This window comes from Arthrobacter sp. 01T414 (assembly GCF_056398965.1).
The window spans coordinates 169,835-224,681 of the sequence record NZ_JBFTQK010000007.1 but is presented as its reverse complement, the minus strand read 5'-3'; the positions used below and the strand labels follow the sequence as shown (position 1 = coordinate 224,681).

The window sequence follows — 54,847 nt, the reverse complement described above, 5'->3', positions numbered from 1 at the left end:
CCTCCTCGGGGCTCATGATCGAGAACGTCGAAACGCTGCCCCGCGGCGCCTCAGACCATCTCCCCATCCTCATCTCCGCGGAGTACGGCCAGAACGCACCGGGGATGCCGGGCGAGGCCGCTCCGGCCTGACCGTTGCCCGGCGGAATTTCGGGTTCCCACCCGGATTTCCGCCGCGGTACCTGACCGCCAACACCCGGTGAACAGTTAGTGAACCAGCCCCAAAACCGGCCCAGGCCGTAACCTTCCCGTGATCTACTGCTGGGCGTGAACTTAACACGACGTCACTTCATGACCGCCGCCGGCACGGCCCTGGCCGCGAGCACCGCCACCGCGCTGGCCGCCGGCAATGCCTCCCGTGCCGCCGCGGCGGCGGCCCTTCCGGCCCCTGCCGCCTCCGGCATCGACCACATCATCGTGGTCATGATGGAAAACCGTTCCTTCGACCACTTCCTCGGCTGGATGCCCGGGGCCGACGGTAAACAGTCCGGACTCAGCTACACCGACCGCTACGGCATCCCGCACTCCACCCATCACCTGACGGACTTCCAGGGCTGCGGTCACCCGGATCCGGACCATTCCTACGAGGGCGGCCGGATCCAGTTCAACAACGGCAAGAACAACGGGTGGCTCCTGGCCGGCGAGAACGACGAATTCGCAGTCGGATACTACGACGCCGCCGACCTGGACTTCTGGCGCCAGGCCGGACCCGACTGGACGGTCTGCGACCAGTACTTCGCGGCGACCATGGCGGAGACGTACCCGAACCGTTTCTACCAGCACGCAGCGGCCACCGACCGGATCCACAACTCCACGGCCACCAGCACGTTGCCAACCATCTGGGACCGGCTCGCCACCGCCGGGGTATCCGGCAAGTACTACTACGGCGACATCCCCTTCACCGCGCTCTGGGGCGCCAAGTACCAGGCCATCTCGCACCACTACTCGGAATTCCTTAGCGACTGCTCCGCCGGGACCCTCCCGGCGGTGTCCTTCGTGGATCCAAGGTTCACCGACGAGGGGTCCGGAACCTCCGGCGACGACCACCCGCACGCCGACATCCGATCCGGCGAAACGTTCCTGGCCGAGGTCTACAACGCGGTCACATCGGGCCCCGGCTGGGCCAATACCCTGTTGGTGGTCAACTACGACGAATGGGGCGGCTTCTACGACCACGTCGCACCGACAACCGCTCCTGACACCAGTTCCGCCACGGCCCTGCGCGGCTTCCGGGTACCGTCCGTCGTCGTCTCGCCCCGCGCCCGACGCCGTTATGTCGCCCACGACGTGTACGACCACACCTCCGTCCTCAAGGCCATCGAATGGCGCTGGAACCTCCCGCCCTTGACGCCGCGGGACAAGGCTGCCCGGAACATCGCCGAGGTCCTCGACTTCGGCACGCCGGCCAACCTGGCCGCACCCAAATACCTGGTCCCGCCCTTTGTGGCCGGACCGGCCTGCACCCCCGTAGGCCCGCCACCGGCCGAAGAATGGTCCGGACTGAAAGAGAAAGCCCTCGCCGACGGATGGAAGCTCCCGTGAACCCCAGCACCCCGACCACACCCCGCGTAGTTGCAGTTGGGAAGCGCCGCCGCATCACGAGGCGCCTTGCGTCCGCCGCGTTGCTCGTGCTGGCTGCCGCGGCGCTCAGCTACGGCCCCCAGGCCGTCTCAACGGCGACGCCGGCCAACGCTGCCGCCCCGGCCGCCACCACCGCCGGACAAGGCTATCTGCCCGGCACCCAGCACGTTTTCGTCATCAACCTCGAAAACAAGGGCTATGACGAGACCTGGGGCCCTGGTTCGGCCGCGCCGTATCTCTCGCAAACGCTGCGCAGCCAGGGCGTCCTGCTGAACCAGTACTTCGGAACCGCTCACAACTCCCAGCCCAACTACGTCGCCCAGATTTCCGGGCAAGGACCCAACCCCCAGATGCAGGCCGACTGCCAGAGCTACACCCCGTTCGTCGGCAGCGGCACCGCCAGCCCGGGCCAGGCCGTCGGGGACGGCTGCGTCTTCCCGGCCAGCGTCCCCACCGTCGCGGGCCAACTCAAGGACGCCGGGAAGACCTGGAAGGGCTACATGGAGGACATGGGCACCCCGTGCCGCCACCCTGCGCTGGGCGCCGTCGACGACACCCAGAAAGCCAAGGTCGGCGACCAGTACGCCGCGCGCCACAACCCGTTCGTGTACTTCGCCGGTATCACCGGCTCCCCTGACTGCGCCAAGAACGACGTCGACCTAGCCGCCCTGAAAACCGATCTCGCCTCGGCCGCCACCACCCCGAACCTGTCCATGATCACGCCAAACCTGTGCCATGACGGACACGATTCACCGTGCGTCGACGGACAGCCGGGCGGCCTCGCCAGCGCCGACGAGTGGCTCAAGCAGTGGGTCCCGGTTATCACATCCTCCCCCGCGTTCAAGCAGGACGGCGTCCTGGTCATCACCTTTGACGAATCCGACGGCCCACAAAGCGACGCCAGCGCGTGCTGCGGCGAAGGCCCCGGGCCTAATGCGGCACTTCCGGGCATCACCGGCATGGGCGGAGGCAGGGTGGGCGCACTGGTCCTCTCTCCCTTCACCAAGGGCGGAACCTGGTCCACCACGCCCTACAACCACTACAGCCTGCTCGCCAGCATCGAAGACACCTTCGGCCTGCCCTACCTGGGCTACGCCGGGACCCCGGGCCTCAACCGTTTCGGCCTGGACGTCTACAACGCCGGCGTCTAGGCGAAGGTCCTGGTCCCCACTAGGGTCCAGGGCCCCACCGGGGACGCCCGGGCCGGTTCTTAAGCGTTTCTTAAGAGCCTCGCGGCAAAGTTGATCAGGACGCGTGACCGCGCGCCGCCAACCCGAGCCGAAGGATTCCATGACTGGGCCCGCCACTGACGACCGCACCGCACCATCAGGACTGCCGCCCGGACGAGCCGTTGCTGCACCGCGTTTCCGGGCCCTCCCGCAGGCCAGGCACTGGCTGGTGTTGGGCGCGCTGCTGTGCGCCGCCGTGATCGCGCTCGGCCTGACGGTAAAGCTGCTGCCCGGTGACGCCACGGCCGAGCTGGGCGTGGACCAGGGCCTCAGCCGGCACCACGCCGCGGCACTGACCGCCGTCGCAATGGGAATCAACGTGTTGTTCGGTCCGGTGGCGGGACTCGTGCTGGTCGGCGTCGTCGCCCTTTACCTCTGGCTGGTCCGCCGGGACCTGGTCAAGGCTGTGGCCTTCGGCCTCGTCGCCTGCTCCGGCTGGGTGGCCAGCGAAGCGTTCAAGCTCCTCATCGCCCGGCAACGGCCGGACCCGAAGCTGCTCCTGGACCCCCTGGCACCGGAGACCGGCTCCAACAGCTTCCCCTCGGGCCACGTTTCCTTTGCCGTCGCCCTCGCCTTTGCCCTGTACTTCCTGGCCCGCGGAACCCGCTGGTCCAAAGCCACCGCCGTTGCCGGCGCGGCCATGGCGCTTATCGTGGCCTGGTCCAGGCTCTATGTCGGCGTCCACTACCCCACGGACGTCGCGGCCAGCTTCCTGGCGGCTAGCGCCGCAGTGGTCCTGCTGAGCGGGCTGTGGAACCGGTTCGCTCCCCGGATCGTGGAACGCCTTCCGGCATCCGCGTTCCTCCCGTCCATCCGACCCTAAGGACGTAACCGTGCACAGCATCCTGACCCCGTTCCTGGCTCCGGCCCTGACCGCCGCAGCCGGAACGCCCTCCCTGCTGGACCCGGCAAGCCTTCTCGGGGGGCTCGGGCCGGCCGCGCTCGGAGTCATCGCCGCGATGGTGTTCGTGGAGTCCGGCGTCCTGTTCCCGTTCCTGCCCGGGGATTCCCTGCTCTTCACCGCCGGGTTGCTGCATCAGCAGCTGCACCTGGCACTGCCACTGCTGATCGGCGTCGTTACCGCGGCCGCTGTCGCCGGCGACCAGGTTGGCTACATGCTGGGACGCACCTTCGGCCGGAGATGGTTCAAGGACGACGCGAAGGTGCTGAAAACAGCCCACCTGGCCACAACGGAGGACTTCTTCCGCCGGCACGGGGGCGCCGCCGTCGTGCTGGCCCGCTTCGTACCGATGGTCAGGACCTTTGCCCCGCTCACCGCGGGCATCGGCCGCTACGGGTACAAGTCCTTCACGCTCTGGAACATCGTCGGAGCCTTCGCCTGGGCTACGTCCGTGACTTTGCTGGGCACCTGGCTGGGACACTACGAGATCATTGCCAAGAACATCGACGTGATCGCCGTCGTCATGGTCCTCGTATCGGTGGTGCCCTGGGCGATCCAGTTCCTCCGGCGCCGGCGCAGCTCCCGCCGCGCCGCCGAGGACGGATCCGGGGACGACACGGCACAGGGCGTACTGGCCGGCAAGAGCGCCACGGAAGAATAGGCGGCATGACAGTCATTGACCGGCAGTCCCTGCTGCTCATCGAGGATGACCCCGTCCTGGGCCCGCTGATCGCCGAATTGTTGGAACCTGACTACCGGGTCCGGCTGTCGGTCAATGGCCGGGACGGCCTGCACCTGGGACTCACGGAGCCGTGGGACGTCATGGTCATTGACCGCGGGCTGCCCGTGATGGACGGGATCAGCGTGATCGCCGCCTTGCGGTCCAAAGGTATTGCCACGCCCATCCTGATCCTGACGGCGCTCGGCGACCCGGACGAAAAAGTCCGTGGCCTGGATGCGGGGGCCAACGATTACGTCACCAAGCCGTTCGACGCCGGCGAACTGGCGGCGCGGTTGCGCGCGCTGACGCGCAGCTACGCCGCTCCCGCCGGGCTTGTGGGCATCGGCGACTGGGAGCTCGACCCGGCGACGCGTTCGGTCCGCTCCGTTTACGGACGCCAGGTCTCCCTCACCGCCAAAGAGGCAGAATTGCTGGGGGCGCTCGCCGCCGAGCCCGGCAGGGTTTTCACCCGCGACGAACTGCTGGCCGGCTTCTTCCACCCTACGGACCAGCCCGGCGTGATCGACACTTACGTCCACCACCTGCGCCGGAAGATCGCCAGGACCGTTATCCGCACCGTCCACGGCGTCGGCTACCAGATCGGCGACGCCCATGACTAGGACGCCCATGACCAAGGAATCACCGCCCGGCGTCACACCGGACCAGTCCACCCTCCGCAAGGCCTCGCTCAAGGTGGCCCTGCGGATCAGCGCCGCCTGCGCAGTGATGGTCGTCTGCCTCCTCGCCGTCGCCGCGATCTATCTCATGAACAAACTGGCCCAGCCGGAGTTGCCGCCCGCCGTGGCCGCCGGAACAACGTACGCCTACCTTGACTCCCGGGATCTGCTGGAGGCGATGATCATCGCCGGCGTGGCGGGAATCGCGCTGGCAGGCCTGGTGGGATGGCTGAGTGCCCGCAGCGCCATCCGTCCGCTGGGCGAGGCGCTGGCCCTGCAGCGCCGCTTCGTCCAGGACGCCAGTCACGAGCTGCGTACGCCGCTGGCTATCCTGGACACCCGGATCCAGCTCGCGCAGCGCGACGCCGCCCCGGATTCCCAGCAGGGCCGGAACCTGGCCAGGATCCGCGAGGACGCCGCCACGCTGACAGGAATCGTCAACGAACTGCTGTTCGCCGCTACCGCGGCGGCCCCCGAGCCGGGTGCGGCTCCGGTCGAACTGGCCGACGTCGCCTCTTCCGTCGCGGAGAGCCTGCAGCAGCTCGCGTCGGCGAACAATGTGAGTTTGGACTTCGCCGCCGCCGGCCGTCCGCTGGCCAGAATCGAGCAGAACGCCTTACGGCGGGCAGTACTGGCGCTCGCGGACAACGCCCTCGCGCACACGCCTGCCGGCGGACGCGTCACCATTTCGACGAGCGAAGAACCGGAACATGCCGTCATCACCGTCGCAGACACGGGAGCCGGGGTCGACGGCGTGGAGCTGGAGCGGATCTTCGACCGCTTCGTCAGGACATCCAACCCCGACGGCGCCAGGCGCCAGGGCAGCTTCGGCATCGGCCTGTCCCTGGTCCGCGAGATCGCCATGGCGGCCGGGGGCACGGTTGAGGTCGCCCGCACCGGGCCCGAGGGAACCGTCATGAAGATCATCCTCCCGGCAGCCGGACGCTGAGCCCCGGAGGCGGGGCCGGCCCGTTTAGGGGCGGCGCCGTTCATGGCCGCTTCGTTTCCGGGCCGCCTCGTTTAGGGGCGGCGCCGGACCGCAAACGGACTAGTCTCGTTCCATGGCGACACACCCCCGGGCGAGGGACACGGCGGCACCCCTCGGATGGCACCCCGCACCTGCGGCCGATGGGGCGGGGAGGCCTGCGCCGTCAGTGCCCGCAGGGTTGTGCCCACGGTGACGTTCCTGTCCCTGGCGCTGATCGCCGTCGTCGCCCTGGCCGGGCCGTTGCTGGCACTGCCAAGCCGCTGGCGCCTGCCGGTCGTCCTCGGCGAGTTGCTGGCCGGCGTCCTTATCGGCCGCACAGGACTCTCGCTGGTCGATCCGGGTGATCCCACCTTCAGCCTGCTGGCCAACATCGGCTTTGCGCTGATGATGTTCGTGGCCGGAACGCATGTGCCGGTCCGGGATCCCCAGATCCGCTCCGCCCTGGGGCAGGGCTCGGCCAGGGCCGCGGCGGCGGCGGGCGTCGCCGTCGTCGTCGGCTCTGTCGTGGGACTGGCTTTCGGGACCGGCCACGCCCCGCTCTACATGGTGCTGCTCGCGTCCTCGTCCGCCGCGCTGGTCCTCCCCATCGTCGACTCCTTGCGCCTGGGAGGACCGCAGGTGGTGGCCATGACAGCCCAGGTTGCCATCGCCGACATCGCCTGCATTATCGCGTTGCCACTGGCCGTGGACCCGCCGAATGCCGGCCGCGCCGCCTTGGGGGCACTGGCGGTAGGGGCAGCGGCCATTGCGCTGTTCTTCGCCCTGCGGGCGCTGGAGCGCAGCGGCACCCGGCAGCGCATGCACCGTCTCTCCGAAGACCGCAAATTTGCCCTGGAACTGCGTATCCAGCTGACGCTGCTGTTCGCGCTGGCCGGAATAGCCAACTTCGGCCACGTTTCCGTGATGCTGGCCGGTTTCTCCTTCGGCCTGGTGGTGGCCGCCGTCGGCGAACCGAGGCGTCTGGCCCGTCAGCTGTTCGCCGTCAGCGACGGCTTTCTGGGTCCCATCTTCTTCGTCTGGCTGGGCGCGTCCTTGAATCTGCGGGAGCTTGCCGGCCACCCGGACATGGTGGTCCTGGGCCTGTGCCTGGGGATCGGGACGATGCTGCTGCACGCCGGCTTACGGGTCGTTGGCGTCCCACTGACGCTGGGCGTTCTCTCGGCTGCCCAGCTGGGGGTGCCCGTAGCAGCCGCCAGCATCGGCACGGAGCTCCACGTGCTGCTGCCCGGCGAAAACGCTGCGCTGCTGCTCGGCGCCCTGGTCACCATCGTTGCCAGTTCCATCGCGGGTTCACGGGCGGCGGTCTTCTTCACCGCCCCGCCAGGAACCGGGTCCGGGTCCGGGTCCGGGTCCGGGGAAGCCAAACGCTAAACGTGCCCACAGCGCGGCAATGTGGACAATTGTGCAGGCGCGCCACCGAGGTTACCCGCCAGTAGCTCCTCGCGCCCAGAAACTACTGCACAAACGTGCAGGTCCGGCCACAAGTCCGGCAGGTCTTCCTAGTCTGGGTTGATGCAAGTGAGCCGGATCACAGTGGGGCGGCTCCGGAACTCAGCACCATCCAGCTGACCCCTCAACGCCGAGGGGCCCACCGAGGAGGTATTCCCATGTTCCAGCCCAAAGTATCGGTACGAGCCAAGCGCGGCACGGCCTTGGCCGCAGCAGTGGGGGCAATCGCGCTGCTCTGCGGATCCCTGGCCGGCGGTCCCGCGGCACACGCCGACACCGTGGACGTCTCCCCACCCGGCGCCAACGACTGGTCGTGCAAGCCCTCAACCGCACACCCCTACCCGGTGATCCTGGTACCCGGAACCTTTGAGAGTATGGCCAAGAACTGGGCCACCATGGCGCCTGCCCTCAAGAGCGAGGGCTACTGCGTGTACGCACTCAACTACGGGACAACCAATGGCATCGACGCCACCGGTCCGATCGCCGATTCTGCCGAGCAGCTCGCCCCCTTCGTCGACGCCGTACTGGCCGCGACGGGCGCCAAGAAAGTCGACCTCGTGGGACACAGCCAGGGCGGCATGATGCCGCGGTACTACCTGGGATTCCTGAACGGTGCGAAAAAGGTCAACCACCTCATCGGCATCGCCCCCTCCAACCACGGTACGCAGGGACTGATAACTCCGACGCCGGAGCCCGTGCCGCCGGCGACCTCACTGGGCGGCTCCAACTGCCAGGCCTGCGCAGACCAGCAGGCCGGCTCGCCGTTCCTGGCCATGCTGAACTCGATTGGGGACACCGTGGCTGGCCCGGCATACACGGTCATCTCCACGACGCACGACGAGGTGGTGACGCCGTACCAAAGCCAGTTCCTGGCCGGCTCGGCACGGCAGGTCACCAACATCACCATTCAGGACAAGTGCCCCGCGGATCTCATAGAGCACGACCAGACGCCCAACGACCCCGTTGTTCAACGTCTGGTTTCCAGCGCGCTGGGACGCCCGGCCGGTCAGCCGGCGGATCCCGCTTACCAGCCAAGCTGCGTCTAGGCAGGGAATTCCGCGGCTCACGGGACGTAAAATCGAGCATGTTGCCCACCAGCCCGCCGCGAGCCCGGACCTGAGCCGGGGCTGCTGTGGGACGCCGCTGGATCCGAAGTACGCCGCCCGGCCTCAGGAATGTCCTCGAGTACCGGCGCTCGTGGCTGAAGTCCGACCTGGCTGCGGGTACAGCGCTGAGCGCCGCATTGATCCCCGCCGGCATGGCCTACGCCGAAGCCTCGGGACTGCCGGCCGTCACCGGCCTCTACGCCTCGGTGGTCCCCCTGCTGGCGTACGCGGTGTTCGGACCCTCACGGGTGCTGATCGTCGGGCCGGACTCCTCCCTTGCGCCGATGATCTCCGCTGCTGTCCTCCCACTGGCGGCCCGGGAGTCCGGCCATGCTGTGGCCCTGGCGGGTGTGCTGTCGCTGCTGATCGGGGTGATGCTGATCGTGGGACGGTACCTCAAGCTTGGGTTCGTCACCGGTCTGCTGTCCAAGCCCATCCGCGTGGGTTACTTGAACGGTATTGCGCTCGTCGTGATCGCGAGCCAGCTGCCCAGGCTGTTCGGCATCCCGGTGCCCGGCGGCGCCCTCGCCGACGTGCTGACCGGCACTGCCCGCACGCTGGCCGAGGGATCCGCCCATCCGCTGGCTGTGCTGTTTGGCGCCGGCAGCATCGCGATCATCCTCGGCTGCCGCGCACTGCCGTGGAAAGTCCCCGGCGTGCTGCTGGCCGTGCTGGTTTCCATGGCTGTCACCGCGGCGGCCGGGCTGGGCGCGGCCGTTCCGGTGGTGGGTGCGCTGCCGGCCGGTCCTCCGGCGCCCGACCTGGCCAGCGTCCGCCCGGCTGAAGTGATTGCCCTGCTCGGCCCCGCCGCCGGCATCGCGTTGATCGCCTTTGCCGATACCTCGGTGCTCTCGAAGAGCCTTGCCCGACGGCGAGGCTCCCATGTGAACGGGGACCAAGAAATGGGCGCCCTCGGCTTCGCCAATGCGGCCTGCGGACTCTTCGGCGGCTTCCCGGTCTCCGGCAGCGCCTCCCGCACCCCGATCGCCCTCCAGGCCGGGGCACGCAGTCCCCTCAGCGGCGTCATAGCGGCGGCCTTCGTGGTCCTGTTCATGATCGCAGCCCCGGGGGTCACGGCCTTCCTGCCCTCCAGCACGCTCGCCGCCGTCGTGATCGTCGCGGCAGCCTCGATCGTTGACGTCAAGACCCTGGTCCGGCTCATCCGCATGAGCCGGACCGAAGCCGCACTGCTCGTGGCCACGTTCCTCGGCGTCGCCTTCGTCGGCGTCCTTGAGGGCGTGGTGGTCGCCATTGGCCTGTCCCTCATCGCCTTTGTCTTGCGCGCCTGGGACCCCTACCGCACGGAACTGGCCAGTGTCGATGACATGCCCGGCTACCACGACCTCAGCAGGCACCCGGACGGCCACCGGGTGCCGGGGCTGGTGATTGCCCGCTTCGACGCCCCGCTGTTTTTCGCGAACGGCGCCGTCTTCGCCGAACACATCCGGACACTCGTGGGCCGTGCCCCGGGACCCGTGCGTTGGGTGGTGGTGGCCTCGGAGGCCATCACGGACCTGGACACCACCGCCCTGGATGACCTCGTGGAACTCGATGACGAGCTCGCCCGGAAAGGCATCAGCCTGGTGTTCGCCGAGATGAAGGGCCCCATCAAGGACCGGCTCATCCGGTTTGGCGCCAGCAGCCGGTTCGGTCCGGACCACTTCTTTCCCACCGTGCACAGCGCCGTGCGCGCCTACCGCAGGGAGTCCGGGCTGCCGTGATCCGCAGCCTGATCAGGGGCGGCAGCCCCGCCGCGTTCAGCCGCGGAGCGGAATAACGTCCACGCTGCCACCGGGGCCCGTGATCACGAGCACGCGGCTGGCCCTCACCCCGGCCAGGGCGCCGGCCATGCGGGCACCGGGATCGCCGACAGGCACGCCGGGCGCGGTCCCGGCGGGCACCGGCACGGCGGCGTCGTCCCGGCTCCAGACAGTGACCGGGGCCCCGGTGAGCTCCTCGAGGGTCCGGCGCAGCGGCTCCGACTCCGGCCCGGCCACGAGAATCACGTGCCCGATGGTCCGCTTCCGGCCCGGACCTGCGGCCAGCGGCCGGGATTTGTCCTGCCGCCACACCGCAAAGTGGTAGCCGGCGGCCAGGCCAGTGGCCACCAGCAGACCCAAAGGAGCGCGGATCCGGTCCACCAGGCTGCCGCCGGTGACATCGCCCAGGAAGTACTCGAAGACGCGGTAACCAACCACCAGCAGCGCAACCAGGGCCACCGCCGCGCTGAGGCCAAAGACTGCGATGAGGTACACGCGCCTGCCGAGCGGCACCGGACCTTCCATCCGGTGCTGCCTTGCGGGCCGCCAGGAGAGCCACCAGACGCAGCCGCCGACAGCGAGGGAACTAATGCCGCCCAACAGCAAGGTTCGGGCGTTGCCCCCGGCCAGCGGCGACACCGCGATGGACAGGGCCGCGTTCACGATCACGCCGACGCCGGTGGCGCTTGCTGCCAGGGCAACGCCCGACGTCACCAGCGCTCCGGCCTGACGGGTCCGTTCGGCGCGGCTGACCGCAGCTGTGCGGTGATAGCGCCACACCAACGAGCCGACGGCGGCGGCGGCAATAGCCGTGCCGAGGGGCGCCAGCAGTTCCATCAGGGGGTCCTGCCGGTCGAAGGCCAGCCGCAGCAGGACAAAGAGGACGGTACCGGACCCTCCCAGCGCCAGCAGTCCGGAGGCCAGCACGCCGACGACGACCAGCCCCACATCGGCGAATCCGCCCCGGAGCCGTTGCGCCCCACCCCGGAGCCAGTGCCACCACCAAACCAGGCACCCGCCGGCAGCCCAGAGCAGATCCTGCAGGGTGGACCGCCACCACGGGTCGACGGTCGAGGTGAGCTCCATCCATCCGCGAATGGCGACGTCGAGCAGACCCCCAAGGGCAGTCACGGCGGCGCCCACCCCGACGCCCAGCCCAAAGTAAGTGCCGATAACAGCCGGCACGTTCCTGAGTTCGAGCGGGCCCCTGGTCGGGTGCCGCCACATCCAGCGGTGCCAAACCCAGACCAGTGCCCAGACCAGCCCGACGGACAGCGGCGACCGCCATTCCGGATTCTCCTCGGCAATGAACGAGGCCGCCATCGCGAGCAAGGATGTCACAAACAGCACCAGGGAAATCGTGTAAACCGCCGCGACGTAGAGCCCCCATGACGTGGCCGCCCGCTCCGCTTCCTGGTCCAACCGCCGCCAGACGAGCCACCACAGCAACGCCGCGAGGGGGCCGCCGATCAGGGTGAACGCCAGCGACAGTGCGAGCCCCGCAACCCCCTCCCCGGCCAGTACCTGGCCGGACCGCAGCAGCCTTTCCAGCAACCCGCTCAGCCCGTTGGCGGCAATCACCACAAGCGCAAACAGCAGCACGAAGACCACCAGGCGCCGGACCTTCGCCTGGACCGGCCCCGCCGCCGGACCGGCGGGCATCCGGGTAGGCATTCGGGCGGTGCTCACTTCTTCACCACTCCCCCCGCGCAGGTCTGGAGACTGTAGGGCAGGTCGTTGATCATCCATTTCCCGGCCACTTTCACGAGGCCGATGACCCCCTCTTCGGAAAATTCCGACGGCCCGAAGGGACCCTCTCCGGCGTCGTGGACAATGGAAACCTTCACCGTCGCGGTGTCCCCCCGTTCAGTGGTGGAGATCAGGACCACGCGGCTGGCCTGGGCGTTGCCGTAGAAGTTGGCGCAGCGGGACCGGGCGGCATCGGTGAGGTAGGCGTCCGCCGCGGCGCTATCGGAGTCGATGACGGATCTGCTGTAACGCTGGACCGCTCCGGCCGGGGACGATGCATCCAGCGACTGCGGCTCGCCGCGCAGGAATACAACGGCCAAGGCGACCACCACCAGAGCGGCGATCGCAACCACGATTCCCAGCAGCACCCTGTCGGGCCGGCGCCGTTCCGCAACGGGCGCCGGTGCCGCCGCCGATTCCGGGACAAGCGGCGGGCTGTGCCGGCTGTCGTCACCGGGTGGCACCGGTCCCTTGGAGCCGTTCGGCGGTTGACTCATGCCGTCAGTATGAAGGGGTCCTGTGCCCCCGTCATGGTGTCTTTAGGCCCTTTCAGCGCCTCGGTGGCTCGACGACGCTGGCAGCAGACACTAGTCTCAGGCGATGGGGATTATGCGGAAGATTATCGGCCCGAAGCTGGCGGGCGCCCTGTTGCTGCTCGTCTTCCCGTTGGCCGTCCTGCTGGGCGGCGCGACGGCGGCGCTCGCCGTCCCGCCTGCCGACGTCGTCGTGGAGGACCGGGCGGGAGTCCTCGACCGCAACACCCTGCTCCCCGCTGTGCAGAATATTCAGTTCTACGAACCCACCAAGGTGGCCGTATATACGTACAACGGCAGGGCCTCGGACAACCTGAACGAGGAGGTGCTGCGCTTCGCCCGCGCCGAGCACCCGGACTGGATCAGCAAGGACGGGCAGAAGTGGGCGGACGGGCTCTTCATCTTCGCGCTGGATCCGGTCGGCCGACACGTGGGAACGTACATGGGCGAGGACCGAAAGGTGTCGCTTGAGCAGCGAGCCGACATCCAGGATGCGGCCAAGGAACTGCTGCGCGACGCCCAGTGGACGGAGGGCACCATTGCCGGCATCCGGCGCGGTGCCGAGCTGATCAACCAGCCGTGGTACCGCTCGACGGCGTTCCTCGTCACAGCTTGGAGCGCCGTGGGGGCTGTCGCGGCTGGAGCGGGCACTTGGTTGCTGGTTCGCTGGCGTACCCGGGTGGGCAGCCGCAAGGAGATCGCCCGCGGCGACGCGAACTATGCCAATGTGAGCATGGACCTCCAAGTAACCGAACTCAATGCCAGCACCATCCCCGAATCCTCGCGGTACGGCAGCACTGTGCTGGAGAAGCACCGCACCTTCCTGAGCCGCTACAACACGGCCACCGGGCTCTCCAACCAGGTGCACGCGCTGACGCCGCGGCAACTGGGGCGCCGGTCCAGCCTGTCGCTGGCGCGGAAGTACGCGGACGCGGCTGCCGAACTCGATGCCCTGGACGACGTCATTGCCGACACCAACGCCTTGCTGAACCGGGGGTCCATCTGGGCGACGGCGTGGGACCGGCAGCTCGCTCCCTTCCGCAGCGACCTCGCCGGGATTGAGGGCATGCTCGCCAAGAGCCACGGCGAAAGCGACTCCGCCACGGCAGCCTCCCTCCGTTCCTTCCGCGACCGCAGCCAGCGTGAGATCGAGCGCTGGACGGCGGAACTGTCCGACGGCACCATCACTCCCGAAACCGCATTGGACCGGCTGCGCGATGCCAGGACCGAACTTTCCGGTCTACTCAAGAGCCACGCCGACACTGTGATTGCCGGTTTCGCCCGCAACGAGCGCGAGGCCAAACTCATGCGCCGGGAAATGGAGGAGGCCCAGGCGGGGACCGGCAAGAAGCAACGGCGCAGCTATGAACCCAGCATCCTGGGCACGGTTTATCCCTCTTATTACTTCTTTTCGGTCCCCACCTTCAACTCTGGTTTCAGCACGGGCGTCGGCAGCGTCAGCTCTGCGAGGGGCGGGTCCACCACAGGCTACGGCGGCAGCGGCGGCAGCTTTTCCGGGTCCGGGAGCTCGTCCAGCTTCTAGGAAAACTGTGTATCGACAACCGGCGGCCAAGCGAGGACGCTTGGCTCCGTAAGCAGTTAAATTCCCTGATCGAAAGAGGGAGTGCCATGACCACAAATGTTGTTACCCAGCTGCAGGTGAAGTCCCACAACTCGCCGGATGAGAAACGCCGTCCGGATAAGACTGAGGTGGACATTGTGTCCGTCGGCGACTACACGATCGGCCGGTTCAGCTTCGAGCCGGGATGGCGCTGGTCCGAGTGCATCAAACCCGTGGTGAAGACTGAATCGTGCGAGAACAGCCACGTCGGCTTCTGCGTTTCCGGCAAGCTGACCGTCGAGACCACCGACGGCGGACGAATCGACATCGCTGCTGGCGATTCCTACACCATTCCGCCGGGCCACGACGCCTGGGTTGAGGGTGGGGAACGGTTCGTCGGGATTGAGTTCCTGAGTGCAGCAGCCTTCGCCAAGGGCGCGGAATAGGCGCGGCTAGGGCTCAACCAGTGGATCCCCGGTTCAGGCGCTTAGTTCCTGGCGCCTGAACCGCAGCTCCCGCTGTGCCCCGCGCAGCGGTGAGCCGGAGAATGGCAACTCGTCGAGGCGGACGGCACCCGCCGCGGAAAGCGCCGTGCGGTTGGCACTTTCCGCGGCGCGCTGCGGCAGGCCAAGTGCGTGCGCAAATTCTGCCCAGTGCCGTGCTTTGAGGTTCCGGGTTTTGCCGGCGACGGGCAGCGCCAGGGTCTCGTCCCCGTACAGCAAGGTGCAGGGAACGTCGTAGACGGGGGCCATGACGAATCCGCCGGGTCCGCCCAGGATGGCCAGGTTCTTGGCGTGCAGGTCACCGTTTCCGGTCAGCCACGCGAAGAGGAACTGGAGGTACAGGTTGCGGCTGGCTACCACCGGGGCCTTGCACATCCGGGCCAGGGCGGCGGCGACCTCCTCGGCGTCCACCCCGTATTTGGAGGCCGGCGGCAGACCCAGCACCTGGGTGCCGTCCTCAAGCGGCAGCCGGTGCCATGCGCCGTCGGCCGACTTGACCCGGTCGAACCGTTCGACAAGGAGCCCGGGCAGTCCGTTGCGGTCGGCAATGACGGAGCTCTTCGCGACGGGGATCTTCAGTGCCTTCGCACCTTTCAGGTGGGCGGCCTCGTTCTCCACCAGGTGCGGATGTTCCGGAGGATCGAGCTTCAGCAGGTAGCGGTGTCCGCGCAGGGCCAGGGGCGTGGTCAGCATGGACGCGCTGGTCTTGCGCTGAACCCCCGGGATGCCGTGCAGGTCTACCGTGTTGGCGAGGAAGGAAAAATCCAGCTCTTCAGGCCGGGAGGTATCGGCCAGGGCCGCCGGTTCAGCCGGCGCCTCTCCGGCAGGAACCACCTGCACATCGCCCGGCACGTCCGCCCCGACGGCGAGGAGCAGGGTCAGCTCGTCGTCGAAACTGGTCTTGGTGGCGTTCTTCAGGACGGTGAGCCGGTGGCCTTCGGGCAGGAGGCCGGCGAAGAAGGCAGGCAAGGCCCCGGCCGGGGCTTCCACCGCGACGTCGACCGGCGGCAGGGAGACGGCAACGGCCGGATGGCCGCCGGCGAGATAGTCGGGGCGGTAGGTAAACTGCACTCCCCCGGCGCCGGTGCGGGCTAGGCGGCCGGCCAGGCGGCCGTTCTTGTAGACGTCAGCGGCCTTGACGAACCTCAGGTCCTGGAGTTCCGGGACCATCAGCCCACCGCGAGTTTCAGGCCGAGCACGTTCGCCACCGCCACGACCGCCTGCAGTGACGGGTTCCCGCTCCCTGTCTCGATGGCGCGGACGGTGCGCTCCGAGGTTCCGGCCAGGTGCGCCAGGTCCGCCTGGGTCAGACCGGCCTCCCTGCGGGTCCGGCGGATCCCCTCGGCTATCGCCCCCACGTCGCTCACTGTGCTCCCCTTCTCGTCCCTTTGTTACCGCATCCTCCGGCCAATCCCTTCCGGCGGTATGTTGCCGATCCAGCGCGAGGACTCTCCCATCATGGCCGATACGGACTCATTCGGCAAGATACTGCCGTAATTGGCTCAAAGAGCTTCCGCCGGAAGCCATAAGACCCTAATCGGCAGAAAATTGCCGGATCGGCCCCACGGTCACGCTACAGCCTCCCGCCAGGGATCCTCGCGGCGTAAGCTCTCGGCCATGCGGAAGATCATCCTGGCAATACAGGTGTCCCTCGACGGCTTCTTCGAGGGCCCCAACGGCGAGATCGACTGGCACATGGTCGACGAGGAACTCCACACCCACTTCAACGAGCAGCTCGCCACCATGGGCGCCTTCCTGGACGGCCGCGTCACCTACGAACTGATGGCCGGATTCTGGCCGACGGCGGATCAGGATCCCTCCAGCACCCCAGCCGAGGCCGAGTTCGCAAAAATTTGGCGGGACATGCCGAAGATCGTCTATTCCAGGACGCTGGAGCGGGCGGGGTGGAACACCACGGTGGCGCGCGACGTCGTCGCCGATGAGGTGCTGGCACTGAAGGCGCAACCCGGGGGAAGCCTGGCGCTCGGCGGGGCGGACCTGGCCGCTACCTTCCGCCGGCTCGGACTCATCGACGAGTACTGGATCTACGTCCACCCGGTGCTGATTGGACGCGGGAACCCGCTATTCAAGGACTCTGACGACAGGACCGCGCTGAGCCTCGCCGGCACCCGTACGTTTGGCAACGGCGTCGTCCTGCTGCGGTATACCGCCTGAGCATCGCCGGCAGGCGAAAAACGTGCGCAAAAGCCGGGGCCGGCTGCCATGAAAAGGCAGCCGGCCCCGGCCCTGGAAAGAGGTTCCTGCGCTTGTTGCTATGCGCCGGCGCGGACGAAGGTCACACCGCCGGTGGCAGTCAGCCAGGAAAGCGGGTGCTTGATGGTCTGGTTGCTGCCGTTCATGCCGCCGCTGATGACCTCGCCGCCACCGGCGTAGATGGCCACGTGGCCGGACTGGACGATCATGTCACCGGGCTGCGGGGTGCCCACAACCTTGCCGTAGTTCATGAACTGCTGGGGACCGAGGTCGCCCACGTGGATGCCGGCCGCACCGAGGGCCTTCTCCACCATGGCGGTGCAGTCCTGGGTGATGCCGATCTGGCTGTAGGCAGCAGAGAGCATCGCGGCGTTGACTCCGCCGGCTGCGGGGGCAGGCGCCACGGCCGACTTCGCCTGCACGGTGATCTGGGGAGCTGCCGGCGCAACGGCCGGGGCGGGTGCGACGGCCGGCGCCGGGGCGGCGACTGCCGGGACTGCAACAGGCTTCGGCTGTGCGACGACCGGTGCCGGCGTGGTCGTCACTGCCGGGCGGGCGAAGCTGATCTGGACCGCGGAATCGGCGGTGACGGGCGCGGAAATCTTGCTGCCGACGTCAACGGACGACGCCGGGGCGGCCTCGTTTTCGGCCGGGGCGACAGCTGCATTGGCGGCCATTCCGCTCGTGAGGACCAGGCCGGAGGCTGCGAAGACTACCGCGGCCTGACGGCCGATGATGCCTGATTTGCCCGAGAATGCTGAGCCCTGTCCGGCGGATGCGTCGGAACGATGGCGCGCAGAAGTAATGCTTGAAGTCATGGTTGTAGCCYCTCCCAATGCCTGCGAGGTGAGCTGTCGGATTCGGATGGGAGGCACCCGGCCGCGGGCCCGTCAATGCGGGCGCTGTGCGGCTTCACCCCAAGACCTGCTAAAAACGCAGATCGAAAGTGGTTTCCCCGTCTCTGCCAGATGGTTGCATTCGGATCCCGGGCCGCGGCAGAGTTAGGCAATCGGCTCGGGAGCGCCCGTATCGGATACAAACAGGCACCTATCCACGGTAACGGCCCATGGCCTGAATGTCACATTCAGATAACGGGGCCGTGTGCTCGCGCGGACAGTCCGCTGTGTCCCCTTGCGGACAAGGCCTAGGGCTCCGGCGGTCGTCCGCCATAGGATGAAGGCACCCAGCGTTCCCCGAGCGGAGGCACGAAATGAACAGCCACTGTGTCGCGATTTGCCAGCTCAGCGATGAGTCGCAGGAGGATTTTGACGTCAACACCGAGTTGCTGATTCTCGAGGAGAAGGAAATCCATGTGGCGACGTGGGACGCCGAACCGCGCGACGGCGGCTTCGATGTCCACGTCCTGAACGACCGTGTGGACACGCTCGGTTTCATGGTGGTGACCGATTGGCAGTTCCTCGACGGCAAGGCATACGCCGTCGTGGAGCGCCGGCCGCAGCGCTAGGGCAACCTGCTGAGCACCTGGTTGACGACGTCGGCGCCCTGCCTGGCGGCGGCATCGGCGTCGAGTGTCTGCGCCGCGTTGCCGTTGACGGTTTGGCGGTAGATCACGTCCACCCCGGATTTGCTGCCGCCCACGTAGATTGCGCCGACCCGCGCGCCGTCGGAGGTGAGCTGCGAGACCGCGAATGACTGCTCTCCGTCGACCTTCGCCGAGAGCCGGACAATATCCATCTGCAGCTTGCCGGGCAGCAGGGAGATTTCCCTCACGGTGTTGCATGAACCATAGGCATCGCGCCGCTGCTGGAATTCGGACCGCCCGGTTGAAGACGCGGGATGGACGGCGCTGAGGGAGCGGTAGGTTCCGGTCATCTTCATCGCGTCCTGGTCCCCGGGCGTGGACGGAATCAGGAGGCCGCTTGCCAGGCTGCCGTTGGCGGCGTTGAACATGAGGTAACTGTCGAAGAGCTCGCACTTGCCCGGCGCAGCGCCGCGTTTCGGGTCGGAGGCGTCGTGGTAATCACCCAGCGCGCCCGACGCCACGGCCCGGGGGTCATCTGCCTGGAGCTGGCCGATGCCATCGAGCTTGACTCCCCGGAGCAGCGCCTGCAGCCGTGCGTCGGTGTAGTCCCGATTCCCATCAGCCGTCGGCTTTCCGGCCGGGCCGCTGGCCGCACCGGGGGTGCCCGTCGTGGGGGTTTCCGTCGTGGGGCTGCCCGTCGTGGCGGCGCCCGTCGTGGGGGCGCCGGTTGTGCCCGGCCCCGAGCCGGGGCCGGCCGAGCACCCGGCCAACAGCGTTCCTGCAACGACGGTCCAACTGAGCTGGCGCGCCCAGCGCCGCGCCTGGAAGGTCTTCACCGCTTCAGCTTGACCCCGCCGCGGTGCCTCCCGCGAGAGCCTTAGTACCCGCTTCGCTAAAGCCGCAGCTCAGGGCGGCGTTTCCGCACCTCGGCGACGACATGTGAGACCGCATCCCGGACCAGGCAGGAGTCACCGACGAGGGCCTCCGTCCCGCTCCCGGCACTGGGCGTGAGGCACTTTCTGGCATCGCGCACAAAGCGGTCCCAGTCGCCCGCGCCGGATCGAAGCTCACGGAGCGGCGCCATCAGGGCCGCGCGTCGCAACCAGTCGTCCGGGTCCTGCAGCCAGCGGCCCATCACAGCGTCCGCGCGGGCCCGGCTTTGGGGATCCAGCCCCGCCAGCAGCGGCCCGACGACGTCGATTGCCAACGGGTCGGCCAGCTCACGCAGGCGAGCGGTACGGACGAAGCCCTCGATCCGGGTCAGGTCCGAATTGTCCAACACAGCCACGCGGGATTGCAGTAGGACGACGGCGGCGAGGCGGCGTTCGAAAACCGGGACCGCCCACAACTCCGAGCTCAGCGCCGCGATCTCGTCACGGTCAAGGTCCCGGTAGCGGCGGAGCGCATCCCGGACCGTGCCGCGGACGGCACCGACGGAACAGCCGTAACTCGCCAGGTCCGGTCCATACCGGTCCCGCGCTTCTTCGGCGCGCTGCCATGAGCTCTCACGCTGCAGGCACGCATCGATGAAGTCCCCGGCCTGGCTCATGGATCCATTCTGACCCGGCTAGGGCTGCAGAGCCTAAGCGGGCCCGGACGGCGGGACACCAGCCTGTCGTGCGCCGAGGGGCACAAATCCTCTGGTGCCGTCCAACCCCGCGGCGGAACATGGGCTCAGCACATCTTTCGACGGCAGGGAGTCCAGTCGTGTGTCCAGGTGCTGCAACAACCCGAAATGCCGGTGGGCCTGTTTCACGGTCACGTCGCTGGCTCTTTGCCTGCGCTGCCGCCGCTCTGGCGGTCACCGGCTGCACGCCGGATCCGCCCTCACCACCTGACGGGAACGGATCGGTCCCCGCGAGCGCGCCTGTCCCGGCGTCGACGGCGGAAGGTGTGCTCTCCGATGAAGAACTCATGGTCCTGCTGGAGTCGGCCATCAACGGAAACCATGAGGGCACCGGACGTGTCTCCAGGAGCTCGGAGTTGCGCTCCCGCCTGCAAGGCCAGCAGGGCCCCCTCGACGATCCCGCCGTCGAGCCCGGCGAATGCGGGGTGTTCCGCCCGCACAGCTCGCCCACCAGCGGAGCGGACCTTGCAATGCACTTCGCCGCGGGCGTCCTCACCCTGACCGGGGCGTGGTCCCGCGAGGCCCTCGCTTTCGTCTTTGCCCGAAGCGCGCCGCGAAGCGAGATACTCGCTGCGGATTTCGCCTACACCGACGCGCTGGCCCAAAGGTGTGCAACGTTCCGGCAGACGTCGGGGAATGCCCCATCCTCCACCGTCAGGCTGCTCAACGTGCCGGCCGTGGGCGAGAAGGCCTACGCCACCGTCCTGGGCACCCCGGCGACTGCCGGTACTCCCCCGGTCGGAGCCACCATCGCATTGCAGGTGCTGCAGGGCACGCTGTCGATTGGGCTGCGCCGACAGGCACCCGCCCCCAGTTCCGAAGACGATGTTAGGACGGCCCTCGAGCCGCTGGTCCGGCTGGCCCAAAAGCTGATCGGCCAGACAGTCTCCAGCCCAGCGCCGTCTGCCGCACCGGCGCCGGGTCCGCCCGCCAGCCCTCGACGTCCCGCGCAGCAGACACCGCAGCAACTGGCCCGGCTGCTGCAGGGCATTACCGGGCCCACAGGGAACCAAGCCCAGGTGCTGGAGGGTGGCTACGCCCGGTCCGGGCCCGCAACGGCTCGGGCCGCGCCGGCTTGCGTCTATGACGACGCGGCATATCTTGCCTCCCTCGCGGGGTCCTCCGCCGTGGTGGCGGAGATCCCTGGTGATCCGCCGAAAACGGACCGGATCAGTTTGCGGCTCCTCAGCTTGCCGTCTCCGCCGACGGGATCGTCACCCTCAGACAGCCGGGCAGCTGACCTTGGCCGCTGTGGCTCCATCCTGGAAAAGCTCCCCGGCGGCGGCTCGCGCACCTGGACGGCGATCAAGCACCTGGCCGTCGACACCGGCGGAGAAGCCGGCTACGCCCTGGTTTATGTGCTGCCGGACGGGACGGGTGTCAGGCATGTCCTGGTGGGCGCCAGGAAAGGCGTGCTGTGCGTGGACACGGAAACGAAAACGCTCTCCGACGCCACCGTCCTCCAGGCTGCGCGGGGACTCGCCGCCACCATCAACAAGGTGCTGGCCAGGGTCGGCGGCTGAGCCTCCGGGCCACGCCGTCGGCCCCGCCGAAGAATCTGTCCTGTCGCGTTTGCGAGATACCCCCCGGGGTATTATTGTTGAACGTAGAGGAGGAAGGAATCCCTTCCCCGTCCACCTCAAGAAGGAGTTCCCCGAATGCTCATCGAGCGCATCTACGACGAAGACCTCGCACAGGCCAGCTACTTCATCGGCTGCCAGGCCAAGGGTGAGGCCCTTGTGGTTGACCCCCGCCGTGACATCGCTGTCTACCGGGACCTTGCTGCCGCGAACGGGATGAAGATCGTGGCCGTGACCGAGACGCACATCCACGCGGACTTCCTCTCCGGCACCCGCGAACTGGCCGCCGCAACCGGCGCCACCGCCTACGTCTCCGGCGCGGGCGGCGCGGACTGGCAGTACGGCTTCGAGGCCGAACGCCTGAACGACAATGACGAAATCACCCTGGGCAACATCACCGTCAAGGCCCTGCACACCCCCGGCCACACCCCGGAGCACCTGTCCTTCCTGATCACCGACGGCGCGTTCGCCGACAAGCCCGGCTACCTGCTCTCCGGTGACTTCGTGTTCTCCGGCGACCTCGGACGCCCGGACCTCCTGGATGAAGCCGCCGGCGGCGTCGACACCCGCTTCGAAGGTGCCAAGCAGCTCTTCGCCAGCCTGCGGGATAAGTTCCTGACCCTGCCGGACCACGTCCAGGTCCACCCCGGCCACGGCGCCGGCAGCGCCTGCGGCAAGGCCCTCGGCGCCATCCCGTCCTCGACCGTCGGCTACGAACGCCTCTACGCCTGGTGGGGCCCGTACCTCGCGGCCAACGACGAGCAGGGCTTCATCAACGAACTCCTCGACGGCCAGCCCGACGCCCACGCCTACTTCGCACGGATGAAGCGCGAAAACCGTGAAGGCCCCGCTGTCATGGGCGAACGCGCACCCCTGACCGAGCTGCCGGCGGCCGACGTCGCCTCCGACCTGGCCGCGGACAAGGTCATCTTCGTGGACACCCGCCCCAACGGCCAGGTCCACGAAGGCACCGTCACGGGCTCGGTCAACGTCCCGGCCGGCAAGTCCACCGCCAGCTTCGGCGCCTGGGTGGTCGACCCCGAAAAGGACAAGGCCCCGCTGGTCCTGCTCGCCCACAACCAGGCCGCAGCACAGGAGATGTGGGACCACCTGGTCCGCGTTGGCATCGACAAGGTCGCCGGCTACGTCACCGGCCTCGAAGGCCTCCCGATCTCCGTGCCCAAGCTGATCCAGCCGGAAGAACTCGAGGGCTTTGACGCCGCCATGGTCCTGGACGTCCGCAACAAGACCGAGCACGCGGCCGGCCACATCCCCGGCTCCTACCAGCTCAGCGGCGGCCGCGTCATGTGGCACCTGGACGAACTCCCCGCAGAGGGCACCATCGTCTCCTACTGCCAGAGCGGCGTCCGAAACTCCGTCGCGGCCAGCGCCCTGCGCCGGGCCGGGTACGACGTCGTCGAACTCGACGGCAGCTACGCAGCCTGGGCAGCACAGCAGCAGGCAACGGACACCGTTCCGGCCAGCTAGCCAGTATCAGCAGTAACGAAACAGAGTAAATGCGTGGCGGCGGCCCGGGGAAACCCGGACCGCCGCCACAGCTGTGTCTGGGAAAAGTTCCCCCTGGCATCCCAGCGGCGACGGGGGCCCGATGAGCCCCTGGCCAGCCTCGCCGTCAGGAGCCCGGCGCCGGGTGAACGCCTGGACGGACGACCAGCACCGGGCACTCGGCGTGGTGTACAGCCTGGGTCGATACCGAGCCCAGCAGCATGTTCGCGAAGCCGCCGTGCCCGCGCGATCCAACCACGAGGAGGTCGGCCCCCGCGGCGGCGCCGAGCAGCACCTCGGCCGGATGCCCTTCGGTCACCTCACCGGTGACATCGACGCCAGCATCCGCCGCGTGCCGCACTGCCTCGGCATGAGCCTGCCGGGCATGGTCGCCGAAAGCATCCCGATCCGGCGCCCGGCCTGCCGCGTCACCGATGACGGGGTAATGCCAGGCGCTCACAATGTGGACCTGGCCAGAGCGCAGGCGGGCTTCTTCGAGGGCCCAGTCCAGCGCGGCATAGGAGGAAGTCGACCCGTCGACCCCCACGACGATGCGGAACGTTTTTCCTGTTGCCATTGCGCGCCTCCGTCGTGTGTCCCTCGGGCACAGCGCCATGGTTTTTAGGGCACAGCGCCGCGCTGCAGGGCCAACGATCCTCCCGATACGCCACGGATTCAAGAGGATCCGGAACCCCGCCAACGGCCCGCGGGACGCTGCACAGACCCGTCAAGGCGAATTCGGGCACAACAAAAGCGCCGGAGGACAATCCTCCGGCGCTTTTGTTCAGTTGAAGCCCTCTTAGGAGACCAGCGCCTGCGCCGTCACGTAGGCGGCGACCAGCAGGACCAGGACGCCGAAGCCGCGTTTGAGCGCCTTGTCCGGGATCTTGGTCCCCAGCCGGCCCGCAATCAGCGAAGCAACCATTGCTGCCCCTGCGAAAGCGGCGGTCACGGCCCAGTCGATCTGCAGGTCGCCGAGGTGCGCTGCGAAGCCGGCCATCGAGTTGATCACAATGATGACCAACGAAGTGCCGACCGTCACCGCCATCGGCAGGCCCAGGACGAGGGTCAGCGCCGGGACGATCAGGAACCCGCCGCCGACGCCCAGCAGCCCGGTCAGGAAGCCCACGACGGCGCCGGTCGCGATTGCCTTGGGCAGGCAGCTGCGCCAGTTCACGCCGCCGCCGGGGAGGGCGCAGGATCCGCCGGCCGCCTTGGACGGAAGCATCATCCGGATGCCGGCGAAGACCATGATGGCGGCGAAGGCCAACAGCAATACCTTCGGGTCGAGCAACCGGTTCACGTAGGCGCCCAGGTAGGCGGTTGCCGTGCCGGCGGCACCGATGATGAGGGCCAGCCGCCAGTTCACTCCGCCCCGCAGCCGGGGCACCACCGCGACGGCGGACGAGGCCCCGACCACGACCAGCGACGTCGGTATCGCCGCGGCCAGCGGCAATCCCACGCCGTAGACGAGCGCGGGGACGGCGAGAATGGACCCGCCGCCTCCTACCAGGCCCAGCAGGCCGCCGACGATCAGCCCGAACGCCGCCGCGGTGAGGATCATGCCTTGGAGCCCAGGTTCTGCAGTGCCTGGTGGGCGGTGGGCTCGTTGGCGGAGCGGTTCCACGGCATCTTGGAAAGCATCTGGCCCATCGCGCAGCTGTTCGTTGCCGCGGAGAAGGTCAGGCCCGCCCCGATGCCGCCGGCAAGCAGTCCCAACTTCGGCGAGAGCAGCTTGCTGCCCACCACGCCGGCCAGGACCAAGGATCCGGCCGTCATGCGGACCTGGCGCTCCAGGGCCCAGGTGTTCCTGCCCTTGACGACGTTGCCGCCGGCGGCGGCGTAGGCAGGAACGCCTCCGGTCAGCACGCTGGCGCTGCCGAGGCCTACCGCATCCAGATGCTTCCGGGCCTGTTCGGCACGGTTTCCGGACTGGCACACCAGTACGACGCGGGTGCCCATCTTGGCGGCAAATTCCTCAGCGTGCTCGCTCAGCAGCGGGAGCGGGACATGGTACGAGCCCTTGATGTGCATCGAATCAAACTCGGCACCGCTGCGTACGTCAATCACCATCAGGTCATCGTGGTTGTCCTCCCAGGCTTTCAGCGTGGAGGCGTCAATGGACTGGGGTGCGGACTGGACCGGGGTGGTCTGCTTTGAGGTAGTCATAGTCTCTTTCGGTATAGCTTGGGCAATTCTGGCGACAGCCCGCGGATGCGGGACATCGCCGTCCACCGGCCCGGAGCCCGGCAGGGCGCAGCCAGGACAGAACAGTCAGGACAGGTGGAGGCCCGGGCGGCGCGTGGGGGGAAGCGCCGCCCGGGCAGTCTTGGGGAGAGTCAGCCGGCAGGAAGTCCTGCGGCAGTCCAGTCGAGCATCCCGCCAGTCATCGTGTAGGCGGTGAAGCCTGCGGCGGCAAGTTGGTCCGCGGCTGCGGCGCTGCGGCGACCGCTGCGGCAGACGGCGACGACGGGGCGGGAGTTGTCCAGCTCGCCCATTCGCGCGGGCAGTTCGCCCAGCGGGATGTGCTGCGCGCCCGCGATCATGCCGGCGGCGACTTCCTCGGATTCGCGAACGTCCACGATCTGGGCGTCGCTGCCGTTCTTGAGCTGTTCGTCGAGTTGCTGGGCGGTGATGTCCATGGATGTGCACCTTTCGGGAGGCATTCGGGCGGGGCAAGTGGCCGATCCAGCCACTTACAATATACCCCCAGGGGTATAGCGGATCAAAATCTATAAGGGCGCACGAGGAGCGCCGGGAGCGCCACGCAGGCTGCGGGCATCAGGTCAAGCGCAGGAAGAGGCCACGAATTTCCTCGAGGGTCAGCCTCTGCGCCTCCGCACCGGCGGGCAACCCCGCCTCCACCCCGGACGGCACGTCGGTAATGCAGTCGCGCATGGCGGAGGAAAGGAGCTCGAACCCGGCCTTATCCAGGGCGCCGCGGACAGCCGAGAGTTGCGTGACGACACTCCGACAGTCTGATCCGGACTCGACGGCGGCGATCAGGGCGCCGAGCTGGCCCTGGGCGCGCTTGAGCCGGTTGATGGTGCGGCGCATCCCGGCGTCACTACCCGGCGTTGCCCCGGGCAGGCTGATGGCCGATGCCATGCTCAGTTGCCTCCGCCGCGGTAGGTTACCGGATGGCCGTTGCGGTACCACTCGGTGATTCCGCCCATCACATTGACGGCGTCGTAGCCATGCTCGGCGAGGAACGTGGTAGCCCGGGCGCTGCGGCCGCCGGAGGCGCACATGACATAGACGGTACGGCCGGTCGGAATGTCGCCAAGGGTGTGTTGCAACCGCGACAGCGGGAGGTTCTTGGTGCCGGGAACACTGGCCTCGGCGAACTCCTCGGCCTCCCGTACATCGATAAGCGGAACGCCCGGGACCAGCATGGCCAGGTCGTCGACAGAAATGCTTTTCATACTGCTTTCCTTTCAGGCCGCCGGAGCCCCGGACGGGAACGTTACCGTTCCATAATGATACCCCCCGGGGTATTTTCGCAAACAGCCGCAGGCGACTGTCCAGCCTTGGATGCGCGCTTGCGGGCAATACCCCCGGGGGTATATATTGAGGGCATGGCAACCATCGACATTTCTGAAAAGACCTTCAACGACACGATCTCCGGCAACGACATTGTGCTGGTGGACTTCTGGGCAGCCTGGTGCGGTCCGTGCCGCATGTTTGCCCCCACCTTCAGCAAGGCTTCCGAAGCGCACCCCGACGTCGTCTTCGCGAAGGTGGACACGGAGGCCGAGCCTGGACTGTCCGCGGCGGCACGCATTACCTCAATCCCCACCTTGATGGCCTTCCGAGACGGCATCCTCGTCTTCTCGCAGCCAGGTGCCATGAACGCCGGCGGCCTGGATGAGCTCATCACCGCCGTCAAGGGGCTGGACATGGAAGAAATCCGGGCCAAGCTGGCCGCCGCTCCCGCGTCCTGACCGTGTCCTAGCCGCTGGCGCCCAGACCTTCGCGGTCCAATAGAGGTGCGGCTTTGCACCACGCCAGCAACCACCAAACCAGCACCACCCATCCAGCAGTACCCACCAAAGGAGAAACCCAATGTGCAGTCCCGTCCGTTGCAATAACTGTGGAAAGATCACCTGGGCCGGCTGCGGCGAGCACGTCGATTCCGTCATGGCCGACGTACCCACCGAACAGCGCTGCACCTGCAAGTGACCCGCCGGGCCGGCCGGGAAACGCAAGAACATGYCGCGGCGCCACGACGCTAGGGACCATCCAGCCGAAGCCGGCAGGGAGCGCTTCCTTGGCCGGCTAGCGAAGTTGCTTAGCGACTGTCGCTCGGTGCGCGGCTGGCGGCGCCCGCGGATCGTGGTTGCCGGAATCACGGCGGTGGCCGCAGCAGTGGCCATCATTGCCTCAAGCGGCGCATCCGGAGCGGCCGGATCCGCGTGGTGGAGTATCCCGGCCATCGCCGCGGGGACGCTGCTGGCCGGCCTGACGGTAGGCAGTTATCTCGGTCCCCCGATCGGCGCTGAGGCCACGGTGTGCGACACCCGGTGGCCGATACTCGGTCTCGCTGGCCTCGCGCTTGGCAGCTCCGCCGGCCCGGACAGCCTTTTGGCCTATTTGTTCAGCTGGGCGACGCCTACGGTACTGGGCGCTGTGATTCAGCCGGCCGCCTCACTCGCCGCCGTCGCCCTGCTCGGCTGGGCGCTGCGCGTCCGGCTCGATCTTGAGCAAACAGCCCTGGCTCCCGTCGGCGGCGTGCCGTCGGGCGAAGGTTCCTGCCCCACCTGCCGGCCTCTTTTCCCGCAAAACCGCGCAGCCGGTCCCCTGCCCGGGGACGCTCCGCAACAAAACGGCACCCGTACGGTACGGTCGACAACACGCCGGCAGTAGGCTGCGCCGTCCACGGGGACGACTTGGCGGCCGCTGCCAGAGACCATCTGCGCTTGGCCGAAGGGAACCCACGATGTCAGACACCGCCGCCGCCCCATCCTCCCCCCATCGTCCCGCCGGCGCGGGAAGCGGCGTCCGCTGGGGGATCCTCGGCACCGGACTGATCGCCGGACTGCAGACTTCGGATTTGGTCGAGCACGGCTTCACTGTCCGCGCGGTAGGCTCACGGAACCTCGAGACGGCCAACGACTTCGCCGGCAGGTTCCAACTGCCCGTGGCTCATGGCAGTTACGAAGCCCTGGTTAACGACCCCGAGGTGGATGTCGTCTACATCTCCTCGCCGCACCCGTTCCACTACGAGAACGCCCTGCTGGCCCTCAACGCCGGCAAGCATGTGCTCGTGGAGAAGCCCTTCGCCATGAATGCCTGGCAGGCCCAGGAGGTGGTTGCCCTTGCCGCGGCGCAGGGACTGGTAGCGCTCGAAGCGATGTGGACCCGGTACCTCCCGCACATGGTCCGGATCCGGGAACTGATCGCCGCGGGCACCCTCGGAGAGGTCAGGACCGTCATCGCGGACCACAACCAGAACCTGCCCAAGGATCCGCAGCACCGGCTCAACGACCCCGCGTTGGGCGGCGGCGCGCTCCTGGATCTGGGGATCTATCCGGTCTCCTTTGCCTTCGACATTTTCGGCGAGCCCGCCAGGATCCAGGCCGCCGCCAGCATGACGGCCACCGGCGTCGACCGCCAAACCGCAGTGATCTTCGAATACACGGAAGGCCAGCAGGCCGTGCTGCACTGCGCGCTGGATACCGCCGGGCCCAACCGGGCAGCCGTGATCGGCACCGAAGGCAGCATCGAAATCGACCCGGTCTGGTACACGCCCACGGGCTTCACGCGCTACAACGACGGCGGCAACGTCGTCGAACGCTTCGACGAACGGGTGACCGGCCGCGGCATGCAGTACCAAGCATGGGAAATGGAGCGCCTCATTGCCGCCGGCGCGATCGCCAACGACGTGCTGTCCCCTGGCGAGAGTGTCCGGGTCATGGCGACACTGGACGCAGTCCGAAGCCAGATCGGGCTCAGCTACAGCAGCGACGAACGGTAGGGTCAGGCCGGCGCCGACCGGACCGGCCTACCGCCCGGGATACGGGCGCCGCTCCCGGTTAGCGCGCTCGACGTCGGCCGCGCTATCCGGCTGCCCGCTGGCTCGAAGCCCGGCCACGACGCCGGCCACGTCCTGCTCGGAGCGGTTTTGGCTGAGCTTGGTCTTCGCTTCGATCCTGCTAATCAGCAACTCGACGCCGACGATGGCGCGCAGCTGCCCGGCAATGTACCGCTCCGGCGCGTCGTCGACGGACCAGGGCCGGGCTGAATGGGCTTCGTTGTGGTCGGTGAGCCGCCTGACATGGTCGGCAAGCCATACCGGGTCCTCGTGGATCACCAGGGTGCCGTAGACGTGGGCCGTGGAATAGTTCCACGTCGGAACGACGCGTCCGTGTTCGGCCTTGGAGGCATACCAAGCCGGTGAAATATAGGCGTCGGCTCCCTGCATGATCACCAGGGCCTCGCCGATCGCGGGTTCGGACCACTGGGAGTTGTTTCTGGCCAGGTGCCCGGTCAGTGCGCCGCGCTCGCCGGCCGAGGGGTTAAAGTGCAGGGGCAGCATGGTGGCGAGGATGCCGCTGGCCGTCATGGTGATCAGGTGGGCGGCTGCCGGGGCCGTGAGCAGGTCCTGGACGGCGGCCGGGCTGGCCGCGAAGTGGGCTGATGTGTACATGCAATTGTCCTTCTGTACGAGGTGGAGGCTGGGAAGCGTCAGGGCTGTTGCGGCGCGGGCTTGAGCCGGACGCGGACGGCGATGCCGGCACACGCGATGACGGCGGCACCGCCGATCAGCGTGGCCGGCGTCAGGGACTCGCCAAGGAGGAGTGCTGCCCAGGCGATGCTCAGCAGGGGTTGAATGAGCTGAATCTGGCTGACCTGCGTCATGGGTCCAATGGCGAGGCCGCGGTACCAGGCGAAAAAGCCGAGGAACATGCTGACAACTCCGAGGTAGCCGAAAGCGGCCCACTGCGCCGGGGTCGCCGACGGCGGCTGCTGGGCCACCGCCAGCGTGGCCAGGACCAGCATCAGCGGCGCCGCGAGAACCAGCGCCCAGGAGACGGTCTGCCAGGCGCCGAGTTCGCGGGCGAGCAGGCCGTCTTCCGCGTAGCCGATGGCCGCAGCCACGACAGCGCCGAGCAGCAGCAAATCCTCCCAGTCCACCTGGCCGAATCCTCCGGGCTGCGCGAAGGCGAAACCGGTGGCTGCCGCGGCACCGGCGGCGGTGGCGATCCAGAAGGTCCCGGGCGGACGTTCGCGGACCCGTAGGACGACGGCGGTTGCGGTCGCCGCCGGGAGCAGGGCGATTACGACAGCGCCGTGGCTGGCCGGCACACCAGTGAGCGCGAACGAGGTGAGTAAGGGGAAGCCGATGACAATTCCGCCGCCGACGACGGCGAGCCGCAGCCACTGCCAACCGAAGGGAAACCGCTGCCGGGTGAGGATCAGGGCGGCGGCGGCCAGGACCGCAGCCACGACCGCGCGGCCGGATCCGATGAACAGGGGCGCCAGTCCCCCGACTGCCACCCGGGTGAAGGGCACAGTAAAGGAAAACGCCGCCACTCCCAGGAGGCCCCACCAGAGGCCGCCACCCTTATGCCCAGGCTGGAGCGGCGATATCACCGGGCGAATAAGCGCAGTAGCGCTACTATTGTCTCTCATGTACAACAATAGCAGTTCGCGGATTGCGGCACAGCTGAAGGAATGGATCGCGCGCGCCGCTCCCGGCTCCCGGCTGCCCTCGACCCGGTCGCTGGTGGCCGAGCACCGGGCCAGTCCGGTCACGGTGCAGAGGGCACTGCAGGCTCTCGCCACACAGGGCCTCATCGAGAGCCGGCCCGGCGTCGGGACGTTCATCCGTGAGGTCCGGACTGCGCGCCCGTCGGACTACGGCTGGCAGACCGCTGCCCTGCGGACACCGCACGCACCACTCCGTGCGGCGTCGACCGCGATGCGCAGCGCCTCCAACGACGTTATCGCCCTCCACTCCGGCTACCCGGCCCGCGAACTGCTGCCGGAAAGGCTGGTCCGGGCGGCCCTGACCAGGGCCGCGAGGAGTGACGCGGCGCTGTCGCGCCCACCGGTGGCGGGGCTCCCTGAACTGCAGTCCTGGTTTGCCCACGAACTGGGCTCCTCGATGCCGGCCGGCATCACCCCGCCGGCTGCAAGCGACGTCGTTGTATTGCCCGGGACCCAGAGCGGGCTCAGCTCGATCTTCCGGGCACTGGTGGGCAGCGGGCAGCCGGTACTGATGGAATCGCCCAGCTATTGGGGAGCGATCCTCGCTGCTGCCCAGGCCGGCGCTAACGTCGTCCCCGTTCCGAGCGGACCGGACGGCCCGGACCCGGACGGGCTGGACCGCGCGTTCCGGGATACCGGGTCCCGGCTGTTCTACGCCCAGGCCAACTACGCCAACCCCACTGGGGCGCAGTGGACGGGCCGGCGTGGCGAAGAGGTGCTGGAGATCGTGCGCCGCCACGGGGCGTTCCTGGTGGAGGATGACTGGGCCCATGATTTCGGCATCACCACGGCGCCCGCACCCGTCGCCGCCCGCGACGATTCCGGCCATGTCATCTACCTGCGGTCCCTGACAAAGAGTGTCTCGCCGGCCATGCGGGTGGGCGCCCTGATCGCGCGCGGGCCGGCCCGGGACCGCATCCTTGCAGACCGAGGGGCCGAGTCCATGTACGTCAGCGGCCTCCTCCAGGCCGCCGCCCTCGATGTCGTCACGCAGCCGGCTTGGCAGACGCACCTGCGCAGCGTCCGCCACCAGTTGCAGTCACGCCGCGACCTGCTGGTCACGAGCCTTCGCGAGTACGCCCCGCAGGCGCATCTGACCTTAGTGCCCAAAGGCGGACTGAACCTCTGGGCCCGCCTGCCTGACGGGACCGACGTCGACCGGCTCAGTGCAGACTGCGAGCGCTCCGGGGTGTTGATCGCCGCCGGCACGGAGTGGTTCCCCGCCGAACCCGCCGGGCCTTTCATCCGGCTGAACTACGCCGGGCCGAACCCCGGCGCGTTCCCGGAGGGCGCCCGCCTCCTGGGCCAGGCGCTCGGGCGCAGCGCGCGGGAGCGTGCCTGAGTAGGGGACGCTGGTAGGGTCTGCGCATGGATGAAAATTTGGGGAAGTTCATCGAGGATTTCGCGCAGCTCGTGCAGCTGGCGCAGGCTGGCCAGCACCGGGTGCCGGCGGGAGCGCAGCTGCTGGCCACACTGAGCGAGCACCTGGGCGTGCCGGCCGGGACGCTTCCCGTGGTGGCAGAGGAGATTCCGCCGCACCGGTTCGTCGACGCTGACATCCAGATGGCGGAACTGGCGCGCGAGGATCCGCAGTTCCGGCTGGTCGGCATCGGCGGCGGTGACCAGCGGCACCATCACTCCCTGAGTGACATGCTGCAGCAGGCGCAGGTCTTTCCCCAATTCCCGCTCTCCCAGCCCGACTACGCCAACATGGCGGTGGGCCCGGACGAACAGCGGCAGGCCGTGGCGCTGGGAGTGTGGCTGTTCAGCCACGGTGGACACCCTCTCGCGGTTCTACAGCGCGATGCCAACCCCCGGTACGGCCGGCAGGCCGCCTCCCTTGAGGTCCTGGCCGGCAGCACGGACACCGCCGCGAGCTTCCTCGCCGAGTTCCGGCGCCGGATGCAGCGCCAGAGCGTTCTGAAGGGACAGATCATCTCCCTTGTCATGGAAAACTACGGACCCAGTGCGGCAGGAGTGACCTTCCACGCCCGGCCGCAGCTGGCCGCGTCCGAGGTGATCCTGCCGGAAGGCCTGTTGCAGAAGGTGTCCGACCATGCCCTCGGGATCGCCGAACACCGAGACAGCCTCAAGCAGTACGGGCAGCATCTCAAGCGCGGCATCCTCCTGTATGGCCGCCCCGGCACGGGCAAGACCCACACGGTGCGGCATCTGCTGAGCAGGAGCGGAAGTGCCACGGCCATCCTGCTCTCCGGCGGTTCACTGGCGCGGATCTCCGAGGCGGCCACCATGGCCAGGGCGCTGCAGCCCTCCATCATTGTGCTCGAGGACTGTGACCTCATTGCCGAGGATCGGAGCTTCGGGCACGGACCCCAGCCGCTGCTGTTCGAGGTGCTCGACGCGATGGACGGCTTGGCCAGCGACGCGGACGTGGCGTTCGTCCTCACCACCAACCGGGTGGACATGCTGGAGCGCGCACTGGCCCAGCGGCCCGGGCGGGTGGATCTGGCCGTGGAAATTCCGCTGCCTGCGGAGGCCGAACGCGTGGCGTTGCTCAAGCTGTATGCCCGCGGTATCCCCTTCAGCACGGCTGCCCTTGAAGAGGCCGCCGGCCGCACCGAGGGAACCACGGCCTCGTTCGCCCGCGAGCTGATCAGGCGCGCCGTCGTGGCCGCCGCCCTGGCTGGCGTCCCCGTCGCCGACGCCCACCTTCAGGGGGCCGTGGCGGAGCTGATGGCCGACGGCGAAGCGCTCACCCGGAGTTTGCTGGGCACGGCGGGTTCCGCCGGCGAGCCTGCCGGACACGCCGGCCCTTAGGGGCGGCGTCCCCCGAAGAGACAGAGAGCCAACACACAGAAAGGTCCGACCGGGTACACGCCCCGGTCGGACCAGATTCCTGCGTGACGGGCCACAGCCCGGGCGGTGCTAGCCGACCTTGCCCGCCAGCGCCACGAGCACACCGGCGGTGGCGAAATACTTGTTGCTGCCCAGGTCGCGGATGGTCTTGATGCCCATGCCGGCGAGGATCTCGTCGTGCTTGTCGGTCAGCCCGGCAAGGGCCGAGGGCGGGGCCGAGAGTACTTCCTCGAGCGTCGCGTTCTCGTAGGCCTTGTCGAGTGCCTTACCCAATTCAATGGAAACCGCCATGTTCATTTCCTTTCATCGATACGGAACAACAAACCACCCGCAACGGCACCTTTTTGGGGGCCGGAATGGGAATACTGCCAGCGCCGGGAAAACTCCCCGAGCACCTGCCGGACACGCTATCGCAGGTCGGTGGATAATGCATTGAACCGCAGAAATGGACTCTCGCGCCGCCCAGGAGGGACGGCCGCCTTCTACGGGACGTTGGTGTTTCGCTAGGGCCTGCGTTCCTGCTGCAGGGCATCGCGGATTTCGGTGAGCAGCGCGATTTGCGGGTCTTCGGCGGCCTCGTCCTTGACGTCGGAGCTGATGCCAAGCCTGCGGTTGCGGCGTTCGATCATATGGTTCATCGGGACCACCACCACAAAATAGATGGCGGCCGCCACCAGGAGGAAGTTGACGATAGCGGTGAGCAGGACACCGAACTTAATATCGTTTCCGTTGAGGGTTACCACCGCAAAACTGTCGAAGTTGGGAGACCCAACCAGTGCCGCAATGAACGGCATCAGGACGCTTTGGACTAGGGCCGTGACCACTGCGCCGAAGGCGGCACCAATCACGACGGCGACGGCAAGGTCTACGACGTTGCCCTTCAGAATGAAATTCTTGAATCCGGTCAACATAACCCTCAAGCTACTCCCCCGAGATGAGAATGCGGTGACCTTTGCAAAAATTTCGGGGGCCGGTGTTTCCTCCCGGGTCTATGCTGGGTTCCGCCACGTCTGCCCGGATCCCTCGGGCACAATAAACCCCGGGGAGCCGTAAGCATGAGCACTTCAGCTACCGTCCTGGCCGGCCTTGATGCTGAACTTGGCTGGATCCGCGACACCTACACCGCCCTGCACCGGCGCCCGGAACTGAGCCTCCAGGAGCAGGAAACCTCGAAGCTGGTCGAAAGCACACTCGCCGGCTTCGGCTACCTCGTCAGCCGAATCGGCGGGACCGGCGTTGTCGGCGTCCTGGCGAACGGGGATGGCCCCACGGTCCTTGCCCGCGCCGACATGGATGCCCTCCCTGTATCCGAAGCCACCGGGCTGCCGTACGCGTCCGAGGTGGACGGGGTCATGCACGCCTGCGGCCACGACCTGCATGTCAGCACCCTCCTAGGGGCTGCCAAAGTCATGGCGGACGGACGGGGCGCCTGGTCCGGGACCTACATCGCGCTGTTCCAGCCGGCCGAGGAGATCGGCGCCGGTTCGCAGGCCATGGTCGACGACGGCCTCGTCACCAAGGTGCCGAGGCCCGACGTCGCCTTCGCCCAGCACGTGATGCCCCTTCCGGCCGGCAATGTGTATACGACGCCGGGCCCGGTCCTCTCCGCCGCGGACTCGCTGAAGATCACCGTGCACGGGAAGGGCGCGCACGGTTCGATGCCGCACATGTCCGTGGATCCGGTGGTGCTGGCCGCCTCAATCGTGCTCAGGCTGCAGACGGTGGTTTCGCGCGAGGTGACCCCGGGTGAGTTCGCCGTCGTCACGGTCGGGGCCATCAACGCCGGAGCCACGTCGAACATCATCCCGGACCGCGCCACGATGCTGCTGAACATCCGGACCTACGACGCCGGGGTCCGGACGGGCGTGCTCGCGGCGATTGAACGGATAGTCAAAGGCGAGTGTTCTGCCGCCGGCTCGCCGCGGGAGCCAGAGTTTGAGTACTACGACCAGTTCCCGCTCACCAGCAACAACGCAACCGTGACCCAGCGGATAACGGCCGCGTTCTGCGCCCGGTTCGGTGCGGACGCCGTGCAGTCGGCGCGGCGGCAGACAGCATCCGAGGACTTCAGCAGGATCCCTGATGCCTTTGGCGTGCCGTACACATTCTGGCTCCTCGGCGGGGCGGATCCGGGTGCCTACAGCGCCGCGGCTGCCAGCGGAACCGTGGCCCGGGACATCCCGGCGAACCATTCCCCCCTGTTCGCCCCGGTGCCGGATCCGACCCTGTCTATGGGCGTGCAAGCCCACGTCGTCGCAGCGCTGTCGTATCTGGCTGACGGATAGGGTGCTGGCGCCACCTGCCTGGGCGGACCAGCCGAAGGTGCCCAATGGCACTTCCGCAGACTCACACATGGCGCCATGATTCCACCACGGCAGCGCTCCGGACCGAAAAGAAGTGGAGGAACCATGACCGGCCAGGACAAGTTCAGGATCGTGGTGGGGGTGGACGGTTCGCCGCAATCCATGGCGGCCCTGGACTGGGCCGTCGAAGAAGCAAAGCTCCGGGACGGCCAAGTGCTGGCGCTGTCGGCATGGAGCTTCCCATACGTCAGTGATGCCCTTGGCCAGGCCTGGGACTACGAGGTCTTCAAGTCGGACGCCGAGTCCATCCTCAAGGAGGAGCTTGAGCGTGTTAAGCACAGCGGTGTGGCGATCACCGGACGCGTTGTGCAGAGCAATCCCGCCTCAGCGCTCGTGGAAGCATCCCGGGAGGCCGACCTGGTGGCCGTGGGCTCACGCGGCCACGGCGGATTCGCTGGCATGATGCTCGGATCCGTGTCGACCCAGACGGTCCACCATGCGTACTGCCCGGTCTTGGTATTCCGCGGCCCACCCGCTGAGCAGGCCACTCCGCGGCAGTGATCCCGGAAGAGCTTGTGGGCTATCGTGGTGCCATGCCGAGCCAGCTAGCTTCTGTTGCCATTGACGCGACCAACCCTCGGATTGTGGCGGACTTCTGGTGCGCCGTCCTTGGCTGGCGTGTCGTCGAAGAGGACAGCGGCATCGTCACCATCGCGCCCCAAGACGGGATCCGGCCCTCCATCGACGTGATTGCGGTGCCCGAGGGCAAGACCATCAAGAACCGGCTGCACTTCGACCTGCGGGCCGACGGCGTGTCGACAGCAGAGGAGCTGGAGCGCCTGCTCGCCCTCGGCGCGGTGCGGACGGACGTGGGCCAGGGCCCGGACGTCAGCTGGGTGGTACTGGCTGATCCCGAGGGCAACGAGTTCTGCCTGTTATCGCGATCCGTCCAGGACGTGGAGCGGGAAGAACCCGGCCAGCCGTAAGGAGTCCAGCGACTCCCCCGCAGCGCAGCAACGGACGATGGGAACCATCTTGGCACGCATCTTTGTCACCGGATCCACAGCCGGGCTGGGCCTCGGCGCGGCCCGCACCCTGATCAGGGACGGGCACGACGTCGTCCTGCACGCCCGCACCCGCGAACGCGCCAGCGCTCTCAAGCAAAGGGCCAGCGACGTGGCAGCCCAGGCGGCCGGCGTCGTCGTCGGCGAGCTGGGCAGCGCAGCGGAAACCCGCTCGGTTGCCGAGCAGCTAAACAGCATCGGCCGGATGGACGCCGTCATCCACAATGCCGGCACCTATTTGGAACCGAACCGCGGAACCACCCCGGAAGGCCACTCGCGCACACTGGCCGTCAACACCCTGGCGCCGTACCTGCTCACTGCGTTGATCGACCGGCCGGACAGGCTCATCTTTCTCAGCAGCGGCCTGCACCGCAGCAGTGGCGTGGAGTTGGCAGACATCGATTGGACAGCGCGGCGCTGGAACGCGGGCGAGGCCTACGCCGAGAGCAAGCTGTACGTCACCACCCTGGCCCTCGCCGTGGCGCGGCGCTGGCCTTCGGTGCTGAGCAACGCCGTGGACCCCGGCTGGGTTCCCACCAGGATGGGCGGTCCCGGTGCGCCCGACGACCTGGAACTGGGGTATCTGACCCAGACGTGGCTGGCCGCCAGCAACGATCCGGCTGCCCGCACCAGCGGCGGGTACTGGCACCACCGCGCCCTGCGCTCCCCGGCAGCCGCCGCCCTTGACCCCGGCTTCCAGGACCGCGTTTTGGATGAACTGGCCGGGCTGACCGGCGTTCAGCTGTCCTGACTGACGTTGCTCCGGGTCAGTTTGCTCTGGGTCAGTAGGTGTAGAAGCCCTCGCCCGTGGCCACGCCGAGCTTGCCCTGGTCGAGGTAGTTCTCCTTCAGGTACTGCGCGAAGGCCTGCGATCCCGCTGCCGGCGAAGAGGCGGCGATGTTGTACGCGGTTGTCAGGCCAACGACGTCGAAAATCTGGAAGGGGCCACTGGGTGCGCCGGTGGCGATGCGCCACGTCTTGTCGATGGTTGCCGGCTCGGCGACTCCCTCCAGCAGCAGGCCGGCGGCCGCGTTCAGGAGCGGGACCAGCAACGAGTTCAAGACGTAGCCGGCCTTTTCCTTCTTGATTTCAATCGGCTCCAGCCCGCTGTTCCGGGCGAATTCCACGACGGCGGCGAACACGGCCGGATCGGTCTGGGCCGTGCCCATCACCTCAGCGACATTCTGCGCCCAGATGTTGTTGGCGTAGTGGAGGGCGAGGAAGCGCTCCGGGCGGCCGGTGGAATCCTTGAGGTCGCTGGGCAGCAGGGTCGAGGAGTTCGTGGCGAATATCGTCTTCGCGGGGGCGAGCTCCGCGAGCTTGCGATACAAGCCCCGTTTCAGCTCGAGGAGTTCGGGCACGGCCTCGATCACGAGGTCCGCATCGGCGACGGCGTCCGCGAGGTCGGCGGTGAGGCGAAGGTTGCCGAGGGCTGACTCTGCTCTGGCCTCCCCGGCGCCGGCGACATTAGCCGCCCGGTAGATACCGGCGAGCTTTGTGAAGCGGGCGCGGGCCTCGTCCAGCGCCGCCGCGTCGACGTCGTAGGCGGTGACGGAAAAGCCGTGGAAGGCGGCCTGGTAGGCGATCTGGGAGCCGAGCACTCCGGCGCCAAGCACGGTGAGGGTTTTGATCTCGGGCATGTGCGTTTTCCTTTCAGCCCCGGCCGTTACCGGCGGCCGGCGTGACGGATCCGTAGATGCTACGGATCCAGATGGTCGATAGGACATCCAGGGCGTGGGATTCCTCGATGGCGGGCGTTTCATGGTTGAGCACGGCGGTGATGACCCGCTCGTTCATGAGGTTGAGGCTGACCGCCAGGTCGTGGGCGTCGATGCCCCCCGCCGCGGCCCCGCGGGCCTGCTCGGAGAGAATCACGCTGCTGGAGAAGTCGACCCAGGACTGCATCGACTTGGACCAGAGCGCACGCACTTCCTCGCTGCGGGCGCGGGCTGCGATGGCGGCGGTCGCGACACCGCGGTGGGCCACAAAGACCTCGACGAACATGCCGATGGATCGGGTCCAGGCACCTGCGGGGTCGCTTTCGAAGTCCCGCGGCAGGGCGCCCACCCGGTGCTCAACCTCGGTGATCACACGGTCCAACAGGGCGAGCAGCACCTCGTCCTTGGACGAGAAGTAGAAGTAGAACGTGGGGCGCGAAATGCCGGCGCCCCGGGCAAGATCCTCGATCGACACCTCGTCGAAGGCACGCTCGCCGAGGAGCTCCTCGGCGGTGATCAGGATCGCGTCCTGGCGCTCATCCCCCGAGATGCGGGCACTTCGTCTTCCTCGTTGAGCCATGCGCCCATCCTAACCATTGTTCTCAACACTGTGTTGACTCTCTCGACTTTAAGTCGATAACTTGGCGTGATGAGCGAGCACGTGGATGTGTTGATTGTCGGAGCCGGGCTGAGCGGCATAGGTTTTGCCAGCCGGCTGAAGCGCGAGGTCCCTGGGAAGACCTTTGCGATCCTGGAATCCCGGAGTGCCGTGGGCGGCACCTGGGACCTCTTCCGCTACCCGGGGATCCGGTCAGACAGTGACATGTATACGCTCGGCTACTCCTTCCGGCCCTGGGCCGGCGCCAAAGCGATCGCCGACGGCGACTCGATCCGCGAATACATCCAGGCGACGGTGGCCGACGAGGGACTCGAGCCGCAAATCCGGTTGAACACCCGGGTGGTCTCGGCGGACTGGTCCAGCGATACGGCGCTGTGGACCATCACTGCCGTCCGCACAGTCGGCGGCGAATACCAGCCCAGTGATGGAATACCCGGGAGCGAGGAGACGATCAGCTTCACGTGTTCATTTCTCTCTGTCTGCTCGGGCTACTACCGCTACGACGAAGGGTTCACACCGGCCATCGAGGGCGCGGACTCCTTCGCCGGTCGCATTGTGCATCCGCAGCACTGGCCCGCGGAGCTCGATTACGAGGGCAAGCAGGTTGTGATCATCGGCAGTGGAGCCACCGCCGTGACCCTGGTCCCGTCGATGGCGAAGACAGCAGCGAAGGTGACCATGCTGCAGCGCTCCCCCACCTATATCGCCCCTGTTCCGTCCCGGGACCACCTGGCTGACCGGCTCCGGGGCAAGCTCCCGGCGCAAGTGGCCTACGACGTCGTACGGGCGAAAAACATCCTCTTTTCGATGTTCACCTACCAGCTCAGCCGGCGGCGTCCGGAGACCATGAAGGCGATCCTCCGCAAGTCCGCCGTCGCGAAGCTCCCGGCCGGCTTTGCTGTGGACACGCACCTGGCGCCCACCTACCAGCCTTGGGACCAGCGTGTCTGCGCGATCCCCAACGGGGACCTCTACCGCGCCATCAGCGCCGGCACCGCCGACATCGTGACCGACAGCATCTCGCGGATCACCCCCGGCGGGATCGACCTGGTCTCAGGCGGGTCGATCCCGGCCGACGTGATTGTCACGGCGACGGGCCTGAACCTGCTCGTGATCGGCGGCATGACGCTCACCGTCGACGGCGAGCCCGTGGACGTGGGCAAGACCCTCACCTACAAGGGCATGATGCTCGACGGCGTCCCCAACTTCGCCCTGACCATCGGCTATACGAACGCGTCCTGGACCCTTAAGGCGGACCTCGTGGCGGGCTATATCTGCCGGCTGCTGAAACATCTCGACCGCCGGGGCCTGCAATGGGTGGCACCCCAGGCGCCCGCCGACATCGCCGGCGGCGAGCTGACGTCACTGATCGACCTGAAGGCCGGCTACATTTTCCGCGGGGCCGATCAGCTACCGCGGCAGGGGGCAGGATCTCCGTGGCGGCTGCACCAGAACTACTTCCGCGACTTTGCCCTGCTCAGGGCGGGCCGGCTCAAGGACCATGTCCGCTTCGGCCGGCGCGGGCAACGCGTGCCGGCCTCCGGAAAGCGGACGGCTGCGCCGGATCCGCTGGAGCTGCCGGGAACCGGGCACGTCGACGTCGGCGGCACGCGGGTGCGCTACCGGAGGACCGGGAGCGGGGATCCGGTCCTGCTGCTGCACGGGATCGGCCAAAGCCTGGAGGACTGGACCGAGCAGCACGAGCGACTCTCGGCACGCCACACCGTGTACAGCGTCGACCTGCCCGGCTTCGCCTACTCCGAGCGGCAATCCGGGCCGGCGACCCTTGCGAGGCTCGCCGATGCCCTGCCGGCGTTCCTTGATGCCGTCGGGGTGCATGAGCCGCTGCCGGTGATGGGCAATTCGCTGGGCGGGGCCGTGGCCATGAAGCTGGCCGTTGACCACCCGGATCGCGTGTCAGCCCTGGTTCTGGCCAACAGCGCCGGGTTCGGCAAGGAGGTTGCCCTCGCGCTGCGCCTGCTCGCCATCGGGCCGCTTGCCGGGCTGCTGATGCGCCCCGACCCGACGGCCTCACGCCGCACCGTCCAGGCGATCTTCTACGACAAGGCGCTCGTGACGGAGGACCGAATCAGCCATTCGCTGAGCTTGTCCCAGCGGGCATCGCACCGCCAGACGGTCCTTGACATCACCCATGATTTGGGGACGATTTCCGGCATCCGGGCGCAATGGCGGACGGAATTGCTGGCGGCCGTCGCGGAGCTGGACATTCCCTCGCTCGTGGTCTGGGGCGACCACGACCATATCCTCCCGTTCAGCCACCTCGAAGCTGCCCTGGCGGCACTCCCCCACGCCGAATCGCATGTCTTTCCGAAGACGGGGCATATGCCCCAGATAGRGCGGGCCGACGAGTTCGCCGCCGTGGTGGAGGACTTCCTTGCCAGACGGGTAGTACGGAGCCCGGCGGCGGGAGTGTAGCCCGCTCCGCGCCGTTGCCCTGGAAGTCTGCCGCGTGCATGATGACTGGATGGAGGGATCGGCGTGAACAAGAACCGCCTGGAGGCGTTCAGCGACGGCGTGCTGGCCATCATCATCACGATCATGGTCCTGGAGCTGAGGGTCCCGGAGGAACCGACCTGGCATGGGCTGGCCGCCGTCCTGCCGACGTTCTACAGCTACCTGCTCAGCTTTGTCTACGTCGGGATCTACTGGAACAACCACCACCACATGATCCACTTGGCCGACAGCGTCAACGGCGCGATCCTATGGGCCAACCTGCACCTGCTGTTCTGGCTGTCGCTGTTCCCCTTCACCACCCGCTGGATGGATGAATCCGGCTTCGTCCAGGTGCCGGTGTTGGTCTACGGCATCAACCTGCTCTGCGCGGCCATCGCCTACTACGTCCTGCAGCAGGCGCTGATCCGCCGGCAAGGCAGGGCGGGAGCCCTCTCCCGCGCGGTCGGCCGCGACTGGAAAGGCAAAGTCTCGCCGCTGATTTACCTGGCCGGCATCGCATTGGGAGTGGCCCAGCCGCTGCTGGGGGTGGCCGTCTATACGGTCGTGGCGCTGATCTGGCTGGTTCCGGACCGCAGGGTCGAACACTTCGTCACCCAGGCGGGACGAGGCTAGCCTTTTCCGCCCGCAACTCCAGGCCCTGCCGGGGCGTGGCTTAGGTCAGCGTCCACGAGCGCTTTGACAGGCCGAACCAGAATCCGTCGATGGCGGTCTTGGCCTGCAGGGCGCCCGACTCGTACGCCGCCCCGAGGGCCACGTACAGCGGGGCCCAGTGCTCGCTGCGGGGGTGCGCCTCGCGGGCCGCCGGGGCCTTGTTGAGGAAGTCCAGGATGGAGTCGACGTCGCCGCGGGCCATGGCTTCTTCCGCCCAGTGGTCGAACTCGCGGGAGACCGACGGCGGGGTGCTGTCCGGGCCGCCCGCAGGATTGAACCACCGCAGATTGTGGGTGGTGAACCCGGAGCCAACGATCAGCGTGCCGCGGTCGCGCAGCGGCGCCAGCGACTTGCCCAAGTTAAACAGGCCCTGCGGATCGAGGGTGGGCATGGACATCTGCACGACCGGCACGTCCGCTTCCGGGAACATCTCCTTGAGCGGGACGTAGGCGCCGTGGTCCAGGCCGCGGCTCTCGTCCCGTTCAACGTGGTGGCCGTGGCCGGCCACGAGCTTCTCCACCTCGGCGGCCAGCCCGGGCGCCTGCGGGGCGTCGTAGGTGACTTCGTAGTACTTCTGCGCGAATCCGCCGAAGTCGTAGACCAGGCCGGGATTGCGTCCGGTGGCGCTGAGCGTGACCGGGGCGTTCTCCCAGTGGGCGGACACCATGAGGATGTCTTTGGGCTTATCAAAGGAGCCGGACCAGTTGCTCAGCTCCCGGGTCCAGGTGGCGTCGTCGGCCAGCGGCGGCGCACCGTGGCTGAGGAAGAGAACGGGAGGGCGATCGATGGTCTGCGTCATGACAATCATTCTACCCGGCTTTAGTTGAAGGTTCAAGTGTCTTCTTTGGCAATGAGCTTCTCCCCTCTCGACTGCTCGACGACGGGCCTGTTGGCTCTAGTGCTTCGGAGTTTCCGGCCGGAAGCTTAAGTCCGGGAACAAATCGTGCTTGATCGCGTCGAGGGGCGTTCCCGGTTGCTAATGAGGTGGCGGCACATGAAGATCTTGCGGCTGATGCTTGTGACTCTGATGGTGGTCATGGGGTTTAACGCTCCAACGCCCACCGTGGCCGCCGCCCGGCCGGCAGTAATCCAAACGGTCACCAGCCCCATGCCGCAACTGCACTCCGCGTCCCGCCTGTCTGCCGCCGAGAAGTCCAATATCCTGCATCTTTACTACCACGGCGCGAAAGTTCGCCTGACCTTCGATGACTGCGCCAGCCAGGCTCGCCTCACCGGGATCCTCAACTGGCTGCGCAAAAACAACGTGCAGGCCATCTTCTTCTTTACCGGCACATGCATGCTGGCCCACCCTACGTACCGCACGCAGCTCATTAAGGCCCACCAGCTGCTGGGCAACCACAGTTTCGACCACGGCGACTATTCACGGATGACCTCCGCTCAGATCTACACCGAGGTCCGCCGCCACGGCAGCGCCCTGCCCACCACGTCACCCAAACTGTGTCGGCCCCCTTATGGCGCCGGGGCCTTCAGCCTGCGGGTCTACAACGCGTTGGCCCGCGCCGGCTGCCGCCCCGCATTCTGGACGGTCGATACGCGGGACTGGGACGGATCCTCGGCCGCCACCATCATCCGCCGCGTCCAGTTCGGCGACCGCTTCACCCCTCGCGCCCGGGCTGGCGGCGTCATCCTGATGCACGGCACCGGACCCCATACCCTTGAGGCGCTCCCGGGTGTCCGCCGGGCCCTCATGTACTGGGGGCTTGCAACGTTCCATCTCCGCTAGGCCAGCTGCCGCGGGCCCGGTCCGGAGGTTCGACGAAAAGCCGGCGCCGGCCCGGGGCGTTTAGGGCAGACTGGTGGCGTGAACGGAATCAGCTGGGTGCTGCACGTCGATCTCGACCAGTTCATCGCCGCCGTCGAAGTGCTCCGGCGGCCCGAGCTTGCGGGCAAGCCGATCATCGTCGGCGGGCGGGGCGACCCCACCGAACGAGCCGTCGTGTCGACCGCCTCCTACGAAGCCAGGGCCTTCGGCGTGGGGTCCGGAATGCCGTTACGCGTTGCGGCCCGCAAAGTGCCCGACGCCGTCATCCTGCCCGTTGATCACGAGGCTTACCTTGCGGCGTCCGAAACGGTGATGGCAACGTTGCACGCGCAGCCCGGCGCCACCGTCCAGGTGCTGGGCTGGGATGAAGCCTTTGTGGGCATTAGGTCAGACGATCCCGAGGCTTATGCCCGGCAGGTGCAGGGAGCCGTGCTGGAGCAAACGCAGCTGCACTGCAGCATAGGCATCGGCGATACCCTGGTCCGGGCCAAGGTTGCCACCGGGTTCGGCAAGCCTGCCGGCGTCTTCCGCCTCACGGCAGCGAACTGGCTGGATGTAATGGGCAGCCGCTCCACGAAAGAGCTCTGGGGCATCGGAACGAAGGTCTCCGGCCGGCTGGCCAAGCTCGGCATCACTACTGTCGCCGAGCTCGCCGCGGCCGACCCCCAGCTGCTAGTGCCGGAGTTCGGCCCCAGGATGGGTCCCTGGTACGCGGAACTGGGACGCGGCGACGGCGCGAACGTCGTGGACCCCACTCCGTGGGTCGCCCGCGGGCACAGCCGGGAGACCACCTTCCAGCGGGACCTAACCGAGCCTGCCCACGTCGACAACGCCGTGCGGGAGCTGACAGCGCAGGTCCTCGAGGATGTCGCGGCCGAAGGACGGCCGGTGGTGGGCCTGACGTTGAAGGTCCGGTATGCACCGTTCGTGACCAAGACGCACGGGCGGAAGGTGCCCGAGACGTTCGACCGGGACGAGATCTTGGCGAGGGCCATGGACCTCGCGGCCCTGATAGAAGTCGGCCGGCCTATCCGGCTCCTGGGCCTCCGGGCCGAAATGGCCATGCCAGACGATGCCCGGAAGGGGCACACCCCCACACGCGGCGGCTGGTGACGTCTGTCCCCCGCTGTATCCTCGGGAACATGACTGACAGGCCGCCGCTGGTGCACCGAGCACGCGACTGGATCGCAAAGGCACGTTCTTTTCACTACCGGCAGCTCACCACGCACCGGAAGGTGAGGCGGCTCGGAAAAACCCGCCTGACATTCACCACGGGCCAGGCGCTCACGAGTGTGGGCGGCTTCTTTCTTGCCGGCTCTAGCGGCTCCGCAGGCGCACCGGACTGGGTCGTCCTCGCCGTCCTGGCCGGAGGCTTCTTGGCTGGAAAATTCCTGTTCCCCACTCCAAGCAGCAGCGTTGCCAGCCGGCGGGGCCCGGCCGACGTCGTGAGCAGAAGCGCTGCGGAGCTCGACACGCTGGCCCCGGAGGAAATCCGGATCTATGAGAACAATATGGTCCTAAAGCACCGACTCAAGGACACGCGGCAGCTGGGGACAGCACAGGCGCTGCAGCGCCAGCGCGAGGCCACCTGGAGGGTGGAGGAAGCCGCTGGCGTGGCCTCCGGAGGGCTAAGTGGGCTGTCGCTGGCCGACGCCCACGCCTTTGGGGCCGCCGCGGCCCAGCACAAACTTCTCGACAGCCGGTGGCTGGCGTACGAGGTGGACCCGAAACTGCAGTTCGATTTTCCGTCGATGTCCGATGCTGCTTTCCCCGCCACCGCGGCCATGCTCCGGGCTCGGCGCCGAGCCGAGCAGGTAAGGTCGGAAGGCGACACGGCAAATTACCGGTCCGCCGTGTCTGCGTTCGGCAATGCACTGACGGCAGCGGAGTCCGCCGCCGGAGTGCCGCGGAGGTAGCCCCGGTCTGCTGTAACCCAGTTAAGACCGGTGCCACTGGTCACGCCGGGGTCGGCCCTGTCTGCACGGCCGGCCGAGCAGTGCTGAAGGCGTAATTGGGGGTGACCACGCTTGTGGGGAACGTCCGGACATTTCTACCCCAACCCGCGGTGAACAGTTCCCGAAAGCCGGATAAACGGCGGCGTGTGGGTACCGGTTCCGCATCCTCGCGACCCTAGCGTGGGTGACCATGATCGACACCAATCAGCGTCACCGCCGCGTAGTTATCACCGCCGTCGCCGTGAGCCTCCCCCTCGCCTTTCTTTCGCCGGCCGGAGTCTCCACCGCGGCACCCGCTGCTCCGGCCCCGGATCGGCAGACGGCCGCACACTCAAAGCCGGGCCATCTTGACCTTGGCGCAGCGGACCAGCCGGAAACGCGCACCGTGACCACCCTGGCCCCGGGCCTGACCCGGACCATCATCACCCGCGGCACCCCCAACCCGGACTTCTTCTGGACCGCCGAAGTGGCCGTCCCGTCCACCTCTCCCGACCCGGACGCCCCCGCATCGGCACTGGCCACGCAGGCCCGGGCCCAACTGGTCGCAGACAGGCTGAAGTCTGCAGGGATCGCGGCCAGGGTCGAGCACGTCCAGTCACCGCAGCTGGCAGATGCCGGCGGAGACCTCGGTTATAGGGTTCGGGCCGGACAGTTTACGGCCAAGGCGGACGGAACCGCGACCGTGGACCAGATCAAGGCGGCCGGCTACACGTCCTCCGTCATCTACACCGGCTGGGACGGCGACGCCGGGACCAGCGAGGATGACCGTGGCCCCTGGAACCTCCAGGTGCTCACCATCGACCCCAAGAAATTCAACGGCAGCCTGACCTCCTCGGCCGGCCCCAGCCTGGAGGACCGCGAGACCACGAGCTCACTCGCTGCCGCGGCAGGTGCCCTGGCCGCCACGAACGGCGGCTACTTCGTCATGGACCCGAAGGCCGGCGCCCCCGGTGATCCCGCCGGCGCTGCGGTCCACGAAGGCAAAGTGCTCAGCGAACCGGTCGGGGACCGTCCCTCCCTGGTCCTGGACCAGAACGGGACTTCCATACAGCGTCTGCACTGGCATGGTGCGGTCACCGCCCCGGGTAGGCCCGGGGCACTCCCCCTGGACGGGATTGACCGTGTTCCGGGACTCATCCGCAACTGCGGAGGCACCGACGACACCCCCACAAACCTGCCGCTGCACGACTTCACGTGCACCGATGCGGACGAGATCGTCGCCTTCACTCCGGAGTTCGGGCCCTCCACGCCGTCCGGGCCTGGACTCGAAGTCATCCTCGACGCCCACGGAACCGTCACCGCGGTCAACCACACCCGAGGCACCACCATCCCTGCCGGCGGCCGGAGCCTTCAGGCCATCGGGGCGGACGCGGACAAGCTCGCTACACTCGCAACCCCCGGCACCAAGCTCAAGGTCGACACAGACTTGATCAATGAGGCCGGCAAACGCCTAAAGACCCGTGCCACGACGGACGTCGTCAACGGCGGCCCCACCCTCGTCCAAAACGGCCAGCTCAACGTCACGGCCAAGCGAGACGGCATGGTCCGCTCCGATGACAACAACAGCTTCTTCTACGGCTGGGTCCACAAGCGGAATCCCCGTACCTTCGCGGGAGTCGACGCCCAGGGCCGCACCCTCCTGGTCACCGTAGATGGACGCCAAACCACATCCCTGGGCCTAAGCCTGAATGAAGAAGCACATGTGGCCCGGTCCCTGGGAATGGTCACCGCCATGAACCTCGACGGCGGCGGATCCACCACCATGGTCCAGGGCCGCCGGGTCGTGAATTCACCCTCCGACGCCACCGGCGAACGCCCCGTAGGCGACGCCCTCCTCGTACTCCCGGCACGCAAGCCATAGCGGTACGTGCCTTGAACCTTCACCATCACAACTACCCTGGAGAACCCATGAAGTACACAAAGCTGCTGACCGCTGCTGCCATCACCGCCGGCCTCGCCCTGGGAACATCCCTCCCGGCCCAGGCCGCTGACACCAACCCGAACGGCACCGACAACCACTTTGACCTGCAGGCGCACCGCGGTGGCATTGGCCTTACCGTCGAATCGACGCTCGCCTCGTTCGCCAAGGGGATCGAGACCGGCGTCAGCACCCTCGAGATGGACCTGCAGATCACCAAGGACGGCCGTGAAGTGATCACCCACGACCGGAAGATCAACGGGGACAAGTGCCGCGACACGGCACCCGTTACCCCAGGCGACCCCAAGTTCCCGTATGTCGGCAAATACATCAAGGACCTCACCTTCGCGCAGGTCCGCAGCCTGGACTGCGGTTCCTCCAGCCTGCCGCAGTTCCCGGGCCAGCAAGCGTCCCCGGGCGCGAAGATGCCGACCCTCGCCGAGGTCTTTGACCTGGCGAACCGTTACCGGGCCAGCCAGGTCAAGTTCAACATCGAGACCAAGGTAGAAGCCGGCGCCCCGGAAGAAACCGCTCCGCGTGAGCAGTTCGTCGACGTCGCCCTGCGCGAAATCAACAAGGCGCACATGGCCGAGCGCGTCTCCATCGAAAGCTTCGACTGGGGCTCGCTCCGCCTGGTAAAGGAACGCCAGCCCGGCATTCGCACCGTCGCACTGACCAACAAGGACTTCCTGCAGGCCGGGCAGCCCGGCAAGTCGCCGTGGCTCGGCGGCATCGATGCTGACGATTTCCGCGGCGACCTGGTGGACGCGGCCGCGTCCCTGGGATTCGACGCCATTTCCCCGGTCCACGGCACGCCGCAAAACGGGACCGTCACCGACGCCAACTACGTCCCCTACGTCACCGCAGACATGGTGTCCCGCGCCCACGCCAAGGGCATGCAGGTCATCCCGTGGACCGTCGATGACAAGCCGACGATGCGCGCCCTCATGGATTACGGAGTCGACGGAATTATCACCGACTACCCGAACCGGCTCCGTCAGGTCATGGCCGAGCGTTCGATGAAGCTCCCGAAGCAGTTCACCCTCGAGCCCGGGGCATCAGCACACACAAGCTGATCGGGCACCCCACGCCCTGAGGCCCCTGTCCCGACTATCCGGGGCAGGGGCTTCTTGGCGCATAGCGGTCGAAAAAAGATGTCCCCGAACGCAAGAGCTGTGCCGCTACAGAGGCCTACACTTTCAGCCATGGGGGCCTCAAAGTCAGACGCGGTAACAACTCCGGTGATCGGGCGGCTTGCGGTCGGTATCTGCGCCGCGGCCAACCTGATCATCCTGGGCGTAATCATCACGGACGCAGCATCCACCAGCGCAGCCGCGGTCCTGTCCGCCATGGCCCCACCATCAGGGCCCCTCGGGCTGCTGGCCTTCGGGCTCGGGGCTTCCGTCATCCTCGGCGTCATCTTCGCGGTGAACTCCCTGACCGGTCACGACCCCGACAACGGGGAGATGCTGAGTCTCTTCAGACGCAACGACCTCAGCGGATTGAGCGAAGCCGCACCAGCCATGCCGCTCCTCGGCTTTTCGTTCCTGACCTATTGGCCGGGCTTCATGGGCGTCACCTGGTTCGCGTGGAGACGGAACGAGCCGGCCTCTGCCGTAGCCCAGGTGAGCGCCACCCTCACACTCGTTGGCGCTGCTGCCTTGGCTCTGTGGCTGATCCTGGTCGCTCTCAGCATCAGGGCACCGCGCTCCGCGGAAAATGGCACGCCGAAGCAGCCCTAGCTTCGCCGGATCGCTCAGCCAGCAGGCCCAAGACAAGGAAAGCCCCGCCGTCACCGACGGCTGGGCTTTCCTGTTCCTGCGGGCGGCTTAGGGCTGCCAGACGCCGGCCTGGTGGACGGGCTCATCGAAACGCTGCCCTTCGGGCTTAGGGCCCATCAGGGTGAAGACAAGAATGATGAACGGTCCGGCGAACGGAATCAGCACCAGAAGATACATCCATCCGCTGAAGTTGGCGTCGTGGAGACGGCGGACCATGAGAGCCAGGGACGGGATCAGCACCGCCAGCACCCAGATACCGGCCAGGATCAGTCCCACGATCATGCCCGCGCCCGGGACGCTGGTGCCGTTGGGGCCAAGCTTCGCGCCGGCCGAGCCGCCGGCAACCATGATGACGTTCAGGACGATGGAGACGATGCCGGACACGAGCGCCCACCACCAGTATTCACTTCGACTGGCGCGGCCGCTGAACGTCGCATACTTCTTGAAGAAGCGCTTGACGGCCGCCGGCAACGGCGCACCGTAATAGGGTGCCCACAGCGGCGGTTCGCCTCCCTGCAGGGCCTGGTGCGGGTCCTGCTGCTGCGTATATTGCGGATAGCTCAAAGTTCCCCCATGGATTTGTTGGTGGTATGACGCGCTCATGGTACGACGCCGAGCAGACGCTGACCCCGTTCCAGGGGATTTTTGGGCCGCGTTTCCTGACAGACCCCGTGGCATGAAAAAGGACGGCACCGAGCAGGCACCGTCCTTGTGGACTGTTTGGCCAGGGCGTCGGCCTACCTACAGGTCCTGCAAGTAGGCCGACGCGCTCCTGTAAACAGAAGAACTAGAAGTCCCAGTCCTCGTCCTCAGTATTGACAGCCTTGCCAATCACATACGACGAACCTGAACCCGAGAAGAAGTCGTGGTTCTCGTCTGCGTTCGGCGACAGAGCCGAGAGGATTGCCGGGTTCACGTCGGTGACGGAGGCCGGGAACATGGCCTCGTAGCCGAGGTTCATCAGCGCCTTGTTGGCGTTGTAGTGCAGGAACTTCTTGACGTCCTCGGCCAGGCCGACGCCGTCGTACAGGTCGTGCGTGTACTGGACCTCGTTCTCGTACAGCTCGAAGAGCAGTTCGAAGGTGTAGTCCTTGATTTCCTGGCGCTTCTCCTCGGAGACCTTCTCCAGGCCCTTCTGGAACTTGTAGCCGATGTAGTAGCCGTGCACGGCTTCGTCGCGGATGATGAGGCGGATCAGGTCGGCCGTGTTCGTCAGCTTGGCGCGAGAGGACCAGTACATCGGCAGGTAGAAGCCCGAGTAGAACAGGAAGCTCTCCAGCAGCGTGGAGGCCACCTTGCGCTTCAGCGGGTCGTCGCCCTGGTAGTAGTCCATGACGATCTGGGCCTTCTTCTGAAGGTTCTCGTTCTCAGTGGACCAGCGGAACGCCTCGTCGATCTCCTTGGTGGAGGCCAGCGTGGAGAAGATCGAAGAGTAGCTCTTGGCGTGCACCGACTCCATGAAGGCGATGTTCGTGTAGACAGCCTCTTCGTGCGGGGTGAGCGCGTCCGGGATCAGCGAGACGGCGCCGACGGTGCCCTGGATGGTGTCCAGCAGGGTCAGGCCGGTGAACACGCGCATCGTGAGCTGCTGCTCGGCCGGCGTCAGGGTGTTCCACGACTGGACGTCGTTGGACAGCGGCACCTTCTCCGGCAGCCAGAAGTTGTTGACCAGGCGGTTCCAGACGTCCACGTCCTTGTCGTCCTGGATGCGGTTCCAGTTGATCGCCTCGACGTGGCTCAACAGCTTGACCTTCTCGGTCATGTCATCCCCTCAATGTTGGGTAGTTCTCTAAGTTAAAGCGTACGACGGCGGGCGGGCGCCCGCCGTCGTACTCAAGCCTTCAGCGGCTGCCTACAGCATGCAGCTGACGCAGCCCTCTACCTCGGTCCCTTCCAGCGYGAGCTGGCGGAGACGGATGTAGTAGATGGTCTTGATGCCCTTCTTCCAGGCGTAGATCTGGGCCTTGTTGATGTCGCGCGTGGTGGCGGTGTCCTTGAAGAACAGCGTCAGCGACAGGCCCTGGTCCACGTGCTGCGTGGCCGCGGCGTAAGTGTCGATGACCTTCTCGTAGCCGATCTCGTACGCGTCCTGGTAGTACTCCAGGTTGTCGTTCGTCAGGTACGGCGCCGGGTAGTACACGCGGCCCAGCTTGCCTTCCTTGCGGATCTCAATCTTGGAGGCCACCGGGTGGATCGAGGAGGTGGAGTTGTTGATGTAGGAGATCGAACCGGTCGGCGGGACGGCCTGCAGGTTCTGGTTGTAGATGCCGTGCTCCATGACGGAAGCCTTCAGCTCCCGCCAGTCATCCTGAGTGGGGATGTGAATGTTCTGGAAGAGCTCGGCAACCTTGGCCGTCTCCGGGACCCATTCGCGGTTGATGTACTTCTCGAAGAACTCGCCGGAGGCGTACTTCGACTTCTCGAAGCCGCCGAAGGTCTGGCCGGTCTGGATGGCCAGCTTGTTGGAGGCGCGGACCGCGTGGAACAGCACCGTGTAGAAGTAGATGTTGGTGAAGTCCAGGCCCTCTTCGGAACCGTAGTGGACCCGCTCGCGGGCCAGGTAGCCGTGCAGGTTCATCTGGCCGAGGCCGATCGCGTGGCTCTGGTCGTTGCCGCGGGCGATCGAGGGCACCGAAGTGATGTTGGACATGTCGGAGACCGCGGAGAGGGACCGGATGGCCGTCTCGATGGTCAGGCCGAAGTCCGGCGAGGCCATGGTCTTCGCGATGTTCAGCGAGCCCAGGTTGCAGGAGATGTCCTTGCCGGTGGTGTCGTAGGACAGGTCATCGTGGTACGTGGTGGGCTGGGAAACCTGGAGGATCTCCGAGCACAGGTTGGACATGATGATCTTGCCGTCGATCGGGTTTTCCCGGTTCACGGTGTCCTCGAACATGATGTACGGGTAGCCGGATTCGAACTGGATCTCGGCGAGGGTCTGGAAGAACTCGCGGGCCTTGATCTTGGTCTTCTTGATCCGGGAGTCGTCCACCATCTCGTAGTACTTTTCGGTGACCGAGACGTCGGAGAACGGCATGCCGTAGACCTTTTCGACGTCGTACGGCGAGAACAGGTACATGTCCTCGTCGCGCTTGGCCAGCTCGAAGGTGATGTCCGGGATCACGACGCCGAGCGAGAGGGTCTTGATACGGATCTTCTCATCCGCGTTCTCGCGCTTGGTGTCGAGGAAGCGGTAGATGTCCGGGTGGTGCGCGTGCAGGTACACGGCACCGGCACCCTGGCGGGCACCGAGCTGGTTGGCGTAGGAGAAGCTGTCCTCGAGGAGCTTCATCACGGGGATGACGCCGGAGGACTGGTTCTCGATCTGCTTGATCGGCGCGCCGACCTCGCGGATGTTGGTCAGCGCGAAGGCAACGCCGCCGCCGCGCTTGGACAGCTGCAGCGCGGAGTTGATGGAGCGGCCGATCGATTCCATGTTGTCTTCGATGCGGAGCAGGAAGCAGGAGACCAGCTCGCCGCGCTGCTTCTTGCCGGCGTTCAGGAACGTCGGGGTGGCCGGCTGGAAGCGGCCTTCGATGATCTCGTCCACCATCGCGGTGGCGAGCTTCTCGTCGCCGCGGGCCAGGTGCAGGGCCACCATGCAGACGCGGTCCTCGTAGCGCTCCAGGAAGCGCTTGCCGTCGAAGGTCTTCAGCGTGTAGGAGGTGTAGAACTTGAACGCGCCGAGGAAGGTCTCGAAGCGGAACTTCTTCTTGTAGGCGCGGTTGAAGAGCTCGCGGATGAAGTTCATCGTGTACTGATCGAGGGTTTCGCGCTCGTAGTACTCGTTCTTGACGAGGTAGTCGAGCTTTTCCTCAAGGTCGTGGAAGAACACGGTGTTGTTGTTCACGTGCTGCAGGAAGTACTGGTGCGCGGCCTCGCGGTCGGCCTCGAACTGGATCTCTCCGTTCGGGCCGTAGAGGTTCAGCATGGCGTTGAGCTCGTGGTAGCCCAGGCCCTGGTAGGCGGCCGGCAGGGCCGGCTTCTCGCCGGGGACTGTGTGCTTGTCGACGGCGGTGTTGGCCGGAGCGCCGATCCCCTCTACTGCGGTGTCTGCGACAGTCGTGTCCAAAATTCTTCCAATCCTTGTTGTACTCGGCTGACGTCTTCCGGCGTCCCCATGAGTTCGAAACGATATAGGTGCGGGACCTGGCATTTGGCAGCGATGATGTCGCCGGCCATGCAGTAGTTGTCCCCAAAGTTCGTGTTGCCCGCCCCGATCACTCCACGGAGCTGTTGCCGGTTTCTCGGATCATTCAGAAAGCGGATGACCTGCTTCGGAACCGAGCCCTCTCCCCCGGTCCCCCCGTAGGTGGGAAGGACCAACACGTACGGTTCGGTGGCCACTAGCGCCGGCTCCTTCGACAGAAGAGGGATGCGGGCGGCGTCGACACCGAGCTTCTGCACGAAGCGCTTGGTGTTTTCGGAGGTAGAGGAGAAGTAGATGAGGTGGCTGCTGGTGGTCCGGAGCGTGGCTGAGTCCACGGTCTCTGCTGCCAGCGGCCGGTCGGCGGTTGCCGGTGCAGCCATGGGAGTCACCTCATCCGACGTGGTGTTGCCTTGGGTAGCGTTTCAGGCAACCGCGACGGCGGCAGCCTGCGCCAGTTCTTCGATCTTGTCCGGGCGGAACCCGGACCAGTGGTCTCCGTCGGTGACGACGACCGGGGCCTGCATGTAGCCCAGGGCCTTGAGGCGCTCAAGGGCCTCGGCATCCTGGGAGATGTCGACGCTCTGGTAGGCGATGCCCTTCTTATCGAGAGCGCGGTAGGTGGCGTTGCACTGCACGCAAGCCGGCTTCGTGTAAACCGTAACGGTCATGTCCTTCAGTCCCCTTTGTTGAAATCTGTGGTTCGTGTCCGGTGGGCCTGACCGGAACAGGAATCCTT

General features: G+C 67.1%; 58 protein-coding genes and 1 riboswitch (1 of these 59 only partly in view). Of the genes, 33 read left to right on the top strand and 25 right to left on the bottom strand.

The features are described from left to right. From AC1DK9_RS16050 to AC1DK9_RS16005, 10 genes are all read left to right on the top strand, one after another. A protein-coding gene (locus AC1DK9_RS16050) for an endonuclease/exonuclease/phosphatase family protein (protein ID WP_476916557.1) crosses the window boundary here: on the top strand, nucleotides 1–131 show its 3' portion. Its footprint begins 577 nt before the window's first position; the window shows 131 of its 708 coding nt (coding positions 578–708); its start codon lies off the left edge, out of view; its stop codon occupies nucleotides 129–131. A gap of 135 nt (nucleotides 132–266) precedes the next feature. Further along, a complete protein-coding gene (locus AC1DK9_RS16045) occupies nucleotides 267–1,541 on the top strand; it encodes an alkaline phosphatase family protein (protein WP_476916542.1) in 1,275 nt (424 codons plus the stop codon). Beyond that, nucleotides 1,538–2,731, top strand: coding sequence for an alkaline phosphatase family protein (locus AC1DK9_RS16040; protein ID WP_476916541.1), 1,194 nt, complete (start codon nucleotides 1,538–1,540; stop codon nucleotides 2,729–2,731). The genes AC1DK9_RS16045 and AC1DK9_RS16040 overlap by 4 nt, the downstream gene beginning before the upstream one ends. Before the next feature lie 139 nt (nucleotides 2,732–2,870). Continuing rightward, nucleotides 2,871–3,632, top strand: coding sequence for a phosphatase PAP2 family protein (locus tag AC1DK9_RS16035; protein WP_476916540.1), 762 nt, complete (start codon nucleotides 2,871–2,873; stop codon nucleotides 3,630–3,632). Between the two features lie 10 nt (nucleotides 3,633–3,642). Then, the gene (locus AC1DK9_RS16030) at nucleotides 3,643–4,371 is read left to right on the top strand and encodes a DedA family protein (protein ID WP_476916539.1); all 729 of its coding nucleotides are present in this window, start codon (nucleotides 3,643–3,645) and stop codon (nucleotides 4,369–4,371) included. 5 nt (nucleotides 4,372–4,376) lie between these two features. Continuing rightward, nucleotides 4,377–5,051: a response regulator transcription factor gene (locus tag AC1DK9_RS16025; RefSeq protein WP_476916538.1), complete on the top strand. Its 675-nt coding sequence runs from the start codon at nucleotides 4,377–4,379 to the stop codon at nucleotides 5,049–5,051. 7 nt (nucleotides 5,052–5,058) lie between these two features. Beyond that, entirely contained in the window at nucleotides 5,059–6,057 is a 999-nt protein-coding gene (locus AC1DK9_RS16020) for a sensor histidine kinase (protein WP_476916537.1), read from the top strand. A 228-nt stretch (nucleotides 6,058–6,285) separates the two neighbouring features. Continuing rightward, the gene (locus AC1DK9_RS16015) at nucleotides 6,286–7,467 is read left to right on the top strand and encodes a cation:proton antiporter (RefSeq protein ID WP_476916556.1); all 1,182 of its coding nucleotides are present in this window, start codon (nucleotides 6,286–6,288) and stop codon (nucleotides 7,465–7,467) included. Between the two features lie 236 nt (nucleotides 7,468–7,703). Next, the gene (locus AC1DK9_RS16010) at nucleotides 7,704–8,591 is read left to right on the top strand and encodes an esterase/lipase family protein (RefSeq protein ID WP_476916536.1); all 888 of its coding nucleotides are present in this window, start codon (nucleotides 7,704–7,706) and stop codon (nucleotides 8,589–8,591) included. 86 nt (nucleotides 8,592–8,677) lie between these two features. Then, complete coding sequence (locus AC1DK9_RS16005) at nucleotides 8,678–10,372, top strand: SulP family inorganic anion transporter (protein ID WP_476916535.1); 1,695 nt, start codon at nucleotides 8,678–8,680, stop codon at nucleotides 10,370–10,372. A gap of 36 nt (nucleotides 10,373–10,408) precedes the next feature. Here the strand turns inward: AC1DK9_RS16005 and AC1DK9_RS16000 are convergent, their stop codons facing one another. Both AC1DK9_RS16000 and AC1DK9_RS15995 read right to left on the bottom strand, forming a co-directional pair. After that, nucleotides 10,409–12,100: a DUF5671 domain-containing protein gene (locus tag AC1DK9_RS16000; RefSeq protein WP_476916534.1), complete on the bottom strand. Its 1,692-nt coding sequence runs from the start codon at nucleotides 12,098–12,100 to the stop codon at nucleotides 10,409–10,411. Further along, nucleotides 12,097–12,657 (bottom strand): LpqB family beta-propeller domain-containing protein, encoded by a 561-nt coding sequence (locus AC1DK9_RS15995; RefSeq protein ID WP_476916533.1) that lies wholly within the window; start codon nucleotides 12,655–12,657, stop codon nucleotides 12,097–12,099. The genes AC1DK9_RS16000 and AC1DK9_RS15995 overlap by 4 nt, the downstream gene beginning before the upstream one ends. A 103-nt stretch (nucleotides 12,658–12,760) precedes the next feature. Between AC1DK9_RS15995 and AC1DK9_RS15990 the strand changes: the two genes are divergently transcribed. Together AC1DK9_RS15990 and AC1DK9_RS15985 are read left to right on the top strand one after the other, a co-directional pair. After that, nucleotides 12,761–14,236: a DUF5129 domain-containing protein gene (locus AC1DK9_RS15990; protein ID WP_476916532.1), complete on the top strand. Its 1,476-nt coding sequence runs from the start codon at nucleotides 12,761–12,763 to the stop codon at nucleotides 14,234–14,236. Nucleotides 14,237–14,322: 86 nt separating this feature from the next. Beyond that, nucleotides 14,323–14,700, top strand: a complete 378-nt coding sequence (locus AC1DK9_RS15985) for a cupin domain-containing protein (RefSeq protein ID WP_476862913.1) — start codon at nucleotides 14,323–14,325, stop codon at nucleotides 14,698–14,700. A gap of 33 nt (nucleotides 14,701–14,733) precedes the next feature. On the opposite strand, the gene AC1DK9_RS15980 is transcribed toward AC1DK9_RS15985, so the two are convergent. Then, the gene (locus AC1DK9_RS15980; protein WP_476916531.1) at nucleotides 14,734–15,927 is read right to left on the bottom strand and encodes a type II toxin-antitoxin system HipA family toxin; all 1,194 of its coding nucleotides are present in this window, start codon (nucleotides 15,925–15,927) and stop codon (nucleotides 14,734–14,736) included. After that, nucleotides 15,927–16,124: a helix-turn-helix transcriptional regulator gene (locus AC1DK9_RS15975; protein WP_476862911.1), complete on the bottom strand. Its 198-nt coding sequence runs from the start codon at nucleotides 16,122–16,124 to the stop codon at nucleotides 15,927–15,929. Before AC1DK9_RS15975 ends, AC1DK9_RS15980 begins: the two co-directional genes overlap by 1 nt. Before the next feature lie 250 nt (nucleotides 16,125–16,374). Between AC1DK9_RS15975 and AC1DK9_RS15970 the strand changes: the two genes are divergently transcribed. Continuing rightward, entirely contained in the window at nucleotides 16,375–16,932 is a 558-nt protein-coding gene (locus AC1DK9_RS15970) for a dihydrofolate reductase family protein (protein WP_476916530.1), read from the top strand. A gap of 98 nt (nucleotides 16,933–17,030) precedes the next feature. Here AC1DK9_RS15970 and AC1DK9_RS15965 read toward each other — a convergent pair whose 3' ends face one another. Continuing rightward, the gene (locus tag AC1DK9_RS15965; protein WP_476916529.1) at nucleotides 17,031–17,789 is read right to left on the bottom strand and encodes an NlpC/P60 family protein; all 759 of its coding nucleotides are present in this window, start codon (nucleotides 17,787–17,789) and stop codon (nucleotides 17,031–17,033) included. Between the two features lie 4 nt (nucleotides 17,790–17,793). Continuing rightward, nucleotides 17,794–17,958, bottom strand: a riboswitch (cyclic di-AMP (ydaO/yuaA leader). Between the two features lie 223 nt (nucleotides 17,959–18,181). Here AC1DK9_RS15965 and AC1DK9_RS15960 point away from each other — a divergent pair. Beyond that, nucleotides 18,182–18,436 carry a hypothetical protein gene (locus AC1DK9_RS15960; RefSeq protein WP_476862908.1) on the top strand — a complete coding sequence of 85 codons (255 nt, stop codon included), beginning with the start codon at nucleotides 18,182–18,184 and terminating at the stop codon, nucleotides 18,434–18,436. Here AC1DK9_RS15960 and AC1DK9_RS15955 read toward each other — a convergent pair. Further along, nucleotides 18,433–19,290, bottom strand: coding sequence for a hypothetical protein (locus AC1DK9_RS15955; RefSeq protein ID WP_476916528.1), 858 nt, complete (start codon nucleotides 19,288–19,290; stop codon nucleotides 18,433–18,435). The two genes, AC1DK9_RS15960 and AC1DK9_RS15955, sit on opposite strands and share 4 nt — an antisense overlap. 56 nt (nucleotides 19,291–19,346) lie before the next feature. Then, nucleotides 19,347–20,003: a DNA alkylation repair protein gene (locus tag AC1DK9_RS15950; RefSeq protein ID WP_476916527.1), complete on the bottom strand. Its 657-nt coding sequence runs from the start codon at nucleotides 20,001–20,003 to the stop codon at nucleotides 19,347–19,349. A 344-nt stretch (nucleotides 20,004–20,347) separates the two neighbouring features. On the opposite strand from AC1DK9_RS15950, the gene AC1DK9_RS15945 reads away from it, so the two are divergent. After that, nucleotides 20,348–21,604: a hypothetical protein gene (locus AC1DK9_RS15945; RefSeq protein WP_476916526.1), complete on the top strand. Its 1,257-nt coding sequence runs from the start codon at nucleotides 20,348–20,350 to the stop codon at nucleotides 21,602–21,604. 135 nt (nucleotides 21,605–21,739) lie between these two features. After that, the gene (locus tag AC1DK9_RS15940) at nucleotides 21,740–23,149 is read left to right on the top strand and encodes an MBL fold metallo-hydrolase (protein ID WP_476916525.1); all 1,410 of its coding nucleotides are present in this window, start codon (nucleotides 21,740–21,742) and stop codon (nucleotides 23,147–23,149) included. Between the two features lie 145 nt (nucleotides 23,150–23,294). On the opposite strand, the gene AC1DK9_RS15935 is transcribed toward AC1DK9_RS15940, so the two are convergent. The 6 genes from AC1DK9_RS15935 to AC1DK9_RS15910 all read right to left on the bottom strand — a co-directional run bounded on the left by AC1DK9_RS15935 (nucleotide 23,295) and on the right by AC1DK9_RS15910 (nucleotide 26,592). Then, nucleotides 23,295–23,744, bottom strand: coding sequence for a universal stress protein (locus tag AC1DK9_RS15935; RefSeq protein ID WP_476916524.1), 450 nt, complete (start codon nucleotides 23,742–23,744; stop codon nucleotides 23,295–23,297). A 222-nt stretch (nucleotides 23,745–23,966) separates the two neighbouring features. Then, on the bottom strand, nucleotides 23,967–24,731 hold the full coding sequence (locus AC1DK9_RS15930) for a sulfite exporter TauE/SafE family protein (RefSeq protein ID WP_476916523.1): 765 nt from the start codon (nucleotides 24,729–24,731) through the stop codon (nucleotides 23,967–23,969). After that, a complete protein-coding gene (locus AC1DK9_RS15925; protein ID WP_476916522.1) occupies nucleotides 24,728–25,336 on the bottom strand; it encodes a rhodanese-like domain-containing protein in 609 nt (202 codons plus the stop codon). Before AC1DK9_RS15925 ends, AC1DK9_RS15930 begins: the two co-directional genes overlap by 4 nt. A 170-nt stretch (nucleotides 25,337–25,506) precedes the next feature. Next, nucleotides 25,507–25,809, bottom strand: a complete 303-nt coding sequence (locus AC1DK9_RS15920; protein WP_476862899.1) for a rhodanese-like domain-containing protein — start codon at nucleotides 25,807–25,809, stop codon at nucleotides 25,507–25,509. 139 nt (nucleotides 25,810–25,948) lie between these two features. Further along, nucleotides 25,949–26,275 (bottom strand): metal-sensitive transcriptional regulator, encoded by a 327-nt coding sequence (locus AC1DK9_RS15915; protein WP_476862898.1) that lies wholly within the window; start codon nucleotides 26,273–26,275, stop codon nucleotides 25,949–25,951. 2 nt (nucleotides 26,276–26,277) lie between these two features. Next, nucleotides 26,278–26,592, bottom strand: a complete 315-nt coding sequence (locus tag AC1DK9_RS15910; protein ID WP_476862897.1) for a rhodanese-like domain-containing protein — start codon at nucleotides 26,590–26,592, stop codon at nucleotides 26,278–26,280. Between the two features lie 153 nt (nucleotides 26,593–26,745). On the opposite strand from AC1DK9_RS15910, the gene trxA reads away from it, so the two are divergent. The 3 genes from trxA (at nucleotide 26,746) to AC1DK9_RS15895 (ending at nucleotide 29,144) form a co-directional block, all read left to right on the top strand. Beyond that, nucleotides 26,746–27,111 (top strand): thioredoxin, encoded by a 366-nt coding sequence (gene trxA, locus AC1DK9_RS15905; protein WP_476862896.1) that lies wholly within the window; start codon nucleotides 26,746–26,748, stop codon nucleotides 27,109–27,111. Between the two features lie 343 nt (nucleotides 27,112–27,454). Continuing rightward, nucleotides 27,455–28,033: a hypothetical protein gene (locus AC1DK9_RS15900; protein WP_476916521.1), complete on the top strand. Its 579-nt coding sequence runs from the start codon at nucleotides 27,455–27,457 to the stop codon at nucleotides 28,031–28,033. A gap of 73 nt (nucleotides 28,034–28,106) precedes the next feature. Continuing rightward, nucleotides 28,107–29,144 (top strand): Gfo/Idh/MocA family protein, encoded by a 1,038-nt coding sequence (locus tag AC1DK9_RS15895; RefSeq protein ID WP_476916520.1) that lies wholly within the window; start codon nucleotides 28,107–28,109, stop codon nucleotides 29,142–29,144. 27 nt (nucleotides 29,145–29,171) lie between these two features. Here the strand turns inward: AC1DK9_RS15895 and AC1DK9_RS15890 are convergent, their stop codons facing one another. Both AC1DK9_RS15890 and AC1DK9_RS15885 read right to left on the bottom strand, forming a co-directional pair. Next, on the bottom strand, nucleotides 29,172–29,816 hold the full coding sequence (locus AC1DK9_RS15890) for an FMN-binding negative transcriptional regulator (protein ID WP_476916519.1): 645 nt from the start codon (nucleotides 29,814–29,816) through the stop codon (nucleotides 29,172–29,174). A gap of 38 nt (nucleotides 29,817–29,854) precedes the next feature. Beyond that, nucleotides 29,855–30,802, bottom strand: a complete 948-nt coding sequence (locus AC1DK9_RS15885; protein ID WP_476916518.1) for a DMT family transporter — start codon at nucleotides 30,800–30,802, stop codon at nucleotides 29,855–29,857. On the opposite strand from AC1DK9_RS15885, the gene AC1DK9_RS15880 reads away from it, so the two are divergent. Continuing rightward, a complete protein-coding gene (locus AC1DK9_RS15880; protein WP_476916517.1) occupies nucleotides 30,801–32,222 on the top strand; it encodes an aminotransferase-like domain-containing protein in 1,422 nt (473 codons plus the stop codon). The two genes, AC1DK9_RS15885 and AC1DK9_RS15880, sit on opposite strands and share 2 nt — an antisense overlap. A gap of 26 nt (nucleotides 32,223–32,248) precedes the next feature. After that, entirely contained in the window at nucleotides 32,249–33,658 is a 1,410-nt protein-coding gene (locus AC1DK9_RS15875; RefSeq protein ID WP_476916516.1) for an AAA family ATPase, read from the top strand. 108 nt (nucleotides 33,659–33,766) lie between these two features. Here the strand turns inward: AC1DK9_RS15875 and AC1DK9_RS15870 are convergent, their stop codons facing one another. Together AC1DK9_RS15870 and mscL are read right to left on the bottom strand one after the other, a co-directional pair. Continuing rightward, nucleotides 33,767–33,988: a hypothetical protein gene (locus tag AC1DK9_RS15870; protein WP_476862889.1), complete on the bottom strand. Its 222-nt coding sequence runs from the start codon at nucleotides 33,986–33,988 to the stop codon at nucleotides 33,767–33,769. Nucleotides 33,989–34,200: 212 nt separating this feature from the next. Then, nucleotides 34,201–34,608, bottom strand: coding sequence for a large conductance mechanosensitive channel protein MscL (gene mscL, locus AC1DK9_RS15865; protein ID WP_476916515.1), 408 nt, complete (start codon nucleotides 34,606–34,608; stop codon nucleotides 34,201–34,203). Nucleotides 34,609–34,752: 144 nt separating this feature from the next. On the opposite strand from mscL, the gene AC1DK9_RS15860 reads away from it, so the two are divergent. From AC1DK9_RS15860 to AC1DK9_RS15845, 4 genes are all read left to right on the top strand, one after another. After that, on the top strand, nucleotides 34,753–35,982 hold the full coding sequence (locus AC1DK9_RS15860; RefSeq protein ID WP_476916514.1) for an amidohydrolase: 1,230 nt from the start codon (nucleotides 34,753–34,755) through the stop codon (nucleotides 35,980–35,982). A 123-nt stretch (nucleotides 35,983–36,105) separates the two neighbouring features. Then, entirely contained in the window at nucleotides 36,106–36,561 is a 456-nt protein-coding gene (locus AC1DK9_RS15855) for a universal stress protein (RefSeq protein ID WP_476916513.1), read from the top strand. Nucleotides 36,562–36,593: 32 nt separating this feature from the next. Then, nucleotides 36,594–36,986, top strand: a complete 393-nt coding sequence (locus tag AC1DK9_RS15850; RefSeq protein ID WP_476916512.1) for a VOC family protein — start codon at nucleotides 36,594–36,596, stop codon at nucleotides 36,984–36,986. 37 nt (nucleotides 36,987–37,023) lie between these two features. Next, on the top strand, nucleotides 37,024–37,815 hold the full coding sequence (locus tag AC1DK9_RS15845; RefSeq protein WP_476916511.1) for an SDR family NAD(P)-dependent oxidoreductase: 792 nt from the start codon (nucleotides 37,024–37,026) through the stop codon (nucleotides 37,813–37,815). A 31-nt stretch (nucleotides 37,816–37,846) separates the two neighbouring features. Here AC1DK9_RS15845 and AC1DK9_RS15840 read toward each other — a convergent pair whose 3' ends face one another. Then, complete coding sequence (locus AC1DK9_RS15840; protein WP_476916510.1) at nucleotides 37,847–38,704, bottom strand: 3-hydroxyacyl-CoA dehydrogenase; 858 nt, start codon at nucleotides 38,702–38,704, stop codon at nucleotides 37,847–37,849. A 13-nt stretch (nucleotides 38,705–38,717) separates the two neighbouring features. Then, the gene (locus AC1DK9_RS15835; protein WP_476916509.1) at nucleotides 38,718–39,362 is read right to left on the bottom strand and encodes a TetR/AcrR family transcriptional regulator; all 645 of its coding nucleotides are present in this window, start codon (nucleotides 39,360–39,362) and stop codon (nucleotides 38,718–38,720) included. Between the two features lie 69 nt (nucleotides 39,363–39,431). Between AC1DK9_RS15835 and AC1DK9_RS15830 the strand changes: the two genes are divergently transcribed. Together AC1DK9_RS15830 and AC1DK9_RS15825 are read left to right on the top strand one after the other, a co-directional pair. After that, complete coding sequence (locus tag AC1DK9_RS15830) at nucleotides 39,432–41,837, top strand: alpha/beta fold hydrolase (protein WP_476916508.1); 2,406 nt, start codon at nucleotides 39,432–39,434, stop codon at nucleotides 41,835–41,837. Between the two features lie 63 nt (nucleotides 41,838–41,900). Continuing rightward, complete coding sequence (locus AC1DK9_RS15825; RefSeq protein ID WP_476916507.1) at nucleotides 41,901–42,488, top strand: TMEM175 family protein; 588 nt, start codon at nucleotides 41,901–41,903, stop codon at nucleotides 42,486–42,488. Nucleotides 42,489–42,528: 40 nt separating this feature from the next. Here the strand turns inward: AC1DK9_RS15825 and AC1DK9_RS15820 are convergent, their stop codons facing one another. Next, entirely contained in the window at nucleotides 42,529–43,326 is a 798-nt protein-coding gene (locus AC1DK9_RS15820) for a dioxygenase family protein (protein ID WP_476916506.1), read from the bottom strand. A gap of 195 nt (nucleotides 43,327–43,521) precedes the next feature. Here AC1DK9_RS15820 and AC1DK9_RS15815 point away from each other — a divergent pair, with 195 nt between their 5' ends. The 6 genes from AC1DK9_RS15815 to AC1DK9_RS15790 all read left to right on the top strand — a co-directional run bounded on the left by AC1DK9_RS15815 (nucleotide 43,522) and on the right by AC1DK9_RS15790 (nucleotide 49,925). Continuing rightward, on the top strand, nucleotides 43,522–44,271 hold the full coding sequence (locus AC1DK9_RS15815; protein WP_476916505.1) for a polysaccharide deacetylase family protein: 750 nt from the start codon (nucleotides 43,522–43,524) through the stop codon (nucleotides 44,269–44,271). 78 nt (nucleotides 44,272–44,349) lie between these two features. Continuing rightward, entirely contained in the window at nucleotides 44,350–45,423 is a 1,074-nt protein-coding gene (locus AC1DK9_RS15810) for a DNA polymerase IV (protein ID WP_476916504.1), read from the top strand. Between the two features lie 29 nt (nucleotides 45,424–45,452). Further along, complete coding sequence (locus AC1DK9_RS15805; RefSeq protein ID WP_476916503.1) at nucleotides 45,453–46,226, top strand: hypothetical protein; 774 nt, start codon at nucleotides 45,453–45,455, stop codon at nucleotides 46,224–46,226. 229 nt (nucleotides 46,227–46,455) lie between these two features. Further along, on the top strand, nucleotides 46,456–48,126 hold the full coding sequence (locus AC1DK9_RS15800; RefSeq protein ID WP_476916502.1) for a phosphodiester glycosidase family protein: 1,671 nt from the start codon (nucleotides 46,456–46,458) through the stop codon (nucleotides 48,124–48,126). A 47-nt stretch (nucleotides 48,127–48,173) separates the two neighbouring features. Further along, on the top strand, nucleotides 48,174–49,259 hold the full coding sequence (locus tag AC1DK9_RS15795; protein WP_476862874.1) for a glycerophosphodiester phosphodiesterase: 1,086 nt from the start codon (nucleotides 48,174–48,176) through the stop codon (nucleotides 49,257–49,259). Between the two features lie 129 nt (nucleotides 49,260–49,388). Further along, nucleotides 49,389–49,925, top strand: coding sequence for a hypothetical protein (locus AC1DK9_RS15790; RefSeq protein WP_476862873.1), 537 nt, complete (start codon nucleotides 49,389–49,391; stop codon nucleotides 49,923–49,925). A gap of 87 nt (nucleotides 49,926–50,012) precedes the next feature. Here the strand turns inward: AC1DK9_RS15790 and AC1DK9_RS15785 are convergent, their stop codons facing one another. The 5 genes from AC1DK9_RS15785 to nrdH all read right to left on the bottom strand — a co-directional run bounded on the left by AC1DK9_RS15785 (nucleotide 50,013) and on the right by nrdH (nucleotide 54,779). Next, entirely contained in the window at nucleotides 50,013–50,528 is a 516-nt protein-coding gene (locus tag AC1DK9_RS15785; RefSeq protein WP_476916501.1) for a DUF805 domain-containing protein, read from the bottom strand. Nucleotides 50,529–50,751: 223 nt separating this feature from the next. Beyond that, nucleotides 50,752–51,726 (bottom strand): class 1b ribonucleoside-diphosphate reductase subunit beta, encoded by a 975-nt coding sequence (gene nrdF / locus AC1DK9_RS15780; RefSeq protein WP_018761532.1) that lies wholly within the window; start codon nucleotides 51,724–51,726, stop codon nucleotides 50,752–50,754. 90 nt (nucleotides 51,727–51,816) lie between these two features. After that, complete coding sequence (gene nrdE / locus AC1DK9_RS15775) at nucleotides 51,817–53,937, bottom strand: class 1b ribonucleoside-diphosphate reductase subunit alpha (RefSeq protein ID WP_476916555.1); 2,121 nt, start codon at nucleotides 53,935–53,937, stop codon at nucleotides 51,817–51,819. 65 nt (nucleotides 53,938–54,002) lie between these two features. Then, nucleotides 54,003–54,491: a class Ib ribonucleoside-diphosphate reductase assembly flavoprotein NrdI gene (gene nrdI / locus AC1DK9_RS15770; protein WP_476916500.1), complete on the bottom strand. Its 489-nt coding sequence runs from the start codon at nucleotides 54,489–54,491 to the stop codon at nucleotides 54,003–54,005. 42 nt (nucleotides 54,492–54,533) lie between these two features. After that, a complete protein-coding gene (gene nrdH / locus AC1DK9_RS15765; protein ID WP_476862870.1) occupies nucleotides 54,534–54,779 on the bottom strand; it encodes a glutaredoxin-like protein NrdH in 246 nt (81 codons plus the stop codon). Nucleotides 54,780–54,847 lie beyond the last annotated feature (68 nt).

Excerpts from the sequence above, each read along its gene's own strand:
- AC1DK9_RS16035 (WP_476916540.1), top strand. The coding sequence starts at position 2,871 with ATGACTGGGCCCGCCACTGACGACCGCACCGCACCATCAGGACTGCCG.
- AC1DK9_RS16025 (WP_476916538.1), top strand. The coding sequence starts at position 4,377 with ATGACAGTCATTGACCGGCAGTCCCTGCTGCTCATCGAGGATGACCCC.
- AC1DK9_RS16020 (WP_476916537.1), top strand. The coding sequence starts at position 5,059 with ATGACCAAGGAATCACCGCCCGGCGTCACACCGGACCAGTCCACCCTC.
- AC1DK9_RS16010 (WP_476916536.1), top strand. The coding sequence starts at position 7,704 with ATGTTCCAGCCCAAAGTATCGGTACGAGCCAAGCGCGGCACGGCCTTG.
- AC1DK9_RS15995 (WP_476916533.1), bottom strand. The coding sequence starts at position 12,657 with ATGAGTCAACCGCCGAACGGCTCCAAGGGACCGGTGCCACCCGGTGAC.
- AC1DK9_RS15990 (WP_476916532.1), top strand. The coding sequence starts at position 12,761 with ATGGGGATTATGCGGAAGATTATCGGCCCGAAGCTGGCGGGCGCCCTG.
- AC1DK9_RS15985 (WP_476862913.1), top strand. The coding sequence starts at position 14,323 with ATGACCACAAATGTTGTTACCCAGCTGCAGGTGAAGTCCCACAACTCG.
- AC1DK9_RS15980 (WP_476916531.1), bottom strand. The coding sequence starts at position 15,927 with ATGGTCCCGGAACTCCAGGACCTGAGGTTCGTCAAGGCCGCTGACGTC.
- AC1DK9_RS15970 (WP_476916530.1), top strand. The coding sequence starts at position 16,375 with ATGCGGAAGATCATCCTGGCAATACAGGTGTCCCTCGACGGCTTCTTC.
- AC1DK9_RS15965 (WP_476916529.1), bottom strand. The coding sequence starts at position 17,789 with ATGACTTCAAGCATTACTTCTGCGCGCCATCGTTCCGACGCATCCGCC.
- AC1DK9_RS15960 (WP_476862908.1), top strand. The coding sequence starts at position 18,182 with ATGAACAGCCACTGTGTCGCGATTTGCCAGCTCAGCGATGAGTCGCAG.
- AC1DK9_RS15950 (WP_476916527.1), bottom strand. The coding sequence starts at position 20,003 with ATGAGCCAGGCCGGGGACTTCATCGATGCGTGCCTGCAGCGTGAGAGC.
- AC1DK9_RS15940 (WP_476916525.1), top strand. The coding sequence starts at position 21,740 with ATGCTCATCGAGCGCATCTACGACGAAGACCTCGCACAGGCCAGCTAC.
- AC1DK9_RS15935 (WP_476916524.1), bottom strand. The coding sequence starts at position 23,744 with ATGGCAACAGGAAAAACGTTCCGCATCGTCGTGGGGGTCGACGGGTCG.
- AC1DK9_RS15930 (WP_476916523.1), bottom strand. The coding sequence starts at position 24,731 with ATGATCCTCACCGCGGCGGCGTTCGGGCTGATCGTCGGCGGCCTGCTG.
- AC1DK9_RS15925 (WP_476916522.1), bottom strand. The coding sequence starts at position 25,336 with ATGACTACCTCAAAGCAGACCACCCCGGTCCAGTCCGCACCCCAGTCC.
- AC1DK9_RS15920 (WP_476862899.1), bottom strand. The coding sequence starts at position 25,809 with ATGGACATCACCGCCCAGCAACTCGACGAACAGCTCAAGAACGGCAGC.
- AC1DK9_RS15915 (WP_476862898.1), bottom strand. The coding sequence starts at position 26,275 with ATGGCATCGGCCATCAGCCTGCCCGGGGCAACGCCGGGTAGTGACGCC.
- AC1DK9_RS15910 (WP_476862897.1), bottom strand. The coding sequence starts at position 26,592 with ATGAAAAGCATTTCTGTCGACGACCTGGCCATGCTGGTCCCGGGCGTT.
- trxA (WP_476862896.1), top strand. The coding sequence starts at position 26,746 with ATGGCAACCATCGACATTTCTGAAAAGACCTTCAACGACACGATCTCC.
- AC1DK9_RS15895 (WP_476916520.1), top strand. The coding sequence starts at position 28,107 with ATGTCAGACACCGCCGCCGCCCCATCCTCCCCCCATCGTCCCGCCGGC.
- AC1DK9_RS15890 (WP_476916519.1), bottom strand. The coding sequence starts at position 29,816 with ATGTACACATCAGCCCACTTCGCGGCCAGCCCGGCCGCCGTCCAGGAC.
- AC1DK9_RS15880 (WP_476916517.1), top strand. The coding sequence starts at position 30,801 with ATGTACAACAATAGCAGTTCGCGGATTGCGGCACAGCTGAAGGAATGG.
- AC1DK9_RS15885 (WP_476916518.1), bottom strand. The coding sequence starts at position 30,802 with ATGAGAGACAATAGTAGCGCTACTGCGCTTATTCGCCCGGTGATATCG.
- AC1DK9_RS15875 (WP_476916516.1), top strand. The coding sequence starts at position 32,249 with ATGGATGAAAATTTGGGGAAGTTCATCGAGGATTTCGCGCAGCTCGTG.
- AC1DK9_RS15870 (WP_476862889.1), bottom strand. The coding sequence starts at position 33,988 with ATGGCGGTTTCCATTGAATTGGGTAAGGCACTCGACAAGGCCTACGAG.
- mscL (WP_476916515.1), bottom strand. The coding sequence starts at position 34,608 with ATGTTGACCGGATTCAAGAATTTCATTCTGAAGGGCAACGTCGTAGAC.
- AC1DK9_RS15860 (WP_476916514.1), top strand. The coding sequence starts at position 34,753 with ATGAGCACTTCAGCTACCGTCCTGGCCGGCCTTGATGCTGAACTTGGC.
- AC1DK9_RS15855 (WP_476916513.1), top strand. The coding sequence starts at position 36,106 with ATGACCGGCCAGGACAAGTTCAGGATCGTGGTGGGGGTGGACGGTTCG.
- AC1DK9_RS15850 (WP_476916512.1), top strand. The coding sequence starts at position 36,594 with ATGCCGAGCCAGCTAGCTTCTGTTGCCATTGACGCGACCAACCCTCGG.
- AC1DK9_RS15845 (WP_476916511.1), top strand. The coding sequence starts at position 37,024 with ATGGGAACCATCTTGGCACGCATCTTTGTCACCGGATCCACAGCCGGG.
- AC1DK9_RS15840 (WP_476916510.1), bottom strand. The coding sequence starts at position 38,704 with ATGCCCGAGATCAAAACCCTCACCGTGCTTGGCGCCGGAGTGCTCGGC.
- AC1DK9_RS15835 (WP_476916509.1), bottom strand. The coding sequence starts at position 39,362 with ATGGCTCAACGAGGAAGACGAAGTGCCCGCATCTCGGGGGATGAGCGC.
- AC1DK9_RS15820 (WP_476916506.1), bottom strand. The coding sequence starts at position 43,326 with ATGACGCAGACCATCGATCGCCCTCCCGTTCTCTTCCTCAGCCACGGT.
- AC1DK9_RS15815 (WP_476916505.1), top strand. The coding sequence starts at position 43,522 with ATGAAGATCTTGCGGCTGATGCTTGTGACTCTGATGGTGGTCATGGGG.
- AC1DK9_RS15805 (WP_476916503.1), top strand. The coding sequence starts at position 45,453 with ATGACTGACAGGCCGCCGCTGGTGCACCGAGCACGCGACTGGATCGCA.
- AC1DK9_RS15800 (WP_476916502.1), top strand. The coding sequence starts at position 46,456 with ATGATCGACACCAATCAGCGTCACCGCCGCGTAGTTATCACCGCCGTC.
- AC1DK9_RS15795 (WP_476862874.1), top strand. The coding sequence starts at position 48,174 with ATGAAGTACACAAAGCTGCTGACCGCTGCTGCCATCACCGCCGGCCTC.
- AC1DK9_RS15790 (WP_476862873.1), top strand. The coding sequence starts at position 49,389 with ATGGGGGCCTCAAAGTCAGACGCGGTAACAACTCCGGTGATCGGGCGG.
- nrdF (WP_018761532.1), bottom strand. The coding sequence starts at position 51,726 with ATGACCGAGAAGGTCAAGCTGTTGAGCCACGTCGAGGCGATCAACTGG.
- nrdI (WP_476916500.1), bottom strand. The coding sequence starts at position 54,491 with ATGGCTGCACCGGCAACCGCCGACCGGCCGCTGGCAGCAGAGACCGTG.
- nrdH (WP_476862870.1), bottom strand. The coding sequence starts at position 54,779 with ATGACCGTTACGGTTTACACGAAGCCGGCTTGCGTGCAGTGCAACGCC.